This is a genomic window from Streptomyces sp. NPDC101166 (assembly GCF_044768125.1).
Taxonomy (GTDB): domain Bacteria; phylum Actinomycetota; class Actinomycetes; order Streptomycetales; family Streptomycetaceae; genus Streptomyces.
Genome location: NZ_JBIWPF010000005.1, coordinates 226317 through 282094, shown reverse-complemented (window position 1 = coordinate 282094; position 55778 = coordinate 226317). Strand labels below are relative to the sequence as shown.

Genomic DNA, 55778 nt, shown 5'->3' with positions numbered 1-55778 from the left:
CAGCTGAGCTGGGCGGCGACGCCGGCGACGGCGGCCGCCTTGAACAGGGACCTGCGGGGGATGGGAGACATGGGATGCGGCCTTTCCTTCTGCGTGCGGGGAACACGTCCGCGCAATTGGTCAGGGGCATGACAGAGAGAGGCGCGGCGCGCGTGCGCCGGCCTTGCTTCGAGGGCGCCGCCCGTCAGCGACGCCGGTACCGCTCCTCCACGGCGAGGGCGGCGGCCGCCACGGCCCCCAGGACGGGGACCGCGAGCGGTGCGACGAACCAGGCGGACAGTCCCACCACGGCCAGCCCGGCGATGATCAGGAAGGACCCGGCGGGGTCGAGGACGGTCCGGCGGCCGGCCCGCGCCAGCAGAGTCCGCCATCCGGCCCCCGGCGTCCACACCGCCGCGGCGCGCAGCACGGCCACCACGAACCCGATCAGCGCGAGCACCCCGGCGGCCCCGACGAGCGGACCGCCCGGAAGCCCCGCGCGCACGGCCTGGACGTCCACCCGGACCGCGACCGCCGCCGCCCATCCCGCGAGCCCGACGAGCCATCCGCCGCGCAGCGCGCCGCGGAAGTCGGCGGCGAACTCCCGCCAGCCGCCCCCCTCGTGCGCGGTGCGGCGGCGCAGGTGCCGCGCCCCGGCCGCGAACGCGGCCGGGAAGGTGACCACGCCCAGTGAGGCCACCGCGATCCACACCCCGGTGAGCAGGCACTCGGCGAACACGGCGAACCGTTCGGCGAGGACCGGCTCCTTGCGCGCCTTCACGGGTGCCTCGGCCATCGTGATCGTCTCAGCCCTTCAGCCCGGACGTCGCCATGCCGTCGATGAGGTAGCGCTGGAAGGCCAGGAAGAAGGCCAGCACCGGCAGCAGGGCGACCAGCGACATGGCGATCATGCCGCCGTAGTCGGCGACGCCCTCCTGGTCCACGAACATCTTCAGCCCCAGGGAGACGGTGTACTTGTCGGGCTCGTTGAGGTAGATCAGCGGGCCCATGAAGTCGTTCCAGGCGTTGATGAAGGTGAAGATCGCGCTGGTGATCAGGGCCGGCCGGCACAGCGGGAGCACGATCGACCAGTAGATGCGCAGGTGTCCGCAGCCGTCGAGACGGGCCGCCTCGTCGAGCTCCTTGGGCAGGTTGCGCATGAACTGCATCATCAGGAACACGAAGAACGCGTCCGTGGCCAGGTACTTCCCCAGCAGCAGCGGGGTGTACGAGTTGATCATCTCCATGTTGCGGAACAGCACGTACTGCGGGATCAGCAGGACGTGGTAGGGCAGCAGGAGGGTGCCGATCATCAGGGTGAACAGCACGTTGCGGCCGGCGAACCTGATCCGCGAGAAGGCGTACGCCGTCAGCGAGCACGACAGCAGGATCCCGGCCACCGAGCCGACGGCGAGGGTGAGCGAGTTGAGGAAGAACGTGGAGATCGAGATGTCCGCGATGCCCTCGGTGAGCCGCGTGTAGTTCGAGGTGATCGGTGAGCCCGGGAAGAGATCCAGGCTGCCGACGATGTCCTCGCTCTTCTTGAACGAGCCGCCGACGACCCAGAGCACGGGATAGAGGATCACCGCGAGGACGGCGAGGGCGCCCAGATGCCAGGCGAGCGAGCCGGGCAGCTTGCGGCGCACGGCGCCCGCGCCGCCGGACCGGGCCGGGGGGACCTCCTTGACCGGTGGGGGCGCCCCCGGGCCGAGCGAAGTCGAGAGATCGGGGGAGCTCATCGGGCGCCCTCCTCGTAGTGCACCCAGCGCTTCTGGGACCAGAACAGCACCGCCGTCACCAGGGCGACCGCGACGAGCAGCATCCAGGCCATGGCGGAGGCCAGGCCCATCCGGCTGTTCTCGAAGCCCTGGACGTACAGATAACAGGTGTAGACCATCGAACCGTCCGCGGGTCCGCAGGCGTTGCTTCCGGCGCCGCCGCCGACGATGTACGCCGAACTGAAGATCTGGAAGGAGTGGATCGTCTCCAGCAGGACGTTGAAGAAGAGGACCGGCGAGATCATCGGCAGGGTGATGTTCCAGAACCGCCGCCATGAGCCGGCCCCGTCCACCTCGGCCGCCTCGTACAGCTCGCGCGGGACCTGCTTGAGGCCGGCGAGGAAGATGACCATGGGGGCGCCGAACTGCCAGACGGTGAGCGCCACCAGGCTGTAGATGACCATGTCGGGATCGCCGGCCCAGCCGCCGACGTCCATCCCGAACAGCTTCTGCGTACGGTCGACGATCGCGTCGTCCGAGAAGATCGCCTTCCAGACGATCGCCACCGAGACGCTGGCCCCGATCAGCGAGGGCGCGTAGAAGGCGGCCCGGTAGAAGGCCTGCCCCCGCCGCTTCTGCGCCAGGAGCAGCGCCACGCCCAGCGCGGCGAGCAGCTTCAGCGGCGTGCCCACGACGACGTACCAGAGCGTCACCTGCACCGAGTGGCGCCAGCGCGGGTCCTCGAACATGGTGGTGAAGTTGTCGAGGCCGACCCACTCGGGCGCGTCGAACAGGTTGTAGTCGGTGAAGGCGAAGTAGAGCGAGGCGGCCATCGGCCCTGCCGTGAGCAGCAGGAACCCGGCGATCCAGGGGGACATGAAGAGATAGCCGGCCAGGTTCTCCCGGCGCCGCCGCCGCTTGAGGGCGGCGGGGCGCTCGGGGCTCACCGGACCGTGCCGCGGCTCGGAAGGCTTGTCCTCGGACACGCCTTCCATCGCAGGGGCGTGTGTCACGGTGGTTCCCATCAGCCGGCGAGAGCCGTCTTCGACTCGGTGAAGAACTGCTTGACGGCGTCGTCCACCGACCGCTTACCGAGGGCCATCTCCTCGGCGATGCGCAGGAAGGCGGACTCGCAGATGTCGGCGCCGTTCGGGTGCGGGGTGATGGGCTCCAGGACGCCCGTCTCGACGAGGGACGTCTCGTAGGCGGCGATCGTCTTGTTGACCTCGTCGGTCGGCTTGAACGCGTCGAACTGGGCCTGGGTCGCGGGCACACCGCGGTCGTAGCCCATGATCTTGGCGACCTCGGGGTCGTGCACCATGAAGGAGATGAACTGGGCCACCTCCTTGGGGTGCTTGGTGCGCTTGGAGGCGCTGAGCATGAGGGAGCCGAGGTACTGACCGGTCTTCTTGCCGTCGGTGGTGGGGATGGGCGCCAGTCCGTACTCGCTCTTGCCCTCGGAGGTGTAACGGACGGTGAAGTTGTCCCAGGTGAACTCACCGGCGGCGAGTTCTCCGGCGACCGCCGACTTGGGCTTGATCTGGGCGACCTTCTTGGGGTCGGCGTAGCTCCCGTCCTCGACGCTCTTCTCGGCCTTCGCCCACCAGGCCTTCAGATCCGCCTCGGTGAAGCCGAGTCCGCTCTCGGCGAAGAAGGCCTTGCCGTTCTGGCGGAGGTACAGGTCGTAGAGGTACATCACGCCGTACATGCCGCTGTCGCCGGCGCGGCCCGCCTTGTCGCGGATCTTCTTCATCGCCGCGTCGAAGTCGTTCCAGGTCCAGCCCTGCTCCGGCTTGACGCCCGCCTTGGTGTAGACGTGCTTGTCGATCACCAGGGCCATCGAGTTGGAGCCGACCGGGACGCCGAGGAGCTTGCCGTCGATCTCGCCGAACTTCTCCAGGCCGGCCCGGAAGCCGTCCATGGCGAGATTGCCGGCCTTGACCTGCTCGCTCAGATCGAGCAGCACGTTCTTGGCGTCGTATTTCCGCAGGAAACCAATGGCGTTCTGGAAAACGTCAGGCGGATTGCCGCCGGAGGCCTGGGTGTTGAACTTCTTCCAGAAGTCGGTGTACGGCTGGAAGTCCGTTTTCACCTTGATCTTCGGATACTTCTTCTCGAAGAGCGCGATGGTCTTGTTGATGCGCTGGGCCCGGTCCTCCGAACCCCACCACGCATAACGGATCGTCACCGTCCCGTCCGAGGAGGTCCCGCTGTCCCCGCCGCACCCCGTGGTCGCCGCCAGGCCCAGTGTGGCCGCCGTCGCCCCTGCGGCCTTGAGGATCGTTCGTCTGCCAACATCCGTGCTGGTTCCCACAGTCGGGCCCTCCCCGCGGCGTCGTCGCCATCCATGAATCGTTTCAAGAAAGCGCTTGCTGGCACAAGGTACGAGGGAGCTGAGAGAGCGTCAATGATTCGGACAGAATTTCCTCGCGGGCGGGGAGGCGGGATGCGGTGGTGACGCGCGGGGGTCGCACGTGTCAGCTGCGTGGTGAAGCGTGTGGTGGCCGCCGCGTGGCCGCTCCCGTCAGCCGGGCGGGCGGCCGGGAGCCGGGCGGCCGGGGCCGTCGACGCAGTGGAATGCGGCGGGGGCGGCTGGGAGCACGCGTGGACGACGGACGTCGGTGGCAGGTCGGGGCGCGTCCCGAGCACGTGACGGCGACTCGCGGCCAGGGTGCACCACTGGCACGCGGCGGCGACTCGTGACCAGCGCACATCCCAGGCACACGGCAGCCACTCGCGACGGACACGCGACGGCAACTCGCGACCAGGGCACACACCGGGCACACGACAGCGACTCGCGACCAGGGCACACACCGGACACGCGACAGCGACTCGCGACCAGGGCACACACCGGACACGCGACAGCGACTCGCGGTCAGGACGCGCCCCGAACGCACAACGGCAACTCGTGACCAGCGCACATCCCGGACGCACAACGGCGACTCGTGATCAGCGCACATCCCAGGCGCACGACGGCGACTCGCGACCAGGGTGCACCTCGGGCACCACGGCGGCCGCGGCCAGCGCACATCCCGGGCGCGCGACGGCGACTCGTGGTCACGCCGACTCCGGCGGGCCAGCGTCCGAGTGATCGCGGGTGGACGGCCGCTCGGGGCTCCGTGCAGGGCTACGGCGGTCGCGGCGCCCGAGGCGTCGAGGTCTTGGGCTCCCGGCAGTCGAGGCGGGGTCCGTCCGACGGGCCGGGGCCAGCTGCTTCGCCCTGCCCGGGGCCGCCCGGCGCGGGCGGGACACGCCTGGCGATCGGGCCCGGCGGTGCGGTCCTGCCGGGCCGGAGACCGCGTCGCCTCCGACATCGCCGCCCCGACGGGTCCGGAACCCTCGTCGCGCGGCAGCGGCCCCGTCACGCCGCTCACGGACACGACGACGGCCCGTCCGCGATGTGTCGTCGCAGACGGGCCGTCGTGCCGGGTGGGCGATACTGGGTTCGAACCAGTGACCTCTTCGGTGTGAACGAAGCGCTCTCCCACTGAGCTAATCGCCCGGGCGCATGGAGAACATTACCCCATGTCAAAGGGTGGCCGTGACCGTCCGCCGCGCGGGCGGAGCGGTCGGCCGGTCACTGGTCCTTGATCTTCCACGGCATCTCGAAACCGAACTTCCACACGTAGAAGCCCAGGATGGCGCCGATGACCGCGAGGCCGATCGAGGTCAGGATGATGTTGCGCTTGCGGACCTTGGGGTCCAGGGCACGCTGGGCCGCCTCGGTGACCTTGCGCTTGGTCCAGCGCAGGACCAACTGGGCCCAGACGAACTCGGTCGCCCAGATCGCCATGCCGCCGAAGATCACGACCCAGCCCGGTCCGGGCAGCGGGAGCATGATGATGCCGGCGATCACGACCGCCAGGCCGACGATGAAGATCCCGACCTGCCAGCTCAGGTGCAGCACACGGCGGGCCTTGACGAACTCGGGCGCCCGTGAGCCGAGGCCCTGCTCGGCCTCGGTCCGCGCCTCGCCCGACCTGGCGTCGTCCGCCGTCATGGCGACCTCACCCGGCCCGCCACTCCCCGTATTCATACGACCAAACCCTACCCGAGAGATTCCGGTCACCGTAATGGTGGTACTTCGCGAACGTTCCCTCGGCCGGAAGAGTTACGTAAACGCACGCAAAACACTCAGAGGGGTTTACAACGGCACCGTAGGTGGCATGTCGATTTCGCCGACGTGCGAATCCCCGAGCGCACACTGAGCGAAAGGCCCTGGCGCTTATGAACACCACGGTCAGCTGCGAGCTGCACCTGCGCCTCGTTGTGTCGAGCGAGTCCTCCCTGCCTGTCCCCGCAGGCCTGCGGTACGACACGGCCGACCCCTACGCCGTGCACGCCACCTTCCACACCGGAGCCGAGGAGACCGTCGAGTGGGTGTTCGCCCGCGACCTCCTCGCGGAGGGCCTGCACCGGCCCACGGGCACCGGCGACGTCCGCGTCTGGCCGTCGCGCAGTCACGGTCAGGGCGTCGTCTGCATCGCCCTGAGCTCCCCCGAGGGGGAGGCCCTGCTCGAGGCCCCGGCGCGGGCCCTGGAATCCTTCCTGAAGCGAACCGACGCGGCCGTGCCTCCCGGCACGGAGCACCGTCACTTCGACCTCGACCAGGAGCTCTCGCACATCCTGGCGGAAAGCTAGGACGGGGCTCCCGCAGAGCTGCCCGACGCCGTCCACTCGGGGAGACGGCTCGGGCCAGGACAACCGCATAGGGCAAGCGCCGACGCCGCGCCTCGGGTATCCCGTGGTGCGGCGCCGGCGTGCGCGGCAGGGCCACCCCGCCGGGCCGAGCGGCTACCATCGGCCAGCATCGGCGGGCGCCCGCCCGTCCCCCAGGCCAGGGAGCGAAACGTGCTGATCACCCACGACACCCGGTGCGCCCTCGACGCCGTGGTGGATCTGGTGAACACCGCGCCGGAGGACGACGTCGTCCCGGACGGGCTGCCGGACCTGGCCGCCCTCACGGATTTCGTGGACAAGCACGAGATCAGCGATGTGGGCGTGCTGTCCGAGTTCGACCTCTCAGCGGTGCGCAAGGTCCGGGGGCGGTTGGCGAAGGTGTTCGCGGCGCCGGACGCCCGCGCCGCCGCAGGACTCATCAACGAGCTCGTCGCCGCCGCGGGCACCACCCCGCACCTCACCGACCACGACGGCTACGACTGGCATGTGCACTACTTCGCGCCGGGCGCCTCGATCGCGGACCACCTGGCCGCCGACTGCGGAATGGCGCTCGCGTTCTTCGTGGTGGCCGGCGAGCGGGAACGCCTGCGCCGCTGCGAGGCCCCCGACTGCCGGCGTGCCTTCGTGGACCTCTCCCGCAACCGCTCCCGGCGGTACTGCGACAGCCGCACCTGCGGCAACCGCCTCCACGTCGCCGCCTACCGTGCGCGCCGCAAAGAAGCGGCCGGCTGACCCTCGGGGGGAAGCTTGCGGGCCGTCGATGCCGACGCGGCCCCGGCGGGTGACGCCGGGGACCGCGGGTACGGCTCACAGCAGCAGCAGGTCGTGCAGCGAAGCCATGAGCAGCAGACACCCGATCACCGCAAGGAAGATCATCAGCGGTGGCTGGGAAAGGGCGAAGAGGCATCCGCGCGGCTCGTCCTGCGGCGGCGCGGCGTCGCTCTGTGTCGTGTCCAGCATCTCGCGGGCGATGATGACGCAGGCCGCGCCGTGGATGCGATCAACACGCTCGAAGTGAGCGGGTGTTCGCCAATTCCGCGATCTCTGTTTCCGGGCGTGATCACTTACGCGCGGGTGCGGTCCGACTGTGTCGTTTCGGTCGCCGGCGCGTCGGTCCGCCGCTTCGGCGACCCGTGCGCCGGCGACCGCTTCATATGCCGTGCTTCTTGAGGATGGCCTCGATGTCGCTGAAGTCGTCCGTGGCGGTCGCGCGGGGTGCGGCGGCGGGCCGGGCGGCCGGGCGGGCCTGCCCAAGGGAGGGCGCCGAGACGGCCGGGGCCACGGCCTCGCCCCGCGCGGCACGCGCCGCCGCCTTGCGCTCCTTGCGGGTGCCTCCGCGGCGGCGCTCCACGGCGCGCGTCGTCATGAACAGGGCCCAGGCCACGCCGAGCAGACCGAAGCCCAGCCAGGCGGTCGGGCTGAAGGCGGTGCCGGCGACCCATTCGACGACTCCGGTCAGCACCAGGCCGAGCGGAACGAGGGCGTAGGCCGCCATACGGGCGGCCGTCAGGTATCGCCTGCGGTAGGCCGTGACCGCGGCGATGCCCAGGCCGGCCGCGGCGACGGCGGAACAGACGGTTTCGGCGATCATCCGGTCCTCCAGACGCGGCACAACAGGGCAGGGTCGAATCGGCTGGCGTCGCGGGCAGCGCGGCGCTTCGTCCTTCCATCCTGCACCTGCGCGAGGTCGCCGGGCCATGTCTCGGCCGGACATCAGGGACATCTCCGGGTCCCCTCCTCCACAGGTGCCGGTCCGGGGCGGGTGGCTCCCGGGTACTACGGGGTGTCTCCGGCCCGGGGACGGGGGCAGGTACGGGGTGGTCCGGATTGGGGTGGTGCGGGGCGGGCTGGGAGACTGGAGCCATGAGCGACTCCTCCCCCGCCGCGTCGGTGTCCGCCGACGCGTCGACGTCCCCCTCCGCCCGTCCCGCCGTCGTCCTAGACGTGTGGTGCGAGTTGCAGTGCCCGGACTGCCGCAGCGCCCTCGGCGACCTCCGCCTCCTGCGAGAGCGCTACGGCGACCGGCTGGAACTGCGGCTGCGGCACTTCCCGCTGGAGAAGCACAAGCACTCCTTCGCCGCCGCGCAGGCCGCCGAGGAGGCCGTGGAGCAGGGCAAGGCGTGGGAGTACGTCGAGGCGGTCCTCGGCCGGGTCGAGGAACTGGACCGTGAGGGTGAGCCCTTCCTGGTCGACACCGCCCGGGAACTGGGCCTGGACGCCGAGGAGTTCGACACCGCGCTCATCGACGGCCGGCACATCCTGATCGTCGACGCCGACCAGGCCGAGGGCAAGGCGATCGGCGTCACGGGCACCCCGACGTACGTCATCGGCGGGGAGCGCCTCGACGGCGGCAAGAGCCAGGAGGGGCTGCGCGAGCGCGTCGAGGAGATCGCGGACCGGCTGCTGGCCGAGCGGGAGTGAGGCTGCCGGAGCTCCCTGGGGCGCGGAGCTCCCTGGGGCGCGGCGTCCCAGGGCTTCTCAGAGCAGGCTCTTGTACATCGAGTAGCCGACCGGGAGGTATCCCAGCGACTCGTAGAGCCGTTCGGCGGGAGTGTTGTCCGCGAAGACGTTGAGGCCGATGACCCGCTTGCCGGCGGTGATCGCCTGCGCCTCGGCCAGCAGCATCAGCGAGCGGCCGTGGCCCCGGCCGCGGAAGGCCTCGTCGGTCTCGACGTCGTACACGTAGGCCCGGTCCTCGTGGATGCCGAGCCACAGGAAGCCGACGCGGACGCCGTCGTGTTCCAGGACGCTGATCCGCATGTCCTCGGTGTCCCGGCCGTCCGGCAGGAGACGCTCGGTGTCGCGCTCCGACCTGGCCCGGGCCTCGTCCGGCGGGACGCCGCGGCTGATCCAGTCCGAGGCGTACTCGGTGACGCCGCGCGCCCGCCACGGCCCGAACTCGGCCTCGGTCAGGGGCCTGGCCTCGCTGCCCGGGGGCAGTCGGGGGGCCACGGCGTCGAGTGGTTTCGCCAGGCCGCGGTTGCGGTGGACGTATCCGAGGGCGGTGGCCAGGCGCAGGGCGGCGTCGGCCCCGGCCGGCACCCGGATCTCGATCCCCCGGCAGCCCCAGCCGCGCGCGACCTCCTCGGCGGCGAGCGCGGCGACCGTGCCCCGGCCGCGCCCGCGATCGGGCTCGTCGACGCGCAGGTCGTCCACACGGGCGACGGCCGGCCCGAAGTCGGGGTGGGTGGACAGGTGGACCGCGCCGACCGGGCGGCCGTTCACGCACACCTGGTAGCGGCGGGACAACGCCCCGTCGGCGGCGCGCTGGAGCGGCTCGGTCGGCCGCAGAGTCGTGGTCATCAGGGGGTTTCTACCCGCCTCACGGGCCGAAGTCAGCCTGTTTTCCCCGGCTCTTACGGCTTTCCGGCCCTCAAGGGGAGCCCTGAAGGGGCGGGGCTCACGGGTCGAGGTCGTCGGCCGCCCGCTCGTCGAAGACACGCATGGCCTTGGCGGTCACCGGCCCTGGCGCGCCCGGCAGTTCACGGTCGTCGACGCGGTGCACGGCCTGGACGTCACGCAGAGTGGAGGTCAGGAAGACCTCGTCGGCGCGCTCCAGGACGTCCAGCGGCAGGTCGCTCTCCCGCGCTCCGGTCCACTCGACGGCCAGCGCGCGGGTGATGCCCGCGAGGCAGCCCGAGGCGAGCGGCGGGGTGTGGATCTCTCCGTCCAGGACGACGAACACGTTCGACCCGGTGCCCTCGCAGAGCCGGCCGACGGTGTTGCCGAACAGCGCCTCGGACGCGCCGTCGCGGTGCGCGTGGGCCAGGGCGACGACGTTCTCGGCGTACGAGGTGGTCTTCAGGCCGGTGAGGGCCCCGCGCTCGTTGCGGGTCCACGGGACGGTGATCACGGCCGTGGAGTCGGGGCGGCGGGTGGTCTCGCCGAGGGCGACGACGAGGGTCGGGCCGTGATCGCCGCGGTCGGAGCCGAGGGGCCCCTGGCCGCCGGTGTAGGTGATGCGCAGGCGGCCGAGCGGCATCGGGTTGGCTTCGAGGACGGCGGCGCAGGCGCGGCGGACCTCGTCGAGGTCGGGGTCGGGCAGGCCGAGGCCGCGCGCGGAGCGGGTCAGCCGGTCGAGGTGCCTGGTCAGCGCGAACGTGGCGCCGTTGCTCGCCTTCACCGTCTCGAAGACGCCGTCGCCCACGGTCAGTCCGTGGTCGAGGACGGAGACGCGGGCGGACTCGAACTCCTGCAGACCGCCGTCCAGCCAAAGCTTCACTGCTCTACCTCACCATGTTCGTCCCGGGGGCGTCGCACGACGGAACGCCTGCGTCCGTCGTGTACGTCCCCGACGCTATCGCGAGCAGCCGGGACGCCTTCAGTTCGGTCTCCGCCCACTCCGCCTCGGGGTCGGAGCCCCAGGTGATGCCGGCGCCGGTGCCGAAGCGGAGCGCTCCCTCGGCGCGGTCGATCCAGAAGGTGCGGATGCCGACGGCCAGTTCGCCCGTGCCCCGGTCGGCGTCGACCCACCCGATGCCGCCGCAGTAGGGGCCGCGGGGCGCGGTCTCCAGCGCCTCGATGATGCGCAGGGCGCTGGACTTGGGGGCGCCGGTCACCGAGCCGGGCGGGAAGGCCGCGTCGAGCAGTTCGGTCCAGCCGGCCCCTTCGCACAGCTCGCCGCGGACCGTCGAGACGAGGTGGACGAGGCCGGGGTGCTTCTCCACGGCGCACAGGTCGGGGACGGTGACGCTGCCGGTGGCGCAGACGCGGCCGATGTCGTTGCGGACGAGGTCCACGATCATCACGTTCTCGGCGTGGTCCTTCTCGAGGAGGTCGGCCTCGGTGCGTCCGGTGCCCTTGATGGGCCCGGACTCCACGGTCCGCCCCTGGCGGCGCAGGAAGAGTTCGGGTGAGGCGGTGGCGATCTCCACGCCGTGCCCGGGGAGGCGGACGGTCCCGGCGTACGGCGCGGGGTTGCCGCGGGCGAGCAGCGCGGTCAGCGCGTCCACGTCGGCGCCGGGCGGGACGGGGGCGGACAGGACGCGGCAGAGGTTCGCCTGGTATACGTCGCCGGCCGCGATGTGCTCGCGGATCCGGCGCACTCCGGCGGTGTACGCGGCGCGGTCGAGGGACGACGTCCAGTCACCGGCGGCGGGGCCGCGCCACTGCCCCGCTGTCGGCGTGGGCACCGGCGCCACCCGCACGTCCGCGAAGCGGGCGCAGGTCAGACGGCCTTCGAAGTCGGCGCAGACGGCCCAGAAACCGGTGGAGTCCAGGGCCGCCGGGTCGTCGGTGACGTCGAGGAGGCCGGTGGCGACGCGGTCGCCGAATCGGGCGAGGGGTGGCAGTTCGGGCACGGTGTCGAGTTTAGGGCGGGCATCCGGGGGACGGTCGGCGGCAGCGGGGGCGCGCACTCCGGTCGTCGTTGCGGGACGCGCCGTTGGGGCCTGAGCAGGTGTTCGGTCGGACTCAGCGCAGCACGCTGCACAAACGCGTTTTTGTGCTGGCCCAGGAATCCGCTAGAGTTCAACACGTCGCCGGGACGCGAGAGCGCACCGAAACGACAGGCGGACGTAGCTCAGTTGGTAGAGCGCAACCTTGCCAAGGTTGAGGTCGCGAGTTCGAACCTCGTCGTCCGCTCGAAGGACAGTAGGGATCTTCCCGGTCCCCTACACTCCTGGTGGAGTGGCCGAGAGGCGAGGCAACGGCCTGCAAAGCCGTCTACACGGGTTCAAATCCCGTCTCCACCTCCAAGGACGATTAGCTCAGCGGGAGAGCGCTTCCCTGACACGGAAGAGGTCACTGGTTCAATCCCAGTATCGTCCACTGGATCTTCGGATCCCCGCGCGATTAGCTCAGCGGGAGAGCGCTTCCCTGACACGGAAGAGGTCACTGGTTCAATCCCAGTATCGCGCACGCAGTGCCACGGCCCGTGGGTCGTGTTCCCGAGGACGATTAGCTCAGCGGGAGAGCGCTTCCCTGACACGGAAGAGGTCACTGGTTCAATCCCAGTATCGTCCACACCCCGGAAACCCCCGGCCGTCTCCACGGCCGGGGGTTTCCCCGTGTGCGGGCCGGTCAGCTGGAGAAGAGCATGTGACCGAAGCTCTTGTGGCGCTGGTGGCCGTAGTGACCGCCGTGACCCCCATGGCCACCGTGCGGGGCGCCCCAGGCGGGGGCGTGCGGGGCCTGCGCCGGGTAGGCCTGGGGGGCGGCCGGGGGCGGCGGCGCCGGCTGGGACCACTGGGACTCCAGCCGGGTGAGCGCCTCCAGCTCGCCGTAGTCCAGGAAGATCCCGCGGCAGTTCGCGCACTGCTCGATCTGGACGCCGTTGCGGTTGTACGTGTGCATCGGGGCGTGACACTTCGGACACTGCATGTCGGCTCAACTCCTCGCCGGTCGGTCCTGCTTCGCCTATCGCCAGGACAGACTCTGTCCGGCTGCGGTCGGTTGCACCCTACTTCGCCGAGCTTGACGGCAACTGGTCAGGTACGGAACCGGATCCGGCGGGCGCGTCGGCCGGCTGGGCCGGTACCGAGGCCATGCGGGCACAGGCGTCGACGAGGGACTCCTCGACCTCGTCGAGGGGGCGGTCGTGTGCGATCGCCTTGGTCAGTGCTCGGGCGGCGGTCTGGACGGTGAGGGCGCGGGCCGGGACGTCGAGCGCGGGCCAGGGGTCGCCGTCGGCGGGGACCGCGGGACCGCGCGCCGTGCGGTAGGCCGTGAGGAAGCGGGTCCATTCCTCCGGGGGGAGCAGGCCGCAGGCGTACCAGGCGGCGGGGCGGGCGAGGTCCCAGGCGGGGACGCCGGTGCCCAGGTCGTCGACGTCGATGAGATGCCAGGGGCCGTCGGGGGCGGGGTGGCGGACGAGCTGGCCCAGGTGGAGGTCGCCGTGGCAGAGGGTGGTGGTGTCGGGCATGGGGGTCGTCGCGCGGGCCCAGGCGGGCAGGGCGGTCCAGGCGCGGAGGACGGGGGCGGCGGCGGGGTGCGGGGCGGTGGCGGTCGCGTCGCGGAGGCGGATGACGGCCCGGGCGGCCTTGGCCGGGCCGCGCATCGGCGGGAGGGCGTGGGGGGCGGGGGTGCGGTGCAGGTGGGCGAGGAGGGTGGCGGCCTCCTCCCAGGGGGCGGCGTCCGGTGTGTCCGGGTCCACGGGGGCGCCGTAGGGCCAGAACGTGACGAGGCGGTCGTGCAGGGGCGCGGGGGCGGGGGTGAGTGGTGGGAGGAGGAGGTGCGGGAGGCGGGAGGCGGCGGCCAGGCGGGGGGTGAGGTCGGCGGCGGTGACGCCGGGAGCGTGGGCCTTGGCGACGGTGCCGGCGTGGCGCACCACGGTGGCGTCGGTTCGGTCCGCGAGGGTGGCTGCGCCGCAGGGGCAGCGACTCGAGGTGCGGGAGTGAGCTTCGACTGCGGCGAGTCGAGTGAGCGCACTGAGCAGCGGGGTGACGGCCACGGGGCTCCCTGAACGACGGACGTCTGCCACCCAAGTATCTGCCGGGTCCCGTCGTGGTCGACCGCGGGTCCGTCTCGGCTGATCGCGCAGTTCCCCGCGCCCCCAGGCAGGCCGGACGAACGCTCGCGCAGCCGGGCACGACCCGCGAGAGACGCCCCTGGGCCGGCCGGATGGACGCTCGTGCTGACGCGCGCGGCGGGGAGGGGGCGGGGTGGGGGTGTCCGCCCGCAGCGGCCGGCGTCAGTCACCGGGCGCCGATGAAGCAGAAGCCACCGCCGGACCGAGGACGGACACCCCCACCCCGCCCCCGACTCACCTACCGAACCGAACGCGCTAGACCCGCCCCCACCGCCGAAACGGGCCGCCGCAGGCACTCAGGGGCGCGGGGAACTGCGCAAAACCCCAGCCCCCACCGAAGCCGCACCCAACAACCGCACAACCGCACAACCGCACAACCGCCGGAGGCAAAAGCAATGCCGGCGCAGCTCCCCAGCTGCGCCGGCATTATTGCCGTCCGCCGTACCCCCGTCCCCACGGGGTTTCATGGGTGGATGTCCCCGCCCGGACCGCTCTTCCGGGCCTGGGGTCGCCGCTCAGCGCCCCAGCATCACGCCCACGGACGACGCTTGTGTGGCCACCGTCTCCCAGCCGTCGAAGACGACCAGGAGCAGTGCGGCCAGGGGGAGGGCCATGAGCGTCGCCACCAGGGGGTGGCGGCGGCCCGTGCGGCGGGGTCGGGTGCGCAGGTGCGTCCGCGGTGCCGTGTGGGCCATGGTCCCTCTCCTGAACCGTTCTCCGTTGTGGTTGGCAGCGGCGGGCGTCTGACCTCGGGGGACGAGTGCTGCACCCGCCGCTTGACCTCAAATCTAGGCGTGCGGCGACCGCCGCACGTCATGCCCTCGTACCGATTGACGGGCCTCCCGGAGGATGAGCCATGACCTGCGGCGTACTCCCCTGGGTGGAGACGCGGGCCTACGACTCGGGGTCTTCCCGGAGGGGCTGCCCACTACGCGCCGGTATTTCCGAGCTGTCCTCGCGCGGGACGGGCTGCTCGACCAGCGCGAGGACCCGGTTCGCCATGAAGCGGGCGGTACGGACGACGGCGCCGTTTCGGGTGACTTCGCTCACTTCCACCACCCCTCGGCGCACCGCCGTCTCCACCCGGCGGCCCGCTCTGCTCGCCACCACCTCGTACGTCCGCGTCGTGTCGCCGGCGTCGACGACTATCTCCACTCGATCACCCTTCACGGGTTCAATCCCCCTTCTGTGACAGGTGGTTGAGGCCACAGGGGCGACAACGCGCCCCTGTTCGCAGGCCCCCTGAGCACCTCTCAAGTGTCCCATCCGGCACTGACAATCGATCGGAGCGAGAGGGCGCGGCCTCTGCGCGCGGACGGCTGTGGAAACGTAAGCTGTGCCACGTCACACGGACCGGGCAGCGGGGATGAACATGGCGATGATGCGCCTGAGGCGCGAGGACCCGCGCGTCGTCGGCTCGTTCAAGCTTCACCGACGACTCGGCGCGGGCGGGATGGGCGTCGTCTACCTGGGCTCCGACAAGAAGGGGCAGCGGGTCGCGTTGAAGGTCATCCGGCCCGACCTCGCGGAGGACCAGGAGTTCCGGTCGCGGTTCGCGCGGGAGGTGTCGGCGGCGCGGCGGATCCGGGGCGGGTGCACGGCCCGGCTGGTCGCGGCGGATCTGGACGCCGACCGGCCGTGGTTCGCCACGCAGTACGTGCCCGGCCCCTCCCTCCATGACAAGGTCAACGACGAGGGGCCGCTCGGGGCCGCCGAACTCGCGGCGATCGGGGCCTCGCTGTCGGAGGGGCTCGTCGCGGTCCACGAGGCCGGGGTCGTGCACCGGGACCTGAAGCCCTCGAACATCCTGCTCTCCCCCAAGGGTCCGCGGATCATCGACTTCGGCATCGCCTGGGCGACGGGCGCCTCGACGCTGACGCACGTCGGCACCGCAGTCGGCTCCCCCGGCTTCCTCGCGCCCGAGCAGGTGCGGGGCGCGATGGTCACCCCGGCCACCGACGTGTTCTCGCTCGGGGCCACGCTCGCGTACGCCTCGACCGCCGACTCCCCTTTCGGGCACGGCAGTTCCGAGGTGATGCTGTACCGGGTGGTGCACGAGGAGCCCCATCTGCACGGCGTTCCCGACGCACTGGCGCCGCTGATCCGCGCCTGCCTCGCCAAGGACCCCGAGGAGCGGCCGAGCACGCTGGACCTCTCCCTGCGGCTGAAGGAGATCGCGGCGCGGGAGGCGCAGGGCATGGCCGACGCGCGGCCCCCGGCGCCCCGGGCCGCCGAGGCCGACCGGCCGACGGGACGGCTGACGGACAGCAGCTATCCGGACCGTGCGGGGCGGCAGCCGGGCACCCCCGCGCCCCGGGGCGGGGCCCCGGCCTCGCGCGGCCCGGCGCCCTCCCGCGGAGGGACGCCGTCGCGCGGGGGGGCGTCCTCGCGCGGCGGAAGCGCCCCGCGCGGCGGCGTCTCGCACTCGCGGCCGGGCGCCCGGCCCACCCCCGCTCCCCGGAACACCCCGGCGAAGCGCAACAGCAGGCCCGGCAGCGGCAGTCGGCCCGCGCCGCGCAACGGCCGGCCCGGGGCGAGACCCACGGGGACCGGGCGGCGACCGGCCAACCCCCGGTTGCTGCGACAGCGGTTGTTCGTGTTCGTCGTCGTGACCCTGCTCGTGGCCCTCGGCATCGCCCTCGTACAGGGCTGCCAGGGACCGGCCCGGGGACTCGGCGGCGACGGCGTCGTACGGCATCAGTCGCAGACGCAGCGGCCGCCGACGTGGGCCGAGGGCCCCGAGGTCGGCGGGCGCGTCGAGGACGGCTCCTACTAGGGCGTGTTTCGAAAGTCCCGTCTGGCTCGCGGGAGCGGGCGAGACCGGAGTTCTACACGAGCGGGCGGCCCGTGGCCACCGCGTAGAAGGCCACCGCTGCCGCCGCGCCCACGTTGAGGGAGTCGACTCCGTGGGACATGGGGATGCGGACCCATTCGTCGGCGGCTACCAGGGCCTGGGTGGACAGGCCGTCGCCCTCCGCGCCGAGCATGAGGGCGACGCGGTCCATGGTGTGCGGCGCCGCCTCGTCGAGGCTGCGGGCCTTCTCGTCCGGGGTGAGGGCGAGCAGGGTGAAGCCCGCCTCGCGGACCGAGTCCAGGCCCTTGGGCCAGGTGTCGAGACGGGCGTACGGCACGGAGAACACCGCGCCCATGGACACCTTCACGCTGCGGCGGTAGAGCGGGTCGGCGCAGTCCGGGGAGAGCAGCACCGCGTCCATGCCGAGGGCCGCCGCCGAGCGGAAGATGGCGCCGATGTTGGTGTGGTCGTTCACCGATTCCATGATCACGACCCGGCGGGCGGTCCGCAGCAGTTCGGCCGCCGTGGGCAGCGGCTTGCGCTGCATGGAGGCGAGCGCGCCGCGGTGGACGTGGTAGCCGGTGACGCGCTCGGCGAGTTCGGGGCTGACGGCGTAGACGGGGGCGGGGAGTTCGTCGATGACGTCGCGCATGACGTCGACCCACTTGGCGGAGAGCAGCATCGAGCGCATCTCGTAGCCGGCTTCCTTGGCCCGTCTGATGACCTTCTCGCCCTCGGCGATGAACAGGCCCTCGGCCGGCTCACGCCTGCGGCGCAGTTCGACGTCGGTCAGGCCGGTGTAGTCGCGCAGGCGCGGGTCGGCGGGGTCCTCGACGGTGATGAGATCGGCCACAGGGGTGATACTGCCTTGTCCTGGGTGTGGTGCCAACGGCTCGGTACAGGTTCTGTTACCCGGGGTTACGCCCGGGTGGGGTCCGGCTGCGGGCCGACGGCGACGACCGGGCCGATCACGATGACCGCCGGCGGCTTCACGTCCTCTGCGCGGACCCGCTCGGCGACCGTCGCGAGGGTCGCGTCGACGCGGCGCTGGGCCGCCGTGGTGCCCTCCTGGACCAGGGCGACCGGGGTGTCGGCCGACTTGCCGTGGGCGACGAGCGCCTCGGCGATCTTCCCGATCTTGTCGACGCCCATGAGGATCACGAGCGTGCCGGTCAGCTTGGCGAGGGAGGCCCAGTCGACGAGGGAGCGCTCGTCGTCGGGGGCGACATGGCCGCTGACGACGGTGAACTCGTGGGCGACACCGCGGTGGGTGACCGGGATGCCGGCCGCGCCCGGCACCGAGATGGAGCTGGAGATGCCGGGGACGACCGTGCAGGGGATGCCCGCCTCGGCGAGCGCCTGGAGCTCCTCCATGCCCCGGCCGAAGACGTAGGGGTCGCCGCCCTTGAGGCGCACGACCGCCTTGCCCTGCTTGGCGTGCTCGATCAGCGCGTTGTTGATCGCCTCCTGGGCCATGAAGCGGCCGTAGGGGATCTTCGCCGCGTCGATCACCTCGACGTGGGAGGGGAGCTCGGCGAGGAGGTCGCGCGGGCCCAGACGGTCGGCGATGACGACGTCCGCCTCGGCGAGGAGGCGACGGCCGCGGACGGTGATCAGGTCCGGGTCTCCGGGGCCGCCGCCGACGAGCCAGACGCCGGCGGTGCGGGTGCGGTGGTGGGGGGCGACCAGGGTGCCGTCGTGCAGGCCCTCGACGACCGCGTCGCGGATGGCCGCGGTGCGGCGCGGGTCGCGGTCGCGCGCGTCCGTGGTGAGGACGGCGACGGTGACGCCAGCGCTGTGGCCGGTGGCCGGGGTCCAGGCGGTCGCCGCGTCGGCGTCGTCGGAGCGCACGCACCACACGCGGTGCGCCTCCCCTTCGGCGGAGGCCTGGGCGTTGGCCTGCGGGTCGCTGGTGGCGATCAGGGCGTACCAGGCGTCGGTGAGGTCGCCCTCGGCGTAGCGGCGGCGGTGCCAGGTGAGCTCGCCCGCGTCCGCCATGGCTTCCACGGAGGGGGTGGCGGACGGCGAGACGAGGTGGATGTCCGCGCCGGCCGCGATGAGGGCGGGGAGGCGGCGCTGGGCCACCTGGCCGCCGCCGAGGACGACGACCCTGCGGCCGGCGAGGCGGAGGCCTACGGGGTAGGCGGGGTTTTGGGCCATGAGGTGCGGCTCCTCGAACAGGCGGTTGTTCAGTGGGCGCACTGCGGCTTCGGAGCGGCCCTGACGTGCGGATTTTAAGCGCACGTCCGGAGGGTGGGCGGGGCGGGTGGGGTGTTTCCTCCCCCGTCCCGCCCCTTTCCGAGGCCGGGGCTCTGCCCTCGGGCCCCCGGCGAGTGGACTACTTCTCGGTCACCCCTGCCGAATCGAACGTCGCCACCTCGTGCATCGCTCTGGCCGTGCTCTGGACCAGCGGGAGTGCGAGGAGGGCGCCGGTGCCCTCGCCGAGGCGGAGGTCGAGGTCGACCAGGGGGCGCAGGCCGAGCTTGTTGAGGGCGGCGACATGCCCCGGTTCGGCGCTGCGGTGGCCGGCGATGCAGGCCGCGAGGACCTCGGGGGCGATGGCCCGGGCGACCAGGGCGGCGGCGCCGGCGCTGACGCCGTCCAGGATCACCGGCGTGCGCAGGGAGGCGCCGCCCAGCAGGAGGCCGACCATCGCCGCGTGCTCGAAGCCGCCGATCGCCGCGAGGACGCCGACGGGGTCGGCGGGGTCCGGCTGGTGGAGTTCCAGGGCGCGGCGGACGACCTCGGTCTTGCGGGCGAGGGTCTCGTCGTTGATGCCGGTGCCGCGACCGGTGACCTCGGCCGGGTCGGCGCCGGTGAAGACCGAGATGAGCGCGGCGGACGCGGTGGTGTTGGCGATGCCCATCTCACCGGTGAGCAGCGCCTTGTTGCCGGCCGCGACCAGGTCGCGGGCCGTCTCGATGCCCACCTCGATGGCCTGCTTGGCCTCCTCGCGGGTCATCGCGGGGCCGGTGGTCATGTCGGAGGTGCCCGCGCGGATCTTGCGGGGCAGCAGACCGGGAGTGGCGGGCAGGTCGGTCGCCACGCCGACGTCCACGACGCACACCTCGGCGCCCACCTGGGTCGCGAAGGCGTTGCAGACCGCGCCGCCGCCGAGGAAGTTGGCGACCATCTGGGCCGTCACCTCCTGCGGCCAGGGGGTGACGCCCTGCGCGTGCACGCCGTGGTCGCCGGCGAAGATCGCGACGGCCGCGGGCTCGGGGATGGGCGGCGGGCACTGGCGTGACAGACCGGACAGCTGGGCGGAGATGATCTCCAGCATGCCGAGCGCGCCGGCCGGCTTGGTCATCCTCTTCTGCCGCTCCCACGCCTCGCCGAGCGCCTTGGCGTCCAGCGGGCGGACGCTGGCGACGGTCTCCGCGAGCAGGTCGTGCGGGTCCGCGCCGGGCAGCGCGCGACGGCCGTACGTCTCCTCGTGGACGACCCACGACAGCGGGCGGCGCTTGGCCCAGCCGGCCTGCATCAGCTCGGGCTCCTCCGGGAACTCGTCGACGTATCCCACGCACAGGTACGCGACGACTTCCAGGTGTTCGGGCAGGTCCAGCGCGCGGACCATCTCGCGCTCGTCGAAGAAGCTGACCCAGCCGACGCCGAGGCCTTCGGCGCGGGCGGCGAGCCAGAGGTTCTCCACCGCGAGCGCGGAGGAGTACGGGGCCATCTGCGGCTGGGTGTGGCGGCCCAGGGTGTGCCGGCCGCCGCGGGTCGGGTCGGCGGTGACGACGATGTTCACCGGGGTGTCGAGGATGGCCTCGATCTTCAGTTCCTTGAACTGCTTCGCCCGGCCCTTGGGCAGCGACTTCGCGTACGCCTCGCGCTGACGCTGGGCCAGTTCGTGCATGGCCCGGCGGGTGTCGGCGGAGCGGATGACGACGAAGTCCCAGGGCTGCGAGTGGCCGACGGACGGCGCCGTGTGCGCGGCCTCCAGGACGCGCAGCAGCACCTCGTGCGGGATGGGGTCGCTGCGGAAGCCGTTGCGGATGTCACGGCGTTCGCGGATGACCTTCAGCACGGCCTCGCGCTCGGCGTCCCCGTACGCGGGCGCGGGGGGGCCGGCGGGGCGACGGAGCTCTTCGACGGTCTGAGCGCCCGCGTGCTCCTGATCGTTCGGCTCGGCCGGCTCGTTGGGTGCGACCTGCTCGTTCGGTGCGACCTGCGCGTGCGGCTCGGTCAGCTCGTGCGGCTCGGTCAGCTCGTGCGGCTCGGTCAGCTCGTGCGGCTCGGTCAGCTCGTCCTGGTCGGCGGCCATGGTGTCCAGGTCGTCCGGGTTCTGTGCGACGTTCGGGTCGGGCTCTTGGTCCATCTGCGGCTCCGCTTCCGGAGTGGCCGGGGCGGGGTCGGCCTCGGCCGCGCGGGGTGCGGGGACCACCACTGCGGGGGGCTCGGCCACGGGGTGGGGCATCTGCTCCGCCACCGGCTCCGGTACGTGGGGGGTCTCGGTCTCCGCATCCGCCTCGGCGGACGGGAAGTCGCCCTGAGGCTGGGACGATCGGGGCTCCACAGCGTCCACGGCGTGAGACACCTGGTCCGCGATCTGGTCGGCGGGGGCAGGCGCCGACTCCGGGTGCTCCACGCCGTCCGGGCCCTGGGGGTGCGTCTGCTCCGCTGCCGCGGCGGGCTTCGGGTAGAGCGTGTCGAGCGCCGAGGGCGCTGCGACGGGGGCCTCGGGCTGCGCGTCGACGACCGCTTCGGATGCGGGAGGGACCGCTTCCGGGACGGGGGCGACCGCTTCCTGCTCAGGCTCGACCGGTTCAGGAGCGGGCTCGACCGCCTCGGGCTGCTCGGAAACGACGGCCGGCTCGGCTTCCCGGGCGGCAGCCTCGGGAGCCTGGTCCGGTTCGGGGGCGGCCTCGTCGGTCTGCGGCGCGGGCTCGACGGGAGCCGCCGAGACGTCGGACGCCTGGGGCACGTCGGATGCCTGGGGCACGTCGGATGCCTGGGGCACGTCGGACGCCTGGGGCACATCGGACGCCTGGGGCACATCGGTTGCCGGCACGTCAGGCGCTTGCAGGTCGGGCGTCTGTGCCGCCTCCGGTGCGGCGACGACGGGTTCGGGGGCGCTTTCGGGGGCGGGAGCCGGGGCCTCTTCGGCGGCCTCCGCCGCGGGCGGGTCGACGACCGCCTCGGGCTCTTCGGCGACCGGGACGGCGGGGGCCGCCGGAACTTCGACGCCTTCCGGAGCCTCCGGAGCGACCGCAGGCTCCGCCTCGGGAACCTCAGCGGCCTCCACGGGTGCGGCCGGGACCGGCTCGGCCTGCTGCGCGACCTGCGCGTCGGGGACGGGCTCCTCGGCGGGCGCGCTCCCGGGGGCCTCGACGGCCTCCGCGGCCGCCCTGTCGACCACGTCCACCGCCGGCGCCGCCGCGACCTCGGTCTCCGGCGCGGGCTGGGCAGCGGACACGGACTCCGGCTCGGCCACGGGCACGGGTTCGGACGCCGCCTCCGGAGCAGCCTCGGACGCCGGCATCTCGACGGGGGGCGACGCGGGAGCCGGAACCGAGACGGCCGAGGTGACCCCGGCGTCCTCGAACTGCTCCGCCTCGGCCGGGACCTGAGCGGCCTCGGTCACACCGGTCGCGGTGACACCGGCGTGCACCGGCTCCGCCTCCTGCGGAGCACCGGCGTGCACGGTCTGCGCAGCGGTCTGCCCAGCCTCCTGCGGAGCACCGGACGCCGCGACCGCCTCCGTGGCGATCCGGGCCACGACCGCCTGGGCCACACCCCCCGGTCCGGGCTGCGCGGGAGACGGGGCCGCCTCGGCGGGGGCCGGCACGGAAGCGACCGGCGCCTGGGCGACGGCCTGCGCCGCGACCTGCGCGCCCCACGGCGCCGCGCCCTGCGGGGGCGTCGCGTGCTGGGGGGCGGCGTCGAGGTACTCGGGGCCGGGCGCGGGCGCGGCCGGGTGGCGGGCGGGCGCGCCCGCGGGGCCGCGGTCGGCCAGGGAGCGGACCGGGCCCGCGAAGGCGTCGGGGATGGGCGGGCCGAGGTGCAGAGGGCGGCGCGGCGCGGCCGGGGCCGGCGTCGGGCCCGGGAGGCGGACCGCGCTGAGGTCGACCGAGCCGCTGTCACGGCCGGACATCTCGTGCGGGCCGGGCTCGTGCACGGTCTCGACCACCGGCTCGGGCGCGGGCGGCGCCACCTCGTTGCCCCATGCGCTCTGGGCGCCCGGCAGCAGCAACAGGTCTTCGTCCTCGGCGGTGGTCTCGGAGAGGTAGGCGTACGCGCCGGACGTGGAGACGCCCGGCTGCTCTGCCGTGTCTGCGCTCTCCGGCAGTCCCTCGCCCGGGACCTGGCCGGTGTCGGTCATGCGTACCCCTCGCCCATCGGTTAGTGCTCCTACGACCAGCTCACCCGGAACGGCGCACCGACCGCCCCGCAGTGAAGAACGAGCGTCCACGCCCAGCGGCACGAACGACCCGCCCGAAAAAGACGACAAAGCCATTCAGTGGCATTGTCGCGGTCGTCGTCGCCTCGCGACAGCTTGATCCGAGACGCTCCGCTGTGGACTGCGCCACGTTGCGCGCCCACGGGTTTCGACGTACCACACCCGCCCCAAAACGGATGGGTTTTCCGGACATTGACCGACGAAAGGCCGGGCGACCGGATGCGGTACGACGATCGGCCAGCCTACCGCGCGCGGTACGACAACCGGATCACCGGGAGGGCAAAACGGTCTACGCGGGACGCTCGGGCCATACCCCGCTGAGCAGGAACGCGACGCTCCGTTCCGTCTCCGTCCAGGCCCGGGTGTCGAGTTCGACGGACTGGAGGAGGGCGCACTCGACGCGGTAGCCGTGTTCGGTGAGGTCCCGGCCGATGAGTTCGGCGGCGTCGCGGGTCATGGCGTGGGTGACGATGCGTTGGGGGCGGCGGTCGGCGACCGCGGAGACGACGGCCGCTCCCCCGCCGCCGACGCGGACGACGTCCGGCTCGGGCAGGTTCTCCAGGATGTGCGGGGCGGCGCCGCGGACGATCTGTAGCTGAACGCCGAAGCGGCGGGCGGTGGCGTCGGTGCGGACGCACGCCTGAAGCGTCCGGTCCACGGCGATCACGGCCGCGCCGGCCCGCGCGGCCTCGGTGGCGAAGGCCCCGCTGCCGCAGCCGATGTCCCAGACGAGGTCGCCCACGCGCGGGCCGAGCCGGGACAGTTGGGCGGTGCGCAGGAGTTCCGTCTCCCCTTCGCCGAGTTCCCCGAGTTTCCCGGGTTCCCCGTGCCCGCCGTACGCCTCTGCGGGCAGCGCCCAGCCGCGCGGGCCCGCGTCGGGGGCGCGGCCGGTGATCCAGCCGCTGTCGGCCTGGGGCGCCGCGGTCCCCCCGATGACGATGACGACGTTGGGGTCACGCCAGGTGTGGTCGGCGGCCTTGTCGGAGGTGACGACGCTGATGTGCTCGCGGTCGGTGCCGAGTTCCTCGCAGACGACGAAGGTGCGGTGGACGCCCTCCATCAGCAGGCCCAGTTCGGCGGGGCCGGCGCCGGGTGAGGTGAGTACGGCGACTTTGGTGTGGGCGCGGCATACATTCACCGCGCGTCGCAGGGTGCGCCGGTGTGCGACGACCACTTGGGCGTCGTCCCAGGGCATGCCGGCGCGGGCGAAGGCGGCGGCGACGGAGGAGACGGCGGGGACGACCTCGACCTCCAGGCCGAACTCGGGTGCGCGCAGGGTGCGCACGACGCCGAAGAAGCCGGGGTCGCCGTCGGCGATGACGACCGCGGTGCCGCGGTGGCCGGCGATGCGGCGGGCGGCGAGGGCGACGCTGCCGAGGCGCAGACGCTCGGCGGCGGGAGGCACTTCCGGCAGCGCCAGATGGTGCGCGGCGCCCGCCACCAGTGTGGCGGCGCCCAGGGCGGAGCGGGCCGCGGCGGTCAGCGGCGAACCGTCCCAGCCGATCACCGTGACGCGGTCGGCCATCGTCCTCAGTCTCCCGGGGTTTGCGCAGGCGGCGGTCCCGTGAGGGTACCTGGTCGCGCGGGGCCGGGCGGGGCGGCGGCGGGCCCGTGATCAGGGTGGATCAGTTCCGGCCGAAGACGAGGACCGGTTCCGGCCGAGGCGGTGTGATCGGTCCCGTCGCAGCGGGACGCCGGCCCCGGTCGGGGGGGATCAGTTCCAGTCGGTGTACGAGGTGAAGCCGCCGCTCTCCGCGAACTGCTCCCCCGAGCCTTCGAGGTCCTCCGGGAGCAGGCTCCACACGATGAAGTCGGTGCGCACCTCGGTCCAGGAGCCCTCCTCGGTGCGGGCCCGGGCTATACAGGCGTTGCGCAGGACGCCTTCGCTGATACAGCCGATCTTCTGGGCGACCTGCTGGGAGGCCGTGTTGTCGGCGGCCGTGCGCAGCTCTATGCGCTCGAACCTCTGGTCGGTGAACAGCCATTGGGCGGTGGCCAGCGAGGCCTCGGAGGCGTAGCCCTCGCCGCGGGCCCACGGGGCGACGATGTACGACAGCTCGGTGGCCCGCACGTGCCAGTTGGTCTTGGTGAGCTGGATGACGCCGACGAGCCGCTGGGTGAGGAACTCGGTGACGGCGAGGTCGAGGCCGCGGCCGGCGGTGCGCTCGGCGGGGGCGTACCGGGTGATCCAGGTGCGGGCCGCGGTCTCGGTGAAGGGCTGGGGGACGTCGGTCCAGGCGACGATCTGCTCGTCGTTCATCATCGCGGCCATGGACGGCACGTCGTCCTCGTCGAGGGGGCGCAGCACCAACCGCTCCGTGCTGATGGAGATGGCGGGGAAGGTGCTCGTCATGGGTCGCTCCGTAACCTTCGAGACCGTAGGGGTCCGACCTGCCTGACCGTCAGACCCGCTGAACTGCCCAGCATGCAGCATGAAAGCACCCTGTCGCACCACGGGGTCCGCACCGGGCGAAGGGTGCGGACCCCGAAGGCGTGTGCGAGGCCGACGGCGGCCTTCCCGGGGTGTCGGCTGCCCTCCCCGGGGGGGCGTCGGCTCAGAAGGAGGCGACGACGGAGCCGGCGTACTTGTCCGCGATGAACTTCTTGACCTCGGGGGAGGTGAGGAGCTTCGCGAGCTTCTTCACGCGCGGGTCGTCCTCGTTGCCCTTCTTCACGGCGAGGAAGTTGCCGTACGGGTTGTTCTCGGCCTTCTCCAGGGCGAGGGCCTGCTCGGCGGGCTTGAGGCCGGCGGAGAGGGCGTAGTTGCCGTTGACTACGGCGGCGTCCACGTCGTTCAGGGAGCGCGGGGTCTGGGCCGCCTCCAGCTCCTTGAACTTGAGGTTCTTGGGGTTCTTGGCGATGTCGGCGGGGGTGGCCGAGTTGCCGGCGCCGTCCTTGAGGGTGATCAGGCCGTTCGCGGCGAGCAGCTTCAGCGCTCGGGCCTCGTTGACGGTGTCGTTGGGGACGGCGACGGTGGCCCCGCTCTTGAGGGCGCCGAGGCTCTTGGCCTTGTCGGAGTAGAGGCCGAGCGGCTCCAGGTGGACCGTGACGACGGGCACGATGTCGGTGCCGTTCTTCTCGTTGAAGTCGTCGAGGTACGGCTTGTTCTGGAAGTAGTTGGCGTCCACCGAACCGTCCGCGGTCGCGGGATTCTGCGTGGTGTAGTCGCTGAACTCCTTGACCTCCAGGTCGAGGCCCGCCTTCTTCGCGAGGTGGTCCTTGACGTAGGTGAGGATCTCGCCGTGCGGGACCGGGCTCGCGGCGACGATCAGCGGGCCGCTGGTGTCGTTGGCGGCGTTGCCGGAGCCACAGGCGGAAAGCCCGAGGGTGAGGGCTCCGGTGACGAGGGCGGCGGTGGTGAACTTGGCGGTGTTACGCACGAAAAGTGCCTTTCCTGATGGTGGTGCGACCCCGTGGTGGGTGGTACGGGGAAATCTGTGAGCGGTGAGGGGGTGGGGGATGCGGCGCTCAGGCGACCTTGCCGACGTCGGTCGGGGCGCTCAGGCGACCTTGCCGACGTCGGCCGTGGCCGGCTCCTCGGCCTTCAGCAGGCGGAGCTTCGGGGCGGGGCCTGAACGGCCGCCACGCCGGTGCAGTGAGCGGGCCGCGAAGTCGCCGGCGAACTGGATGAGCGAGATGACGACGGCGAGGATCGCGACGGTGATCCACATCAGGTCGGTCTCGAAGCGCTGGTAGCCGTAGCGGATGGCGATGTCGCCGAGGCCGCCGGCGCCGACGGTGCCGGCCATCGCGGAGTAGCCGATGAGGGCGACGATCGTGGTGGTGGTGCCGGCGATCAGCGAGGGCAGGGACTCGGGCACGAGCACCTTGCGCACGATGGTCCAGGTGTTGCCGCCCATGGACTGCACGGCCTCGACGAGTCCGCCGTCCACTTCGCGGACAGCCGTCTCGACGAGCCGGGCGAAGAACGGGATGGCGCCGACGGCGAGGGGCACGATGGCGGCCTCGCGGCCGATGGTCGTCCCGGTGACGGACCGGGTGAAGCCCATCAGCGCGACCATCAGGATGATGAACGGCATCGAGCGGGCGACGTTCACGACCTGCCCGATCACCTTGTTGGCGACGACGTTCTGGAGCAGGCCGCCCCGGTCGGTGAGGACCAGCAGGACGCCGAGCGGGAGGCCGCCGACGACCGCGATGAGGGTGGACCAGCCCACCATGTAGAGGGTGTCACCACACGCCTGCTCCAACAGGGGCCATCGCTCGGAGAGTTCCGCCCAGCTCACTTGGCACCGCCCTTCACCAGCAGGGACTCCTCCGCGGAAGCGCCCAGCACGTCTATCTGCAGGCCCTGTTCGCGCAGGAAGCCGATCGGCACGACGTTGTCCTCGTAGCGGCCGGGCAGTTCGATGCGCATCCGGCCGACCTGGAGACCGCCGACGGTGTCGACGGCCGCGCCGAGGATCGAGATGTCGATGTTGTAGGTGCGCGAGAGCTGGGAGATGACCGGCTGGGTGGCGGCCTCGCCGTGGAAGGTGACGTCGACGACGGTGCGGCCGTCGCCGTCGGACTCGCCGCTCACCGGGAAGAGCGCGGCGGCGAGTTCGGAGCCGGGGGTGGCGAGCAGTTCGCTGACCGTGCCGGACTCGACGACGCGGCCCTGTTCCATGAGGGCGGCGGAGTCGCAGATCGACTTGACGACGTCCATCTCGTGGGTGATGAGCAGGACGGTCAGGCCCAGCTGGCGGTTCAGGTCGCGCAGCAGCTGGAGGATGGAGCGGGTGGTCTCCGGGTCGAGGGCGCTGGTGGCCTCGTCGGAGAGCAGCACCTTGGGGTCGCCGGCGAGAGCGCGGGCGATGCCCACGCGCTGCTTCTGGCCGCCGGAGAGCTGGGCGGGGTAGGCCTTCGCCTTGTCGGCGAGACCGACGAGGTCGAGCAGCTCCAGCGCCTTGCGGGAACGTTCCTTCCCGGTGGTGCCGAGGATCTCCAGCGGCAGCTCGACGTTGTCCTGCACGGTCCGCGAGGACAGCAGGTTGAAGTGCTGGAAGACCATGCCGATACGGCTGCGGGCGCGGCGCAGCTCACGGCCCGCGCGCGGGCCGCGGCCGGCGAGGGCGGTGAGGTCCTGGCCGGCCACGGTGACCGTGCCGGAGGTGGGGCGTTCCAGGAGGTTGATGCAGCGGATCAGCGAGGACTTGCCGGCGCCGGACTGGCCGATGACGCCGTACACCTCGCCTTCGCGGACGTGCAGGTCGACGCCGTCGAGGGCGGTGACCTCACGGCCGCTCGCGCGGTAGACCTTGGTGAGGCCCGTGGTGGTGATCACGTGGGTTTCCGTCACTGTCGAGTGCGCGGGCGTGGGTGTGCCCGGGCACGGATGCGTTCGTTCAAGGACGCGACACGGTTCTCGCTGTGACGCTGGATCGGGGAGAACATGTGCGCGGGGCGGCTGTGCGTCACGTACGGCTCATCGGCTCACTGCGTACGCACGTGCCACCGCGTCTCGCTTCGGGGCGCGAGCTCAGGGTGGTGCGGGGGCCCTCTAGAAGGCGCACATTCGACACATACAACGAGCACCGGGCGTCATGGTCGCCTCGGTCGCAGGGGTGCGGTCGCTCGTCGTGGTCATGCGATCAGTAAACCAGACGTACGGTCCTGACAGGCCTCGAATGTCCGCATGCTGGACAGCCGTGGACACCCCTCCGGGGCGCCCGGGCATCCTCGCGCCCGGCCCGCTCCCCCATCGCCGACCAGCGCGGACGGTCCGGCCCGGCTCCACGCGCCACTTGTACGGCCGCAGTCCGCCGCAGGAACGGTGGTGACCAAGGCCACGGGGGCCGACGCGGCCCGCGGACCCTCACAGAATCTCCCGCCAGGCGTCACCGAAGGCCCTCGCGAGGCCTCGCGGGCCCGGGCGCGAGGGGCCCGTCAGGGGCGTAATAAGGTCGCTGCATGCTTGATGCCCTGACGCTGGCGACCGGTGTCGCCGCGCTGCTGCTCGCCGCGTGGTGCGGCTGGGCGGCCTACCGCGACCAGCCCACCAAGGACTGGCATTTCATCGGGATGGCCGTGGTCTCGGTGCTGGCACTGGCCCAGCTGGTGATCGGGATCGTGCAGCTGGCGCGGGGCGAGAAGCCGGCCCAGGGCACGACGATCTTCGTGGCGTATCTGCTGGGGGCGCTCGCGTGCCTGCCGGCGGCGGGGTTCATGTCGCTGGCCGAGCGGACACGGTGGGGATCGGTGACCGTCGCGGCGGCGGCGGTCGTCCTCGCCGTCCTCGAGGTGCGGCTCTACGACATCTGGGGAGGCTGAGATGACGGCCGCGCAGGAAAGGCCGCAACGCCTGATCGGCGGGCCGGGCCTGGTGCTGGTGTGGTTCTACGGCGTGATGGTGGTCGGTGCGGTGTCGCGCTCGGCGTACCAGATCGCCACGGAGTTCGACCGGGCGCCGCTCGCCTACTCGCTGTCGGCGGTGGCGGGCGTGGTCTACGGGTTCATCACGTACTCGCTGGTGCGGGGAGGCGAGACGGCGCGCAGGGCGGCACAGGTGTGCTGCGCCGCCGAACTCGCGGGCGTGCTGATCGTCGGCACCTGGACGCTGATCGAGCCGTCCGCCTTCCCGGACGCGACCGTGTGGTCGGACTACGGGATGGGCTATGTGTTCATTCCCGTGCTGCTGCCGCTGACGGCGCTGTACTGGCTGCGCCGGTCCCGCACGGTCACGCCGTAGCCGCGTAGGCTCCCGCCGCCTTCTCCAGGACGATCATCGGGACGCCGTCCGTGCCCTGGGAGGTGCCCACGGTCTCGTAGCCGACCCGGCGGTAGAGGCGGAGGTTGCCCTCGCTGCGGTGGCCGGTGTGGAGGCGGAACCTCTTGGCGCCGCGCTCCTCGGCGAGGGCGGCCTCGGCCGCGCGGAGCAGCCGCGCCCCGATGCCGTGGCCCTGGAGGCGGGGGTGCACGCAGAGCTTGCCGATGGCGGCGGCCCCGTCCTCCGTGATGGAGCCCTGGACCGAGCCGACGACCTCGTCGCCCAGCCGGGCCACGAAGACGCAGTCGGTGGCCAGCTCCTCGCGCACCGAGTCGAGGGACTGGACGAGAGGGGCGATGCGGTAGTTGCCGTACAGCGCCGCCTCTCTCTGGAAGCACAGGTACTGCAGCCTGAAGATCTGCTCGGCATCCTGCTCGGTCGCCACCGAGATGGTCACGCTCATGCCCATGTGCGCACGCCTCCCGCTCACCTGATCGCCTGTGGTCCTTCACTCCTATCCCCGCACTTCGCGAGCCGCAACCACCAGCGTCAGGAGACGTCGCAGACATCATGGACATCTGGAACGTTACGGTCCGAGACTTCCCTGTGAGATACCCAACTCCCCCGCGATCTTCCGGTATGCGGGTCCTCCGTGTCGGCCGGACGGCCGCTCAGCGATCGGCGTGATCCTCGCGGGCCAGCAGGCCGGTGTCGGGCTGGTCGGTGAACACGCCGTCGATGCCGGTCGCGAAGTAGGTCCGGTAGGCGCCGAAGACGTCTCCGTAGCCGTCCGGGGCGGCGCCCTTGCGGAAGTCCGCGGGCAGGAAGGGGTTCTCGTTGCGCATGGTGTACGGGTGCAGGATCAGGCCGACTGCGTGGGCGTCCCGCACCAGGGTGGTGGGGGTGGTCAGCTTGCCGGCCGCGTCCTTGGGGATGACGAGGTCGAGGGTGGGGCCGATGCCCTGGGCGTAGCCGGCGATCTCGCGGAGTCCCTTGCGGGTGACCAGGTCGGCGACGGTGCGCGGGTCGCCGGTCGCGACGAAGTCCCAGGGCCGGGTGGCGGCGCCGGAGAGCAGCACCACCAGGGGGTTGTCGACCAGCTTGTTCAGGCGCTGGACGCTGGTCGGCTCGAAGGACTGGATCACGACCGGGGCGTTCTTGCCGTCCTTCCCGTGCCGGCGCAGCAGCGCGGCGACCCGTTCCTCCAGGCCCAGACCGAGCGCCCGGAAGTAGGTGGGGTGTTTGATCTCGGGATAGATCCAGACCTGCTTGCCTCGCTCACGGGTCTGCCGGTCCTGCCACTTCAGGACTTCCTCGAAGGTGGGGATCTGCCAGCGCCCGTTGTACAGGGTGTTGTGCGGGCGGTTGGCCGGGACGCGCTCGACGGCCCGCAGGGTCTTCAGCTCGGCCAGGGTGAAGTCCTCGGTGAACCAGCCGGTGGTGGGGACGCCGTCGAGGGTCTTGGTCGTCTTGCGGACGGCGAACTCGGGATGGTCGGCGACGTCGGTCGTCCCGCCGATCTCCGGCTCGTGACGACAGACGAGGTGACCGTCCTTGGTGGGGACCAGGTCGCCGGCCTCGACGATGTCGGCGCCCAGGTCGAGGGCGAGTTCGTAGGAGCCGAAGGTGTGCTCGGGGCGGTAGCCGCTGGCGCCGCGGTGACCGATGATCGTGGGCACGGGGAGGCTCTTCAGGCCCTTGCCGCCGTCGCCCCGGCCGCCGCCGTGCCGGGCGTCGGCCGCTCTCGCCGTGCCGCCCAGGCCGAGGGTCGCCCCGCCGGCGCCCAAGGCGGCCGCCGCGCCGAGGAACACACGCCGCCCGGTGCCGCCCGGCCGCCGCTCCGGCTCACGTTCGTCCTGCGCCCGCTGCGACTCGTGCCCGCCCATGTGGGTCCTCCTGCCGTCGGATCGTCCGGTGCGCGCCGATCGTAGGGGCCCGGATGTGACCGGTGGGAGACCCTGGTGCGAACGGGTGGGTGAGCGCGGATGGCGTGTATTCGACGGAACATGACGCCGCATCGGATTCGGTGTCACGGGCCCGGGTAGCCGGGCGGTACCGTCCGTGTGACGGGTCGGTGACGGGCCGCGACTGTTGGGCCGCTGGAGGTAAACCTGCGTCAACAGTGCGTAAGGCGTCGGTGAACCCGGTGTGCAGACCCGGGGCAGCCGCGAGTATCGTCCTCACCTGCACATACACATACCGTTTCCCTTGACACCGGAGGGTTCGTTGTCCCGCTTCGCGCTCATCAAGGCAGTGCTCGGACCGATCATCCGCCTGATGTTCCGCCCCCGGGTGGAAGGCGTGGAGCACATCCCGGGGGAGGGACCGGTGATCCTGGCCGGGAATCACCTCACCTTCATCGACTCGATGATCCTCCCGCTGGTGTGCGACCGGCAGGTCTTCTTCATCGGCAAGGACGAGTACGTCACCGGCAAGGGCTTCAAGGGCCGGCTGATGGCCTGGTTCTTCACCGGCGTCGGCATGATCCCCGTCGACCGCGACGGCGGCAAGGGCGGGGTCGCCGCGCTGATGACCGGGCGGCGGATCCTGGAGGAGGGCCGGGTCTTCGGGATCTACCCCGAGGGGACGCGCTCGCCCGACGGCCGGCTGTACCGGGGGCGTACGGGCATCGCCCGGCTCACCCTGATGACCGGCGCGCCGGTGGTGCCGTTCGCGATGATCGGCACCGACAAGATCCAGCCGGGCGGCTCCGGGATGCCCCGGCCGAGCCGGGTCACCGTCCGCTTCGGCGAGGCGCTGGAGTTCTCCCGCTACGAGGGGATGGACCGCGACCGCTATGTGCTGCGGGCGGTGACGGACTCCGTGATGGCTGAGGTGATGCGGTTGTCGGGGCAGGAGTATGTGGACATGTACGCAACGAAGGCCAAAGCGGCGTAGGCCTCCGGCGGTTGGGCCGGGTGCGGTGCGGGTTCGGTGCGGGTGCGGGTCCTGGTGCGAGTCCGGGTGCGAGTTCGGGTGCGAGTCCGGGGTGGCTGGTCGCGCAGTTCCCCGCGCCCCTTGGTTGCGTCGCTTACCCGGCGTCAGCCAGGCACCGATCCCCCATGCGCTGGGCGCGCCCCCGCGGCGGAGCCGCACGTCGGTACAGCCCCGCGCCCCTTGGTTGCGTCGCTCACCCGGCGTCAGCCAGGCACCGATCCCCCATGCGCTGGGCGCGCCCCCGCGGCGGGGCCGTACGTCGGTACAGTCCCGCGCCCCTTGGTTGCGTAACTCTTCCGGCGGCAGCAGGCGCCGATGCCTCACACGCTGGGCACGCCCTCGCGGCGGAGCCGTACGTCGGTACAGTCCCGCGGCCGCTTGGTTGTGGCGCTCACCCGGTGGTTTCCAGGTGCTGTTCCCTCAGCAGGACCCATGCCGTCGCTGCTGTCGCCAGCAGTACCGCTGCGCCCACGCCGGAGGCGACGCTCAGGCCGTCGACGAACGCCTCCCTCGCTGAGTTCAGCATCGTTTCCGCCTGCGCCGTCGGCATTCGGCTTGCTGCTTGCACCGCGCCGCCCAGGGATTCGTGGGCGCCCTCGGGTGTGCCCGATGGGGCGGGGAAGTCTCGGTAGACGCCGGTCACGATCGAGCCGAGTGCCGCGATGCCCAGGGCCGCGCCCAGTTCGTACGCCGTCTCCGAGACGGCCGATGCCGCTCCCGCCTGTTCTCTGGGGACGGAGGAGAGGATCACGTCGGAGGTGACGGTGAAGGAGAGGCCGGCGCCGACGCCGACCACGAGGAGGGCCGCTCCCAGCAGGGGGTAGCCGGTGGACCGGTCGACGACGGTCAGGGCGGCCAGGGCGAGGCCGATCGCCGCGAGGCCGCCGGAGACCACCGTCCGGACGGAGAAGCGGCGGGCCGCGCGCCCCGCGAGCAGGCCGGCCGTCACCGCCCCGATGGCTGCAGGCAGTTCCGCCAGGCCAGCCTCCAACGGCCCCCTGCCCTGGACGAGTTGCAGATACTGGGAGAGAAAGAAGACCAGGCCGGACATCCCCAGGACGGTCAGCAGGTCGGCCAGGACCGCGCCGCTGAAGCCGCGGCTGCCGAACAGGCGCATGTCCAGCAACGGGGTCGGCAGGGTCAGCTGGCGGTGTACGAAGCCGTACAGCGCGGCGGCGCCCAGCAGGCCGACGGCCAGCGTGGGCCAGGCCGGGCCGTGGGAGGCGGCCTCCTTGACGGCGTAGACGATGCCGATCATGCCGACGAGGGACAGCGCCACACTGGGCAGGTCCCAGGGGCCCGGGTTCGGGTTGCGGGACTCCGGCAGGGTCCGGACGCCGACCACGACGAGGACCGTCATGACGGGCAGGTTGATCAGGAAGACCGAGCCCCACCAGAAGTGTTCGAGCAGGAAGCCGCCGGCGATCGGGCCGACCGCGGTGCCGGCGGAGGCCGTCGCACCCCAGATGCCGATGGCGAGGCTGCGCTCGCGGGGGTCGTGGAAGATGTTGCGGATCAGAGCGAGCGTGGCCGGCATCAGGGTCGCGCCGGCGACGCCGAGCAGGGCGCGGGCCGCGATCATCGTCTCGGGCGTCGTCGCGTAGGCGTTCAGGACGGATATCGCGCCGAAGGCGGTGGCCCCGCCGAGCAGGATGCGCTTGCGGCCGACGCGGTCGCCGAGGCTGCCCATGGAGACGAGCAGGCCGGCGATGACGAAGGAGTAGACGTCGCCGATCCACAGCAGCTGGGTGCCCGAGGGCGCGAGGTCCTCGCTGATGTAGGGGGTCGCGAGACCGAGGACGGTCGCGTCGACGGCCACCAGCAGCACGGCGAGCACGAGGACGGACAGCGCGAGCCAACGGCCCGGGCGCTTCACCGCCTCGGGCGTGGTCACCGGCTGCAGGGTGCTGGTCATGATTCCTCTCTCCGTAGCGCGCCGCCGAGCAGCAGCTCGACGATCATGTGGTGGAAGTCCTTGGGGGCGACCTTGCCGCAGAGCACGACCCAGGCGCCGGAGGCGAGCAGCCCGAACAGGGCCTCGGTGAGCCATGCCGGGGTGAGGTCGATGCGGAACTCGCCGTCGTGCTGTCCGCGCCGGAAGAGCGCCGAGATGCGGGCGTCGATTCTGGCCCACCCCTCGTTCTGCTCCTCGCCCTCGTAGAGCTGGTTCTCGGTGTAGAGGAAGGCGAGCAGTCCGGCGGCCGGTTCGAGTTCGCGCACGAGTCGCCGTACGGCGTCGCCCGCCGGCCCGTCGTCGAGGCGCGCCGCGTCGAGGGCGGCCTCGCATTCGGCGATGCCCAGCGCCTCCAGCGCCCGCACGAGAGCGTCCCGCCCGGCGAAGTGCCGGTGCAGGGTGGCCCGGCTGATCCCGGCGGCCTTGGCGACCTCGTCCATGGTCGCGGTGGACTTGCGGGTCAGCAGCGCGGCGGCGCTGCGCAGTACGTGGTCACGATCGACAGCCATGAGACGACTATAACCCAGATGAGACATCATTGTCTCATCTGGGGCTTGCAGGTATCAAGCGGGGGTCGATCAGAAGCTTCGGCGTGCCGCTGTCGATCAGTGCCAGGGCAGTCGGCCGCGTCGCTCCCAGTAGGCCTGCGGCTCCTCCGCGAGGGCGGCGAGGCGGGTCAGCTGGTCCTCGTCGAGGTCCACTGCGGCGGCGTGCAGGTTGGAGGCGAGCTGGGCGGTGGTCGCGGCGCCGGAGAGGACGACGCCGGCCCAGGGCTGCCGCAGCACCAGTGCGAGGGCGACCGCGTCGGAGCCGAGGGAGGTCTCCTTCGCCACCGCCTTGAGCGCGTCCGGCGCGTGCGGATCGGCGAGGCGGCCGTTCGCCATGCCCTCCTTGACGATCACCGTGAGCCCGGCGGCGTGCGCCTCGGCGAGCGCCGGGCCGGCCGAGGTCTCCAGGGCGTTGTACGTCGACTGCACGGTACGGAAGAGGGGCTCGCCGTCGACGGTCACGGCGAGGGCCGCGCGGATCGCGTCCGCCTGGGCGGGGCCGCTGGTGGAGAAGCCGATGGTCACGCCCTGGGCCGCGGCTTCGGCCAGCTCGGCGTGCAGGTCCTTGTCCGCGAGGGCGGGGCTGTCCGGGGTCACCGAGTGGATCTGGTAGAGGTCGAGGCGGTCGCCGAGCAGTTCGGCCGTCTCGGCGCGCTGACGTTCGTACGTCCTGACGCTGTGGTCCTTGACCTCGTGCTGCTCGGCGTCAGTGGTCCAGCCGGCGGTGTAGGTGTAGCCCCACTTGCTGCCGACGACCACATCGTCCAGCTCGGGGTTCCGCTTCAGCCAGTCCGCCAGGAACTCCTCGCTGCGGCCGTAGGAACGGGCCACGTCGAAGTAGCGGACGCCCTGGGCGTAGGCGGCGTCGAGGAGTTCGTGGGTGCGGGTGCGCAGGGCTTCCACACTGCGGTTCTCGCCGAGGGCCTGGGCGCGGTCGAGGGTGATGTAGCCGGGGCGGCCGACCGCGGCGAGGCCGAAGCCGATGTGGCAGGTGGGGGTCGTCGCTGTGGCCAGGCGGGCGAAGGGCATCGCGGGCTCCGTGGGTCGGCATTCGGCTCGTGACCAACGTAACCCGCGATGACCTTCGCTTCAGAGCTCGGTCGCCGCGCCGCTTCGAGCGCTACTTCTTCGCCGTCGCCCACTCGTGCTGGGCCGCCACGTCCGCCTTGACCTCGGCCAGCTGGATCGCCACCGCGCTCGGGGCCGTGCCTCCCCGGCCGTTGCGGGAGGCCAGGGCGCCGGGGACGTTGAGGACCGTGCGGACCTCCGGGGTGAGGTGGGCGGAGATCTCGGCGAACTGGGCGTCCGTGAGCTCGTCCAGTTCCTTGCCCTCGGCCTCGGCGACCTTCACACAACTGCCGGCGACCTCGTGCGCGACGCGGAACGGCACGCCCTGCTTGACCAGCCATTCGGCGATGTCGGTGGCCAGCGAGAAGCCCGCCGGGGCCAGCTCCTCCATGCGCTCGCGGTGCACGGTGAGGGTGGCGATCATGCCGGTGAAGGCGGGCAGCAGGATCTCCAGCTGGTCGCAGGAGTCGAAGACCGGCTCCTTGTCCTCCTGAAGGTCGCGGTTGTAGGCGAGGGGCAGCGCCTTCAGGGTGGCCAGCAGACCGGTGAGGTTGCCGATCAGACGGCCGCTCTTGCCGCGCGCCAGCTCCGCGATGTCCGGGTTCTTCTTCTGCGGCATGATCGACGAGCCCGTGGAGAACGCGTCGTGCAGCGTCACGAAGGAGAACTCCTTCGTGTTCCAGATGATGATCTCCTCGGCGATCCGGGAGAGGTTCACGCCGATCATCGCGGTGATGAAGGCGAACTCGGCGACGAAGTCACGGGACGCCGTGCCGTCGATGGAGTTGCCGGCGCTGCCGTGCTCGAAGCCGAGGTCCTGGGCGACCGCCTCCGGGTCGAGGCCCAGCGAGGAGCCGGCGAGCGCGCCGGAGCCGTACGGCGAGACGGCCGTGCGCGCGTCCCACTGGCGCAGCCGCTCGGCGTCCCGGGACAGGGACTGCACATGGGCGAGGACATGGTGGGCGAAGAGCACCGGCTGGGCGTGCTGGAGGTGGGTGCGGCCGGGCATCGCCACGTCCGGGTGGGCCTCCGCGAGGCCGATCAGCGCGTCCTGGAGCTCGGCGATCAGGCCGCCGACGATGCGGGCGTGGTCGCGCAGGTACATGCGGAAGAGGGTGGCGACCTGGTCGTTGCGGGAGCGGCCGGCACGCAGCTTGCCGCCGAGGTCGGGGCCGAGGCGCTCCAGGAGGCCGCGTTCGAGTGCGGTGTGGACGTCCTCGTCGGCGATGGTGCCCACGAAGTCGCCGGACGCCACGTCCGCCTCCAGCCGGTCCAGGCCCGCGAGCATGCCGGTCAGCTCGTCGTCGGTGAGCAGGCCCGCCTTGTGGAGCACGCGCGCGTGGGCGCGGGAGCCGGCGATGTCGTAGGGCGCGAGCCGCCAGTCGAAGTGGACGGACGCGGACAGCTTGGCCAGGGCCTCGGCGGGGCCGTCGGCGAAACGGCCGCCCCAGAGCCGTACGTCACCGCTGTTGCTGCTCACTTGCTGTGCTCCTTGGGAGGTTCCGGTTCCGGATGTGCCGCCGCCTCCCCACGACGTGAGTGAGGAGGCGGTCGTCAGGCTAGTGCGTGCGAGGCAAGCGGAGGGGTTACGCGAGGTCCCGCTTGGCGGCGATCTTCGAGGACAGGCTGTAGATGTCGATGAAGCCCTTGGCCGCGGCCTGGTCGAAGGTGTCGCCGGTGTCGTAGGTGGCGAGGTTGAAGTCGTACAGGGACGACTGGGAGCGCCGGCCGGTGACGACCGCGCGGCCGCCGTGCAAGGTCATCCGGATGTCGCCGGAGACGTGCTGGCTGGCCTCGTCGATGAAGCCCTCCAGGGCGCGCTTGAGCGGCGAGAACCACTGGCCGTCGTAGACCAGCTCGCCCCAGCGCTGCTCCACCTGCCGCTTGTAGCGGGCGAGTTCACGCTCGACGGTGACGTTCTCCAGCTCCTGGTGCGCGGTGATCAGGGCGATCGCGCCGGGGGCTTCGTACACCTCGCGGGACTTGATGCCGACGAGGCGGTCCTCGACCATGTCGATCCGGCCGATGCCCTGGGCGCCGGCGCGCTCGTTGAGCTGCTGGATGGCCTGAAGGACGGTGACGGGCTTGCCGTCGATGGCGACCGGGACGCCCTGCTTGAAGGAGATGACCACCTCGTCGGCCTCGCGCGGGGTGGCCGGGTTCTGCGTGTACTCGTAGATGTCCTCGATCGGGGCGTTCCAGATGTCCTCGAGGAAACCGGTTTCGACGGCGCGGCCGAAGACGTTCTGGTCGATGGAGTACGGGGACTTCTTGGTGGTCGCGATCGGAAGGTTCTTCGCCTCGCAGAAGGCGATGGCCTTGTCCCGGGTCATGGCGTAGTCGCGGACCGGGGCGATGCACTTGAGGTCGGGGGCGAGGGCGACGATGCCGGCCTCGAAGCGGACCTGGTCGTTGCCCTTGCCGGTGCAGCCGTGGGCGACGGTGGTGGCCCCGTGCTTGTGCGCGGCGGCGACGAGGTGCTTGACGATCGTCGGCCGGGAGAGCGCGGAGACCAGCGGGTAGCGGTCCATGTAGAGGGCGTTGGCCTTGATCGCCGGGAGGCAGTACTCGTCGGCGAACTCGTCGCGGGCGTCGGCGACTTCGGCCTCGACGGCGCCGCAGGCGAGGGCGCGCTTGCGGATGACGTCCAGGTCCTCGCCGCCCTGGCCGACGTCGACCGCAACGGCGATGACCTCGGCGCCCGTCTCCTCGGCGATCCAGCCGATGGCGACGGAGGTGTCCAGACCGCCTGAGTAGGCGAGTACGACGCGCTCGGTCACGGGTTTCTCCTCACACTGCATTCGCTGACATGCATGAGTATGCAGGAGCCTGCATGATTCGTCAATCCGATCCGGCACCGGACAGGAATCTGAGAATTTCTTGAAGCCGCTTTGAACATCGGCAACCGCTTACCCGTACTTCCGACCGAACGCCGGCGCCGCGTTGCACCACCACTCCTGACCCTCGTGAACCCAAGTGAGGCATCCGCATGTCCAGGGCACTTCCGAAGTACAACAAGCGTCGTGTGGCGGTCATCGGCGGCGCCGCCGCGCTGGCGCTGACCGGCGCCGTGGTCGTGAACTCCGCTCTCGCCGGGGAGTCGTCCAAGAACAGCACCGCGAACGCCAACACGCTCGCTTCCGTCGGCACGATCTCCTGCCCGGACGTGGCCTCGCAGCTGCCCGCGATCCCCGCCACCGCCAAGGCCGAGGTCGACCGCAACCTGGCGCTGCTCAACACCCAGATCGCCGAGGCCAACAAGCGCCTCGTCGACACCGTCGGCCAGGGCGGCCCCAACTTCGTCAACAACGCCATCCTCGGCCCGCTCAAGGACAAGCGCGTCTCGACGGTCAACCGCATCGCCACCGCGATCGGCCGCACCGCCGCCAAGCCCCAGGGCCTGGAAGCCCTCGCGCCCTGCGCCCTGAACGGGGGCGGCGTGAACGCCGGCGGCGCGGCGGGGAACCAGGGCAACGCGGGCAACAACGGCAACGGGATGGGCAACGCCGGCAACAACGGCAACGGCAACGCGGGCAACAACGGGAACGGGAACGGCAACGCCGGGAACAACGGGAACGGCAACGGCAACGGCAACGCCGGTGCCGCCGGCACCATCACCTGCCCGGACGTGGCCTCGCAGCTGCCCGCGATCCCCGCCACCGCCAAGGCCGAGGTCGACCGCAACCTGGCGCTGCTCAACACCCAGATCGCCGAGGCCAACAAGCGCCTCGTCGACACCGTCGGCCAGGGCGGCCCCAACTTCGTCAACAACGCCATCCTCGGCCCGCTCAAGGACAAGCGCGTCTCGACGGTCAACCGCATCGCCACCGCGATCGGCCGCACCGCCGCCAAGCCCCAGGGCCTGGAAGCCCTCGCGCCCTGCACGCTCAACAAGTGACATGACCTGACGGAAGCCGCCCCCCGCCGAGACGTCGGCCGGGGGGCGGCTTCCGTCGGCTTCCGTCATGTGAACTCCCGGCATCGAGAATGGTGCCGCCGGACAGCCATGGGTCATGGGGCGGAGACGCTCGCGCATCTGCGGGAGAACGGCCGGATCACCCTGATGTGGTGCGCATTCCAGGGCCGCCGAACATCGTGCGCGTGCACGGCCGCGGCGAGCCGGTCTCCCGCGACGACGCCCGCTTCGGCGAACTCCTCGCCCGCTTACCGGACATCGACCCCACCCGCACGGCCCGCGCGATCGTCGTGGTGCACGCCGAGGTCGTGCGCGGCAGCTGCGGGTACGCGATGCCGTACATGACGTACGAAGAGGACCGAGACCTGCACGGCAGACGGTTCGCCCGCGAGGACGACGCCTCGCTCAGCGCCTACATCGAGTAGAAGCCGCACACATCGCCACGAGCCTGGACGACCTCCCCGGCCTCCCCCTGCCGTCGCCTCCGTCACCCCCGTCGCCACCGTCGTGGACGAGTGGATGAACACTGCGTGCTCGCGGTCCGTATCTGAGGGCCAAGGGTCAGTACCCACGGAGGAACCGTGACCACGACGATCGCCGGCGGCCGTGCCGCCCGCCGCCAGACGATGCGCCGCATCCGTCCGCGCCGCTCCCCGGCCGTCCCGCTGTTGATCGCCGTATGGGCGGGCGCCGCGGGTGTGCTGTGGCTGTGGTGGAACAACACACCGTCCATCGCGGACACCAACGGAAAGATCCTCCAGGCGGGCCGGATCACCGGCCTGCTGGCGGGGTACCTCATGGCTCTCGTCGTGCTCCAGATGGCACGTGTGCCGGCTCTGGAGCGGCGGGTCGGCTCGGACCGGGTCGCCCGCTGGCACGCGATGAGCGGCCGCTACACGCTCTGCCTCACCTTCGCGCACGTCTTCCTCATCATGTGGGGGTACGCGCTCCAGGCCGGCAAGTCGCTCGGCGACATCGTGCAGCAGACGGTCGACTCGGTGAACCAGCTGCCCGACATGGGCAAGGCCGCCATCGGCACGGGTCTGCTGCTGGTGATCGGGCTCGTCTCGATCGGCCCCGTGCGCCGCATGATGCCGTACGACACCTGGTACCACGTCCATCTGCTGACGTACGCCGCCGTGTTCCTGACGTTCTGGCACCAGATCACCACCGGCAACGACTTCGCCGTCGAGCCGACCGCGAAGACCGTCTGGTACGCGCTGTACGGCTCGGTCACCGCGCTGGTCGTCTGGTACCGGATCCTCACCCCGCTCCGGCTGAACCTGCGCCACCGCATGTACGTCGAGGCGGTCATCGAGGAGACGCCCGGCATCGTGTCGGTGTTGATCGGGGGCAACAAGCTGCACCGGATGGGCGCGGAGGCCGGTCAGTTCTTCCGCTGGCGGTTCATGGCGCCGGGGATGCGCTTCAGCTCCCACCCGTACTCGCTGTCGGCCCCGCCCCGCCCCGACCTGCTGCGGATCACGGTCAAGGCGATCGGCGACCACAGCGAGGCCCTGCGCGAGCTCACGCCCGGTACCAAGGTGTGGGCCGAGGGCCCCTACGGCGCCATGACGGCGTCCCGCCGCAGCCGCGGCAAGGTGCTGCTGGTGGCCGGCGGCGTCGGCATCACGCCGATGCGTGCGCTGTTCGAGACGCTGCCCGGCGGCGCCGGTGACATCACGCTGCTCTACCGGGCCAACAGCACACAGGACCTGGCCCTGTGGGACGAGCTGTCGAAGATCGCCGACGAGCGCGGGGCCCGGCTGATGTACGCGGTGAACAGCCCCGACGGGGAGCGCCCCGACATCTCGGCCGAGTCCCTGCAGCGCAAGCTGCCGGACATCGAGGAGCACGACGTCTTCATGTGCGGACCGAACGGCTTCGCCCAGGGCGTGTACGAGGCACTGCGCGGCGCCGGGGTCCCCGCCCGCCGCATCCACCACGAGTCGTTCGAGATGTGAGCGACGCCAAAAATCCACGGATCCACGGGAAACTACGGGAATCGGGAATCGGGAACCAGGAGCGATGAAGAAAAGCCACCCCATGCGGCGCATTGTGCTCGCCAGCGCCGCCACCGTGTCCGGGATCGTTCTGCTGCTGTCGCTGAAGCCGGACTCCGACCCGGCGGGCGCCGCCGCGAGCGCGGTGCCCCCGCAGTCGTCGGTCCAGGGCGGCGCGCAGGCCGCCGGCGCCGGCTCGTTCACCGGTGACGTGCAGCAGACGCAGTACGGGCCGGTGCAGGTCCGGCTGACCGTCGCGGGCGGGAAGATCACCGTCGCGGAGGCCGTGCAGCATCCCAAGGGCGGTCAGAGCGACCAGATCAACGGCAACGCCGTGCCCAAGCTCAACCAGGCCGCGGTCGCCGCGCAGAGCGCGCAGATCGACGCGGTGTCAGGGGCGACCTTCACCAGCGCCGGCTACCAGAAGTCGCTGCAGTCCGCGATCGACAAGATGAAGGCGAGCGGGGGGTCCGCGCAGGCGTCGGGCGCCGGCGCGGCGCAGGTCTCGGGCACCTTCACCGGTGACGCGGAGGAGACGCAGTACGGGGTGGTGCAGGTCCGTATCACCGTCCAGAACAACAAGATCACCAAGTCGGAGGCGGTGCAGGCGCCCAAGGGCGGGCGGAGCGACCAGATCACCGCCGACGCGGTCCCGAAGCTGGGCCAGGCCGTCGTCGCCGCGCAGAGCCCGAACGTGGACATGGTGTCCGGCGCGACGTACACCAGCACCGGCTACAAGAAGTCCCTCCAGTCCGCGATCGACAAGGCGAACGCGAGCGCGAGCGCGCAAGGGTCGGGGTCGCAGGGCTCGGGGTCGCAGGGCTCCGGTTCACAGGGCTCCGGTTCACAGGGCTCGGGCTCGTCCCAGGGCTCGGGGTCGCAGGGGTCCGGCAGTGCCCAGGCGTCCGGCACCTTCACGGGCTCCGTGGTCCAGACGCAGTACGGTCCCGTGCAGGTCCGGGTCACCGTCGCGGGCGGCAAGATCACCAAGGCCGAAGCCGTCCAGCAGCCCAAGGGCGGGATGAGCGATCAGATCAACGGCGACGCGGTGCCCAAGCTCAACCAGGCGGCGGTCGCGTCCGGAGACGGCGACATCGACGCCGTCTCCGGCGCCACCTACACCAGCGGCGGCTACAAGAAGTCCCTGCAGTCCGCGCTCGACCAGGCCGGCGGCTGACCCGGTGACCGAGTCGGGGCAGGATCCCGCCGTGGTGCGGCACGCGGAGGAGGTCATGGGGACCGTCTTCTCCTTCGACGTCCGCGGCGGGGAACCCGCAGCGGTGCGGGCGGCGCTGGACGAGGCCGTCGCCGGGCTGCACCGGGTGAACGAGGTGTTCAGCACCTACCGCGAGGACAGCCAGGTCTCCCGGATGACGCGCGGGGAGCTGAGCGTCGAGGAGTGCGACGCCGAGGTCGCCGAGGTGCTGGAGCTGGGCGCCGAGGCGGAGCGGGTGAGCGACGGCTGGTTCAGCATGCGCTACGAGGGCCGGCTCGACCCGACGGGGATCGTGAAGGGGTGGGCCGCCGAGCGGGCGGCCCGGCTGATCGCCGAGGCCGGGGTCAGCGGGGTGAGCGTGAACGGCGGCGGGGACGTCCAGTTGCTGGGCGTGCCCGGGCCGGAGCGGCCGTGGCGGGTGGGCGTGTCCGATCCGCTGCGGCCCGGCGGACTGGCGGCGGTGGTCTCGGCGGCGGGAGCGGACGAACTGGCGGTGGCCACGTCCGGTACGGCGGAGCGGGGGGCGCACATCGTCGACCCGCGTACAGGACGGTCCGCGGTGACGGATCTGGTCGCGGTCACCGTGGTCGCGCCGCGGCTGACGTGGGCGGACTGCTGGGCGACGGCGGCGTTCGCGATGGGGTCGCGGGAGGGGCTGGCCTGGCTGGAGTCCCTGCCGGACGTGGAGGCGCTGCTGATCACCGCAGGTGACGAGGTCCGGTGCACCGGAGGCTTGGCCTCACGGCTGGGCTGAGGGTCCCCACCCGGACGGGGTCGCCCACCCGGACGGGGTCGCCCAGCCGGACGGGGTGTCCAGCCGGGCCGGGTGCCAACCGGGCCGGGTGCCAACCGGGCCGGGTGTCCAGCCAGGCAGGGTGTCCAGCCGGGCGGAGTTGTCGCTCAGGCCGGGGTGTTACTCCCCCGCGCTGCGGGGTGCCGCTGCGCCCCGTGCCGCCCCAGCGGCACAACCGCCCGCAGCTGGGGCGGACGGATTGTGCCAGCGCCGCCGGCCGGTCCCACCTCAGGGGCACGGGGAACTGCGCGCCCAGCCACCACGCACCCGCACCGCACAACCGCCCGCACCCGCACCCGCACCCGCAGTCGGCGAAGGGCAGCGCCCCTCACTGGCCGTTCTGGGCCAACCTCAGCAGGTGGTCGGCCAAGGCCTGACCTCCCGTCGGGTCGCGGCTGATCAGCAGCAGCGTGTCGTCGCCGGCGATCGTGCCGAGGATGTCGTGCAGTTCCGCCTGGTCGATCGCCGAGGCCAGGAACTGGGCCGCGCCGGGCGGGGTGCGCAGGACCACGAGGTTCGCGGACGCCTCCGCGGAGATCAGCAGCTCCTGGGAGAGCCGCCGCATCCGCTCCTCCTTCGCCGACCCCCCGAGCGGAGCCCGCGGCGTGCGGAAACCGCCCTCGCTCGGCACCGCGTAGATGAGGTCGCCGTCGGTGTTGCGGATCTTCACCGCATTCAGCTCGTCCAGGTCCCGGGAGAGCGTCGCCTGGGTGACGCTCAGTCCGTCGTCGGCGAGGAGCTTCGCCAACTGGCTCTGGGAGCGCACCGGTTGCCGGTTGAGGATGTCCACGATCCGGCGGTGACGGGCGGTGCGGGTCTGCGGTACGGCAGGCCCGTTCGCCCCCGGCTGCTCGTGATCCTGCGCCTGGCTCATCGTCGTCTCATTCCCCGGATCGTCCGTCCCCGCTCACTGCCTGGAGGATGCCGGGAAGGGCCCCGAGGAAGGCGTCCACCGCGTCGTCGCCGAGGTTCAGCGGCGGCATCAGCCGGACGACGTCGGGGGCGGGCGCGTTCACGAGGATTCCGGCCTCCTGAGCCGCCTGCTGCACCTGGGGCGCGAGTGGCTCGGTGAGCACGATACCCAGGAGCAGGCCCGCACCCCGGACATAATCGATCAGCGGGTGGCCGAGACCGTCGATTCCGTCCCGAAGCCGCTCGCCCTGCCGCTTGACGTTCTCCAGGAGCCCGTCGTTCTCGATGGTGTCGAGGACGGCGATCCCGGCGGCGCAGGCGACGGGGTTGCCGCCGAAGGTGGTGCCGTGCTGGCCGGGCTGGAGCAGTTCGGCGGCACGCCCGAAGGCGACCGTCGCGCCGAGCGGCAGCCCGCCGCCGAGCCCCTTGGCCAGCGTCACGACGTCCGGCAGAACGCCCTCGTGGGCCTGGTACTCGAACCAGTTCCCGGTGCGGCCGACGCCGGTCTGCACCTCGTCCAGCACGAGCAGGGAGCCGGTGGCGGCGGTGATCGCCCGGGCCGCCTTGAGATAGCCGGCGGGCGGGACGACGACCCCGTTCTCGCCCTGGACCGGCTCGATGATGACGAGGGCCGTCTCCTCGGTGACGGCCGCCGCCAGCGCCTGCGCGTCGCCGTACGGGACGTGGGTGACGTCTCCGGGCAGCGGAAGGAACGGCTCCTGCTTTCCGGGCTGGCCGGTGAGCGCGAGGGCGCCCATGGTACGGCCGTGGAAGCCGCCGTCGGTGGCGACCATGTGGGTGCGCCCGGTCAGCCGGCCGATCTTGAAGGCGCCCTCGTTGGCCTCGGCCCCGGAGTTGCAGAAGAAGACCTTGCCGTCGCGGCCGAAGTGCCTGAGGAGCCGCTCGGCGAGCGCGACGGGCGGCTCGGCGATGAAGAGGTTCGAGACGTGCCCGAGGGACGCGATCTGCGTGCTGACGGCCTCGACGACCGCCGGGTGGGCGTGGCCGAGCGCGTTGACCGCGATACCGCCGACGAAGTCGAGGTACTCCTTGCCGTCGGCGTCCCACAGCCGGGCGCCCTCGCCGCGGACGAGCGGGATCCGCGGTGCGCCGTAGTTGTTCATCAGCGCGCCCTGCCATCGCGCGGCCAGTTCCTGATTGCTCATGCCGGCTCCCCCTCTTGTCCGTCGGGCACGACCATCGTGCCGATGCCTTCGTCCGTGAAGATCTCCAGCAGGATCGAGTGCTGGACCCGCCCGTCGATGACCCGGGCGGTGGTGACGCCGCCGCGTACGGCGTGCAGACAGCCCTCCATCTTCGGGACCATGCCGGCGGACAGGTCCGGCAGCAGCTTCTCCAGCTGGGAGGCGGTGAGGCGGCTGATCACCTCGTCGGAGTTCGGCCAGTCCTCGTAGAGGCCCTCGACGTCCGTGAGGACCATGAGGGTCTCGGCCCCCAGTGCCGCAGCGAGTGCCGCAGCCGCCGTATCAGCATTGACGTTGTAGACATGCCCGTCGTCCTCGGAGCGGGCGATCGACGAGACGACCGGGATGCGGCCGTCGGCGAGCAGGGCCTCGATCGCGCCCGTGTCGATCGAGGTGATCTCGCCCACCCGCCCGATGTCGACCAACTCGCCGTCGATCTCGGGCCGGTGCTTGGTGGCGGTGATGGTGTGGGCGTCCTCGCCCGTGAGGCCGACGGCAAGCGGCCCGTGCTCGTTGAGCAGTCCGACCAGCTCGCGCTGCACCTGCCCGGCGAGCACCATCCGGACGACGTCCATGGCGTCCTCTGTGGTGACGCGCAGGCCGGCCTTGAACTCGCTGACGATGCCGTGCTGGTCGAGCGCGGCGCTGATCTGGGGGCCGCCGCCGTGCACGACGACGGGCTTGAGGCCGGCGTGGTGCAGGAAGACGACGTCCTGGGCGAAGGCGGCCTTCAGTTCCTCGTCGACCATGGCGTTGCCGCCGAACTTGATGACGACGGTCTTGCCGTTGTGGCGGACCAGCCACGGCAGCGCCTCGATGAGGATCTGGGCCTTGGGGAGGGCGGTGTGCTTCCGCGTCGGATGGCTCATGACGAGTACGCGCTGTTCTCGTGGACGTAGTCGGCGGTGAGATCGTTGGTCCAGATCGTGGCGGTCTCCGTGCCGGCGGCGAGGTCGGCGACGATGTGCACCTCGCGGTAGCGCATGTCGACGTTCTCGCGGTCCTCGCCGACGCCGCCGTTCCTGCACACCCAGACGCCGTTGATGGCGACGTTCAGCCGGTCCGGCTCGAAGGCGGCGGACGTCGTGCCGATCGCGGACAGGACGCGGCCCCAGTTGGGGTCCTCGCCGTGGATGGCGCACTTGAGGAGGTTGTTGCGGGCGATGGAGCGGCCCACCTCGACGGCGTCGTCCTCGGTCGCGGCGTTGACCACCTCGACCTTGATGTCCTTGGCGGCGCCCTCGGCGTCGCGGATGAGCTGCTGGCCGAGGTCGTCGCAGACGGCGCGGACGGCGTCGGCGAACTCCTCGTAGCCGGGGGTCACCTCGGCGGCGCCGGAGGCGAGCAGCAGCACGGTGTCGTTGGTGGACATGCAGCCGTCGGAGTCGACGCGGTCGAAGGTGACCTTCGTGGCCGCGCGGAGCGCCTTGTCCAGGGTCGCGCTGTCGATGTCGGCGTCGGTGGTGAGCACGACGAGCATGGTGGCGAGGCCGGGGGCGAGCATGCCCGCGCCCTTGGCCATGCCGCCGACGGTCCAGCCGTCGCGGCTGACGACGGACGTCTTGTGGACGGTGTCGGTGGTCTTGATGGCGATGGCGGCCTTCTCGCCGCCGTGCTCGCTCAGCGCGCGGGCCGCGGTCTCGACTCCCGGCAGCAGCTTGTCCATCGGGAGCAGGACGCCGATCAGGCCGGTGGAGCACACCGCCACCTCGCCGGCGCCGACGCCGAGCACGTCCGCGGCCTTCTCGGCGGTCGCGTGCGTGTCCTGGAAGCCCTTCGGTCCCGTACAGGCGTTGGCGCCGCCGGAGTTGAGGACGACGGCGGTCAACTCGCCGCTCTTGAGGACCTGCTCGGACCACAGCACCGGCGCGGCCTTGACGCGGTTGGAGGTGAAGACGCCCGCGGCGGCGCGGCGTGGCCCGGTGTTGACCACGAGGGCCAGGTCCGGGTTGCCGTTCTCCTTGATCCCGGCGGCGACGCCCGCCGCCGTGAATCCCTTGGCTGCCGTGACACTCACGGTGCGACTCCGATCGTGGAAAGTCCCGTGTCCTCGGGGAACCCGAGGGCGATGTTCATGCTCTGGACGGCACCGCCCGCGGTGCCCTTGGTGAGGTTGTCGATGGCGCTGACGACGATGATGCGCCCCGCGGCCTCGTCGTACGCGACCTGCACCTGAACGGCGTTGGAACCGTGGACGGACCCCGTCGCGGGCCACTGCCCCTCGGGCAGCAGGTGCACGAAGGGCTCGTCGGCGAAGGCCTTCTCGTAGGCGGCGCGCAGCGACTCGCCGGTGACGCCGGCGACGGCCTTCGCGCTGCACGTGGCGAGGATGCCGCGGGGCATCGGCGCGAGGGTCGGGGTGAAGGAGACGGAGATCCGCTCCCCCGCGGCCGCGCTGAGGTTCTGGATCATCTCGGGGGTGTGCCGGTGGCCGCCGCCGACGCCGTAGGGCGTCATGGAGCCCATGACCTCGCTGCCCAGCAGGTGCGGCTTGGGCGCCTTGCCCGCGCCGGAGGTGCCGGAGGCGGCGACGATCACGGCCTCGGTCTCGGCGAGTCCGGCGGCGTACGCCGGGAAGAGGGCGAGGGAGACGGCGGTGGGGTAGCAGCCGGGGACCGCGATGCGCTTGGACCCCTCCAGCGCGGCGCGGCCCCCCGGCAGTTCGGGGAGGCCGTAGGGCCAGGTCCCGGCGTGCGGGGAGCCGTAGAACCTCTCCCAGTCGGCCGGGTCCTCGAGCCGGAAGTCGGCGCCCATGTCGACGACGAGGACGTCCGGGCCGAGCTGTTCGGCGACGGCGGCGGACTGGCCGTGCGGAAGGGCGAGGAAGACGACGTCGTGACCGGCGAGGTTCTCGGCGGTGGTCTCCGCCAGGACCCGGTCGGCCAGCGGCAACAGGTGCGGCTGGAGCGTGCCCAGCTTCTGCCCCGCGTTGGAGTTGCCGGTCAGGGCGCCGATCTCGACCTCGGGGTGCGCGAGGAGCAGACGCAGGACCTCACCGCCCGCATATCCGCTCGCTCCGGCCACTGCCGCACGTACCGTCATGGAATCCTCCTCCAGCAATGGCATGACTATACGTTTCGCTGCACGTTTATGCAATCTTGTTCTCCCGCTCCGTCAGTCGACAGGAGCGTGTCCCTTGCCCTTCCCGCCCGGCGGCGTGGTCGCCGCCTTCGGCAAGCACCTGCACCTCAAGAGCCTGGAGCAGGTCCTGCTCGATGTCCCGGGCGAGGGGTCACCAGCCGGGGTAGCGACCCCCCCAGTGCGGGTCCCATCCCGGTACGTACTCGCCCCCGCTGGGCGAGTCCTCGAGTTCCATCACCAGGTCGCGGGCCAGGGTGTCCAGCACCCAGGCGAGTTCATGACGGCCGACCAGGTCGAGCGGGAGCGCCTCGATGCCGTGCACGGCGCCGAGCAACGCACCGGCCACGCAGGCGACGGACTCTCCGTCCGGGGCGCCCGCGGCGAACTCCAGGGCCGCGCGCAGGTCGGCGCGGGCCGGGAAGGACGCCGCCGCGTAGAGACCCCCGAGCAGCGCTGAGGGCGCCGTGGGATCGGGCGCGAGCCGTGCCAGTCGCACGGCGTCCGCCGGCTCGTCGGCGGCGTGACGGAAAGCCGCGACGATCCGCCCGTGCTCGTCGTCGCTGACGTCGCTGATGGGAGTACGGGCGGACGGCAGGGCGGTGACACCCGCGTGCAGCGCGTCTCGGGCGGACCGTTCGGGTTCTGAGGCGGAGTGGGTCAGGCAGTGGTGGGCCAGCACGGCCGCGTGCACGGCGGCGGCCTGCGCGGCCGGGTCGCCGTGCGTCAGGGCGGCGACCGCACCGGCCTGGGCGATCCCTCCGAGGCCGGTGACCGCGATGGGCAGGCCACGGGTCAGTGCGTGGTGGCCCCTGCTCGCGGTGGCCATCGCCTCGTCGCCCTCGCCGATCCGGGACAGCGCCGTCACCGTCGCCGGTGCGCTACCACGCCGTTCACCCAGAACCGGCACGCTCGCAAGCCAGCCGTCCGGCCATGCCCCGCCGCAGGGCCGCCACCGGCGCCGCATCCTCTCCACCTCGATGCCTTGGAGGAAGGCCCACCGGCAGTAGGCGTGCAGGACGACCCCGGGCGCGTAACAGATCCCCTTGTGGTTGCCGCGTACCTGCGCGCGGATGACGCCCTCGGCGGTGAAGCAGGCCAGTTGCGTACTGACACCGGCCCGCAGCGGACCACTGCCGGACACGCTGCCGCGTATCCCTCCCAAGGTCTCCCCGAGCGCCAGGCCGAGCATCATCCCGCGGACCCGGGACTGCCTCCTGACGACATCCCTCAGGTCGTGGTTCTTGTTCACAGTCCCTCGTCTCCGGGGTCGGGTTCGTCGTCCGGCACGAGTGTGACGACGGCTTGCTCCATGACGGCCGCCGCTCCCAAGAGGTCGCCGAGGCGCTGGCGCATGCGTGCCCGGCGTGCCTCGTAGAACTCCTGGAAGTGGGCGTTGTCGCGTTCGTGGTGGTCGCGCATGAAGTCGTAGAAGGCGAAACGGCCTGAATTGCCCTCGTGGACCTGCCACATGAGGAACGAGCCGATGAGATATCCGCGCATCAGGCTGTCGTACAACCGCGTGATCTTGTCGCGCGACCAGACGAACTCACGCTGATGGCGGGCAACACGTACTCGCGACGGTGGATCTCCTCCAACGCGCCGGCGATCGTGATGGACGTCTGGAATGACATGCGCCCCCCGCCGGACTCAGGTTCACGCACACCGTAGCGTCCCCGGTCAGGGCCTCGCCGATCCAGGCAAGGCCGAGCACTTCGGTCGACGCCTGCGCACTCCGTGAGCGGGCCGGTGGAAAAGCAGGTGCCGACTCACGGGGCGTGCGGGCAGCATGCTCTCCATGTCCACCGAAGTCAGCGGGATGATCGAGTGTCGGCCGGGTGCTCGCCTCTGGGGCGTCGACGACGAGGACTCCGTATGGCATGCCGCCATCGACCTCTTTCTGCTCAACAACGGCAACGCCTACGACGCACTCGCCTGCCTCTTCGGCGTCCGCAACCACTTCGGCTTCCGCCCTCTGGCCGAGAACCGCGGCTTTCCGAGCGACGCATCCGAGGAGCTCCAGACCGAGTACGCCGTGTACGACGGCTCTCCTGACACCCACGGCACGACATGGATCACGTGGGCCGAGCTCGCCTCGACCGACTGGCAGGAGACAGACAGCTCCGGCACGCGAAGCCGATCATCGGTCGCCGGAGACGAAACGCACTGGGGGCCGGTCTGGAGCGTGATGCGGACACTCAGCGAACTCCACGGAGCAGAGCATGTGCGACTCGTCACCTGGTTCGACTGACCCCGACGCCGCGGCTGAGCGCCGCTTTGCTGACGGGACAGAGGCGTGACCCGACGCGACGTCATGCTCAGGAAGATCGCCTTTCTCACTCGCTGACTGGTCCCTCCGTCGCTCGGCCAGTTCACGTGAGGGTCACCTGCATCCCGCCCTCGGTCAGCACTTCGATCACCAGGGCGACCAGGTCATAGTGGTCACCGTCCGGCGCCAGGACGCGGGACAGGTGATCGCGTGCAGTCGCAGCGTCCCGCCAGACCAAGGTTGCGGGGGCGGTGTAGCCGAAGTTGCCGCGCAGACAGTCCACGAGGGCGTCCAAGCAGCCGCCGAAGTAGCCGCCCGGCCCGTTGACGGCCTCACCGAGTGCCAGGTAGAGGCTCGGCTCATCCGTGATGTGCCGGCCGTCCAGCTCGTACGCGTGTCCGGCCTGCCGGTCCTGGTGCTTGAGCCGACAGCCCCGCTCCCGCACGAGATCGAGCCAGGCCCCACGCTGACGGGTATCGGCCGCGGCCCAGGCGCCAGACGCCTCCGGCGGACCGGCAAGCCAGCGCTCCCAGACGGGCCGGGCGTATCCCGGTACGGGTGCGAGGTATCCGTCGAGTTCCAGATCCATCAGGTCCGTCCCGCCGGAGGACGGCTGCCACGCACGGACTTCGGGTCGCAGCAGCCGGTCTGCGAGCGGTTCGCCCCGGTCGTCCCGTATCCCCAGCCAGACCTCCTCCAGGTTCAGCGTGCGCCGGGTACCCCTAGCCAGCGCCTGCCGTAGCCGTTCACTCGGGACGAGCCCTCGCAGGACGAGCGGAGGTTCCACTTGCTCGGGCGGCAGGACGCGGGCGAACTCCCGGCAGGAGCCGAGCCACCGGTACCCGTCGTGCAGTCGGACAGGTCCCCGGTACCCCTCGGGCGGGCCCTCGTAGTCGTCCATACCGGTGAGCACGAGACCGTCCGTCCCCCGGGGCTGTCCGAGGCACTCCACGTCCTCCAGCAGCCAAGCGTCTAGCGTCCCGTCCTCCGGCACCAGCCACACCCGGCTACCGACCCAGCCGCGCACCTCGGCTCCGTCCGGAACCCATCCGAGCAGTTCGTACGTCCCCCGCAAGGGTTCCCTGAACAACCCCTCCGCCTCGGCGCAGACGCCCCAGACGTGGCCGCTTTCCGTGTCCGTCAACGAGTACCGTCCCTGCCCGCGATGATCCCCGTCTTCACACATGGTGGGAATCATGCACAGACCAGGTGCCATGCGTGGCGCTCTTTTCGTTCACTCAGTCGCAGCCCGCCCCCGGCCGGGGCCGGGGGCGGGCTGGTGGGGGTGGGGAGCCAGAGGCGGGGGGCTTACTTCTGCCTGATCCGCAGGAAGGTGATCGAGTTCGCCGGGAAGGTGTACGTGAACCTGTCGGCGACTCCGGTGAAGGTGGAGGTCACCGGGGCGACCGGGGTCTGCGTCTCGCTGTTGACCGCGTCCGGCGCGGCGGTCAGCGTGGTCACCCGGGCCGAGGAGCGGACCCGGGCGCCGCCGAGGTCGACGGCCGTGCGGGCGTCGGTGGACTGGGCGTTGACGACCTTGACGATCAAGTCGCCGGTCTCCTCGTCCTCGGTGACGACCTGGCGGAACGGTTCGGCCGGGGAGTCGTCGGTGAAGCGGCCCCACTCCTGGCCGTCGAGGTAGAGGGTGACCTGGCGGCCGCGCACCTTGACGTCGATGTCGTAGGCGCGGCCCGTCTGGACGCTGCCGGCCTTGGAGACGAGGGTGGACTTTCCGCCGTCCACGGCCTGCTCGACGGCGCTCTGGGTGTTGTTCCAGCCGCCCAGGTTCCACCAGTAGTAGTTGCCGGTGTCCTTCACGCCGAAGGCGACGAGGAAGCCCTCCTTGCCGGACTTCTTGGTGGCCTTCACATGCAGGTCGTAGTCGTGCCAGTTCGCGTCGCCGGCCGAGACCATGGTGTTCTCCGCGGCCGCGTCGCTCTGCACGTACTGGCCGTCCTGCACCGACCAGCTGCCGCCGCCGGTGTGCTTCCAGCGGGAGGCGTCACCGGAGAAGTCGTCGGTGAGAAGGGTGGCGCCGTCGGCGCCCGTGACCTTCACGTCGTCGTACGCCGCCGAGGTCGCCCAGGTCGACAGGCCGACGGCGCCGCTGATCGGGCCCTGGACCGAGGGGGTGCCGGTGGCCGCAGAGGGGACGACGCGGTCGCCCACGTTGGTCATGAACAGTTTCTGGACCTCGTAGTTGGCCGAGTTCCAGGAGGCGTGGTTGTTGAACCACACCAGGTCCGGACGCCACTGCACATAGTCCTCGTTGGCGAACAGCGGTGCGTAGGAGGCGAGTTTGACGACGTCGGCGTTGCGTTCCAGGCCGGTCATGAAGGCGGCTTCGGCGAGGCCGTTCTTGAAGGCGTTGCCCTGGGAGGCGTATTCGCCGAGGAAGACCTTCGGACCCTTGCGGTCGTAGGAGTCGTAGCGGGCGTTGTTCTGCAGGAACCACCGGGGGCTGTTGTAGTAATGCTCGTCGACCATGCCGACCTGGGCTTCGCGGTTGAGCTGCCAGGCCTTGTCGAAGGTCGCGCCGGCGTCGTCCGGGCCGGAGTTGGAGACGACGGTGACGCCCGGGTACTTCGCCTCGATCGCGGCGCGGAAGCGCTGGAAGCGGGCGAAGAACTCGACCGGGAGGTTCTCCTCGTTGCCCACCTCGATGTGGGTGAGGTGGAAGGGCTCGGGGTGTCCCATCCGCGCGCGCTTCGCGCCCCAGGTCGAGGTCGCGGGGCCGTTGGCGAACTCGATGAGGTCCAGGGTGTCCTGGATGTGCCGCTTGAGCAGCGCCTCGTCGTCGACGGCCTTGTTCTGGCCGCAGCCGGTCACCAGGGCCGGCACGACGGGCAGCGGCATCGCGCCGACGTCCTCGGCGAAGCGGAAGTACTCGTAGTAGCCGAGGCCGTAACTCTGGTTGTAGCCCCAGAAGTTGGAGTTGACCGCGCGTTCCTCGACCGGGCCGATGGTGTCCTTCCACTGGTAGGAGCGGGCGCGCTGCCAGCCGGAGGCCTCGCTGTAGTCCTGCATGGAGCCGGTGTTGACCAGGCAGCCACCGGGGAAGCGCACGAAGCCGGGCTTCAAGGCGGCGATCTTCTCGGCGAGGTCCTTGCGCAGCCCGTTGGGCTGGTGCTTGTAGGTGTCGTGCGGGAACAGCGACACCATGTCGAGCGCGGCCGCGGCGGTGGAGGCGACGGTGAGGCGGCCGGTGCTGCTGGTGCGGGCGGCCTGGAACTTGGTCCTGTACTGCGCCCAGCCGCCGGGGCGCACGGTGACGCGGCGGGCGGTGGCGAGGGCGCCGTCGGCGTCCTGGAGCGACACCGTCAGGCTCGTGCCCTTCTCGGCGCGGACCCACACCGAGAAGTCGTACCTCTCACCCTTCTCGATGCGGACGCCGGTGTTGTAGCCCGCGTTGATGACGGACGAACCGGCGCTCAGGGAGAGGTAGTTGCGGTTGCGCTCGTTGAGGCGGCCGGCGTCGTTCACGATCTCGGCGGCGCCGGCGGCCGTCCAGGAGGTGAGCGGGGTGTAGGAGCGGTTGTCGACGGTGGAGTACTCGAAGGACCGGTTCTGCACCAGCTCGGCGTACAGACCGCCGTCGGCGGCGCGGTTGATGTCCTCGAAGAAGACGCCGTACATCGTGTCGTCGATCGTCGCGCCCCGGCGGGCCGGGTCGACGGTGATCGTGTAGTCGGCGACCGCCTCGGCGTGCGCCGGGGCGGGCAGGAGGGCGGTCGCCGTCAGCAGGGCTGTGGCGGTGAGACCGGTTCTCCAGCGGGCGGTCGTGGTGCTGCGTGGCATGGATACTCCGCGGCTCAAATCAGGCGTTCGAAATATCGGACTATGGTCAGCACTTCGAACGGCAAGATAGGGAGGTGATCTGAGCGCGTCAATGGGGCGTGCGACGGCGGACCGGAGGGAGGGCGACACGCGATGGGCGGGTTCTGGCCAGTGCCGGACGTCCTGGAGTACCTCGCAGGGAGCTGGCGGGTGGAGCGTTCGGTGCGGGATCCGGGGAGCGGCGACGAGGGCGGCTTCACCGGCACCACCGTGTTCCGGCCACTGGACGGCGGTGGACTGCTGCACGCGGAATCCGGCGTGTTCACCTGGCAGGGCGTGCCGCGCCCCGCC

The 55778-nt window shown here is 71.5% G+C and carries 52 protein-coding genes, 6 tRNA genes and 1 pseudogene (2 of these 59 cut by a window edge); 19 read left to right on the top strand and 40 right to left on the bottom strand.

What is annotated here, in order from left to right:
* From ACIRS4_RS12220 to ACIRS4_RS12190, 7 genes are all read right to left on the bottom strand, one after another.
* Positions 1 to 71: the 5' portion of a Tat pathway signal sequence domain protein gene (locus tag ACIRS4_RS12220; protein ID WP_404193722.1), read on the bottom strand. 2668 nt of this gene lie to the left of the window's left edge; the window shows 71 of its 2739 coding nt (coding positions 1-71); it begins with the start codon at positions 69 to 71; the stop codon falls past the left edge of the window.
* A 113-nt stretch (positions 72 to 184) separates the two neighbouring features.
* On the bottom strand, positions 185 to 775 hold the full coding sequence (locus ACIRS4_RS12215) for a hypothetical protein (protein ID WP_404193719.1): 591 nt from the start codon (positions 773 to 775) through the stop codon (positions 185 to 187).
* Positions 776 to 785: 10 nt separating this feature from the next.
* The gene (locus ACIRS4_RS12210) at positions 786 to 1718 is read right to left on the bottom strand and encodes a carbohydrate ABC transporter permease (protein WP_404193717.1); all 933 of its coding nucleotides are present in this window, start codon (positions 1716 to 1718) and stop codon (positions 786 to 788) included.
* Positions 1715 to 2722: a carbohydrate ABC transporter permease gene (locus ACIRS4_RS12205; RefSeq protein ID WP_404193714.1), complete on the bottom strand. Its 1008-nt coding sequence runs from the start codon at positions 2720 to 2722 to the stop codon at positions 1715 to 1717. The genes ACIRS4_RS12210 and ACIRS4_RS12205 overlap by 4 nt, the downstream gene beginning before the upstream one ends.
* Positions 2722 to 4011 (bottom strand): ABC transporter substrate-binding protein, encoded by a 1290-nt coding sequence (locus tag ACIRS4_RS12200; protein ID WP_404193711.1) that lies wholly within the window; start codon positions 4009 to 4011, stop codon positions 2722 to 2724. The genes ACIRS4_RS12205 and ACIRS4_RS12200 overlap by 1 nt, the downstream gene beginning before the upstream one ends.
* A 1116-nt stretch (positions 4012 to 5127) precedes the next feature.
* Positions 5128 to 5199 (bottom strand) — tRNA-Val (locus ACIRS4_RS12195).
* Positions 5200 to 5274: 75 nt separating this feature from the next.
* On the bottom strand, positions 5275 to 5733 hold the full coding sequence (locus ACIRS4_RS12190) for a TIGR02611 family protein (protein ID WP_404193708.1): 459 nt from the start codon (positions 5731 to 5733) through the stop codon (positions 5275 to 5277).
* 191 nt (positions 5734 to 5924) lie between these two features.
* Between ACIRS4_RS12190 and ACIRS4_RS12185 the strand changes: the two genes are divergently transcribed.
* A complete protein-coding gene (locus ACIRS4_RS12185) occupies positions 5925 to 6338 on the top strand; it encodes an SsgA family sporulation/cell division regulator (RefSeq protein WP_004002642.1) in 414 nt (137 codons plus the stop codon).
* A gap of 210 nt (positions 6339 to 6548) precedes the next feature.
* A complete protein-coding gene (locus ACIRS4_RS12180; protein WP_404193705.1) occupies positions 6549 to 7109 on the top strand; it encodes a CGNR zinc finger domain-containing protein in 561 nt (186 codons plus the stop codon).
* A gap of 75 nt (positions 7110 to 7184) precedes the next feature.
* Here the strand turns inward: ACIRS4_RS12180 and ACIRS4_RS12175 are convergent, their stop codons facing one another.
* Complete coding sequence (locus ACIRS4_RS12175; protein WP_020128804.1) at positions 7185 to 7337, bottom strand: hypothetical protein; 153 nt, start codon at positions 7335 to 7337, stop codon at positions 7185 to 7187.
* 190 nt (positions 7338 to 7527) lie between these two features.
* Positions 7528 to 7968, bottom strand: coding sequence for a hypothetical protein (locus ACIRS4_RS12170; protein ID WP_404193702.1), 441 nt, complete (start codon positions 7966 to 7968; stop codon positions 7528 to 7530).
* Positions 7969 to 8240: 272 nt separating this feature from the next.
* On the opposite strand from ACIRS4_RS12170, the gene ACIRS4_RS12165 reads away from it, so the two are divergent.
* Positions 8241 to 8798, top strand: coding sequence for a DsbA family protein (locus ACIRS4_RS12165; RefSeq protein ID WP_404193699.1), 558 nt, complete (start codon positions 8241 to 8243; stop codon positions 8796 to 8798).
* A gap of 57 nt (positions 8799 to 8855) precedes the next feature.
* Here ACIRS4_RS12165 and ACIRS4_RS12160 read toward each other — a convergent pair whose 3' ends face one another.
* The 3 genes from ACIRS4_RS12160 to ACIRS4_RS12150 all read right to left on the bottom strand — a co-directional run bounded on the left by ACIRS4_RS12160 (position 8856) and on the right by ACIRS4_RS12150 (position 11677).
* The gene (locus tag ACIRS4_RS12160; protein WP_404193696.1) at positions 8856 to 9680 is read right to left on the bottom strand and encodes a GNAT family N-acetyltransferase; all 825 of its coding nucleotides are present in this window, start codon (positions 9678 to 9680) and stop codon (positions 8856 to 8858) included.
* 97 nt (positions 9681 to 9777) lie between these two features.
* On the bottom strand, positions 9778 to 10599 hold the full coding sequence (locus ACIRS4_RS12155; RefSeq protein ID WP_404193693.1) for an aminotransferase class IV: 822 nt from the start codon (positions 10597 to 10599) through the stop codon (positions 9778 to 9780).
* Between the two features lie 4 nt (positions 10600 to 10603).
* Positions 10604 to 11677, bottom strand: a complete 1074-nt coding sequence (locus ACIRS4_RS12150) for a chorismate-binding protein (RefSeq protein ID WP_404193690.1) — start codon at positions 11675 to 11677, stop codon at positions 10604 to 10606.
* Between the two features lie 210 nt (positions 11678 to 11887).
* Here ACIRS4_RS12150 and ACIRS4_RS12145 point away from each other — a divergent pair.
* From ACIRS4_RS12145 to ACIRS4_RS12125, 5 genes are all read left to right on the top strand, one after another.
* Positions 11888 to 11960: transfer RNA gene (locus ACIRS4_RS12145), tRNA-Gly, on the top strand.
* Positions 11961 to 11999: 39 nt separating this feature from the next.
* Positions 12000 to 12073, top strand: a tRNA-Cys gene (locus ACIRS4_RS12140).
* A gap of 1 nt (position 12074) precedes the next feature.
* Positions 12075 to 12146: transfer RNA gene (locus ACIRS4_RS12135), tRNA-Val, on the top strand.
* Between the two features lie 18 nt (positions 12147 to 12164).
* A tRNA-Val gene (locus ACIRS4_RS12130) sits at positions 12165 to 12236 on the top strand.
* Between the two features lie 33 nt (positions 12237 to 12269).
* Positions 12270 to 12341: transfer RNA gene (locus ACIRS4_RS12125), tRNA-Val, on the top strand.
* Between the two features lie 57 nt (positions 12342 to 12398).
* On the opposite strand, the gene ACIRS4_RS12120 is transcribed toward ACIRS4_RS12125, so the two are convergent.
* The 4 genes from ACIRS4_RS12120 to ACIRS4_RS12105 form a co-directional block, all read right to left on the bottom strand.
* A complete protein-coding gene (locus ACIRS4_RS12120) occupies positions 12399 to 12698 on the bottom strand; it encodes a zf-TFIIB domain-containing protein (RefSeq protein ID WP_404193687.1) in 300 nt (99 codons plus the stop codon).
* Between the two features lie 79 nt (positions 12699 to 12777).
* Positions 12778 to 13767 carry a phosphotransferase family protein gene (locus ACIRS4_RS12115; RefSeq protein WP_404193684.1) on the bottom strand — a complete coding sequence of 330 codons (990 nt, stop codon included), beginning with the start codon at positions 13765 to 13767 and terminating at the stop codon, positions 12778 to 12780.
* 593 nt (positions 13768 to 14360) lie between these two features.
* Complete coding sequence (locus tag ACIRS4_RS12110) at positions 14361 to 14540, bottom strand: hypothetical protein (protein ID WP_358796835.1); 180 nt, start codon at positions 14538 to 14540, stop codon at positions 14361 to 14363.
* Positions 14541 to 14739: 199 nt separating this feature from the next.
* Positions 14740 to 15015, bottom strand: coding sequence for a hypothetical protein (locus ACIRS4_RS12105; RefSeq protein ID WP_404193681.1), 276 nt, complete (start codon positions 15013 to 15015; stop codon positions 14740 to 14742).
* Positions 15016 to 15211: 196 nt separating this feature from the next.
* On the opposite strand from ACIRS4_RS12105, the gene ACIRS4_RS12100 reads away from it, so the two are divergent.
* Entirely contained in the window at positions 15212 to 16621 is a 1410-nt protein-coding gene (locus ACIRS4_RS12100; protein ID WP_404194034.1) for a protein kinase, read from the top strand.
* 52 nt (positions 16622 to 16673) lie between these two features.
* Here the strand turns inward: ACIRS4_RS12100 and ACIRS4_RS12095 are convergent, their stop codons facing one another.
* The 8 genes from ACIRS4_RS12095 to ACIRS4_RS12060 form a co-directional block, all read right to left on the bottom strand.
* Entirely contained in the window at positions 16674 to 17492 is an 819-nt protein-coding gene (locus ACIRS4_RS12095) for a TrmH family RNA methyltransferase (protein WP_404193678.1), read from the bottom strand.
* Between the two features lie 65 nt (positions 17493 to 17557).
* Positions 17558 to 18799 carry a uroporphyrinogen-III C-methyltransferase gene (cobA, locus tag ACIRS4_RS12090; RefSeq protein ID WP_404193675.1) on the bottom strand — a complete coding sequence of 414 codons (1242 nt, stop codon included), beginning with the start codon at positions 18797 to 18799 and terminating at the stop codon, positions 17558 to 17560.
* Between the two features lie 178 nt (positions 18800 to 18977).
* Positions 18978 to 22964: a nicotinate-nucleotide--dimethylbenzimidazole phosphoribosyltransferase gene (gene cobT / locus ACIRS4_RS12085; RefSeq protein ID WP_404193672.1), complete on the bottom strand. Its 3987-nt coding sequence runs from the start codon at positions 22962 to 22964 to the stop codon at positions 18978 to 18980.
* A 367-nt stretch (positions 22965 to 23331) separates the two neighbouring features.
* Positions 23332 to 24567, bottom strand: a complete 1236-nt coding sequence (gene cbiE / locus ACIRS4_RS12080) for a precorrin-6y C5,15-methyltransferase (decarboxylating) subunit CbiE (protein ID WP_404193670.1) — start codon at positions 24565 to 24567, stop codon at positions 23332 to 23334.
* Positions 24568 to 24756: 189 nt separating this feature from the next.
* The gene (locus ACIRS4_RS12075) at positions 24757 to 25395 is read right to left on the bottom strand and encodes a GNAT family N-acetyltransferase (RefSeq protein ID WP_404193667.1); all 639 of its coding nucleotides are present in this window, start codon (positions 25393 to 25395) and stop codon (positions 24757 to 24759) included.
* A 202-nt stretch (positions 25396 to 25597) separates the two neighbouring features.
* Entirely contained in the window at positions 25598 to 26422 is an 825-nt protein-coding gene (locus ACIRS4_RS12070) for a MetQ/NlpA family ABC transporter substrate-binding protein (protein ID WP_404193665.1), read from the bottom strand.
* Between the two features lie 120 nt (positions 26423 to 26542).
* Positions 26543 to 27223, bottom strand: coding sequence for a methionine ABC transporter permease (locus ACIRS4_RS12065; protein WP_404194032.1), 681 nt, complete (start codon positions 27221 to 27223; stop codon positions 26543 to 26545).
* Between the two features lie 62 nt (positions 27224 to 27285).
* A complete protein-coding gene (locus ACIRS4_RS12060) occupies positions 27286 to 28329 on the bottom strand; it encodes a methionine ABC transporter ATP-binding protein (RefSeq protein WP_404193662.1) in 1044 nt (347 codons plus the stop codon).
* 626 nt (positions 28330 to 28955) lie between these two features.
* Here ACIRS4_RS12060 and ACIRS4_RS12055 point away from each other — a divergent pair.
* On the top strand, positions 28956 to 29315 hold the full coding sequence (locus ACIRS4_RS12055; RefSeq protein WP_352250717.1) for a hypothetical protein: 360 nt from the start codon (positions 28956 to 28958) through the stop codon (positions 29313 to 29315).
* Between the two features lies 1 nt (position 29316).
* Positions 29317 to 29733, top strand: a complete 417-nt coding sequence (locus tag ACIRS4_RS12050; RefSeq protein WP_404193659.1) for a hypothetical protein — start codon at positions 29317 to 29319, stop codon at positions 29731 to 29733.
* Here the strand turns inward: ACIRS4_RS12050 and ACIRS4_RS12045 are convergent.
* Both ACIRS4_RS12045 and ACIRS4_RS12040 read right to left on the bottom strand, forming a co-directional pair.
* Complete coding sequence (locus ACIRS4_RS12045) at positions 29723 to 30220, bottom strand: GNAT family N-acetyltransferase (protein WP_404193656.1); 498 nt, start codon at positions 30218 to 30220, stop codon at positions 29723 to 29725. The two genes, ACIRS4_RS12050 and ACIRS4_RS12045, sit on opposite strands and share 11 nt — an antisense overlap.
* A 202-nt stretch (positions 30221 to 30422) precedes the next feature.
* Complete coding sequence (locus ACIRS4_RS12040; RefSeq protein ID WP_404193653.1) at positions 30423 to 31637, bottom strand: glycerophosphodiester phosphodiesterase; 1215 nt, start codon at positions 31635 to 31637, stop codon at positions 30423 to 30425.
* 340 nt (positions 31638 to 31977) lie between these two features.
* Here ACIRS4_RS12040 and ACIRS4_RS12035 point away from each other — a divergent pair, with 340 nt between their 5' ends.
* Positions 31978 to 32649, top strand: coding sequence for a lysophospholipid acyltransferase family protein (locus tag ACIRS4_RS12035; RefSeq protein WP_404193650.1), 672 nt, complete (start codon positions 31978 to 31980; stop codon positions 32647 to 32649).
* Positions 32650 to 33079: 430 nt separating this feature from the next.
* On the opposite strand, the gene ACIRS4_RS12030 is transcribed toward ACIRS4_RS12035, so the two are convergent.
* The 5 genes from ACIRS4_RS12030 to ACIRS4_RS12010 all read right to left on the bottom strand — a co-directional run bounded on the left by ACIRS4_RS12030 (position 33080) and on the right by ACIRS4_RS12010 (position 39038).
* Positions 33080 to 34603, bottom strand: coding sequence for an MFS transporter (locus tag ACIRS4_RS12030; RefSeq protein WP_404193648.1), 1524 nt, complete (start codon positions 34601 to 34603; stop codon positions 33080 to 33082).
* Positions 34600 to 35151: a TetR/AcrR family transcriptional regulator gene (locus tag ACIRS4_RS12025; RefSeq protein ID WP_404193645.1), complete on the bottom strand. Its 552-nt coding sequence runs from the start codon at positions 35149 to 35151 to the stop codon at positions 34600 to 34602. The genes ACIRS4_RS12030 and ACIRS4_RS12025 overlap by 4 nt, the downstream gene beginning before the upstream one ends.
* Before the next feature lie 96 nt (positions 35152 to 35247).
* Positions 35248 to 36219 carry an aldo/keto reductase gene (locus ACIRS4_RS12020; RefSeq protein WP_404193643.1) on the bottom strand — a complete coding sequence of 324 codons (972 nt, stop codon included), beginning with the start codon at positions 36217 to 36219 and terminating at the stop codon, positions 35248 to 35250.
* Between the two features lie 91 nt (positions 36220 to 36310).
* Positions 36311 to 37738 carry an argininosuccinate lyase gene (argH, locus tag ACIRS4_RS12015; protein ID WP_404193640.1) on the bottom strand — a complete coding sequence of 476 codons (1428 nt, stop codon included), beginning with the start codon at positions 37736 to 37738 and terminating at the stop codon, positions 36311 to 36313.
* Between the two features lie 106 nt (positions 37739 to 37844).
* Positions 37845 to 39038 carry an argininosuccinate synthase gene (locus ACIRS4_RS12010; RefSeq protein ID WP_404193637.1) on the bottom strand — a complete coding sequence of 398 codons (1194 nt, stop codon included), beginning with the start codon at positions 39036 to 39038 and terminating at the stop codon, positions 37845 to 37847.
* A gap of 209 nt (positions 39039 to 39247) precedes the next feature.
* Between ACIRS4_RS12010 and ACIRS4_RS12005 the strand changes: the two genes are divergently transcribed.
* The 5 genes and pseudogenes from ACIRS4_RS12005 (at position 39248) to ACIRS4_RS11985 (ending at position 44147) form a co-directional block, all read left to right on the top strand.
* On the top strand, positions 39248 to 40156 hold the full coding sequence (locus ACIRS4_RS12005) for a hypothetical protein (RefSeq protein WP_404193635.1): 909 nt from the start codon (positions 39248 to 39250) through the stop codon (positions 40154 to 40156).
* A 111-nt stretch (positions 40157 to 40267) separates the two neighbouring features.
* A pseudogene (locus tag ACIRS4_RS12000) lies at positions 40268 to 40697 on the top strand (pyridoxamine 5'-phosphate oxidase family protein); the annotation flags it as partial.
* Positions 40698 to 40755: 58 nt separating this feature from the next.
* On the top strand, positions 40756 to 42138 hold the full coding sequence (locus ACIRS4_RS11995) for a ferric reductase-like transmembrane domain-containing protein (protein ID WP_404193632.1): 1383 nt from the start codon (positions 40756 to 40758) through the stop codon (positions 42136 to 42138).
* Positions 42139 to 42220: 82 nt separating this feature from the next.
* Positions 42221 to 43354 carry an FMN-binding protein gene (locus tag ACIRS4_RS11990; protein WP_404193630.1) on the top strand — a complete coding sequence of 378 codons (1134 nt, stop codon included), beginning with the start codon at positions 42221 to 42223 and terminating at the stop codon, positions 43352 to 43354.
* Between the two features lie 55 nt (positions 43355 to 43409).
* Positions 43410 to 44147 (top strand): FAD:protein FMN transferase, encoded by a 738-nt coding sequence (locus tag ACIRS4_RS11985; protein WP_404194030.1) that lies wholly within the window; start codon positions 43410 to 43412, stop codon positions 44145 to 44147.
* Positions 44148 to 44514: 367 nt separating this feature from the next.
* Here the strand turns inward: ACIRS4_RS11985 and ACIRS4_RS11980 are convergent, their stop codons facing one another.
* The 7 genes from ACIRS4_RS11980 to ACIRS4_RS11950 all read right to left on the bottom strand — a co-directional run bounded on the left by ACIRS4_RS11980 (position 44515) and on the right by ACIRS4_RS11950 (position 51010).
* Positions 44515 to 45060, bottom strand: a complete 546-nt coding sequence (locus ACIRS4_RS11980) for an arginine repressor (RefSeq protein ID WP_130444368.1) — start codon at positions 45058 to 45060, stop codon at positions 44515 to 44517.
* A gap of 7 nt (positions 45061 to 45067) precedes the next feature.
* Positions 45068 to 46264: an acetylornithine transaminase gene (locus tag ACIRS4_RS11975; RefSeq protein ID WP_404193627.1), complete on the bottom strand. Its 1197-nt coding sequence runs from the start codon at positions 46262 to 46264 to the stop codon at positions 45068 to 45070.
* Positions 46261 to 47172: an acetylglutamate kinase gene (argB, locus tag ACIRS4_RS11970; RefSeq protein ID WP_404193625.1), complete on the bottom strand. Its 912-nt coding sequence runs from the start codon at positions 47170 to 47172 to the stop codon at positions 46261 to 46263. Before argB ends, ACIRS4_RS11975 begins: the two co-directional genes overlap by 4 nt.
* Positions 47169 to 48320 carry a bifunctional glutamate N-acetyltransferase/amino-acid acetyltransferase ArgJ gene (gene argJ / locus ACIRS4_RS11965; RefSeq protein ID WP_404193622.1) on the bottom strand — a complete coding sequence of 384 codons (1152 nt, stop codon included), beginning with the start codon at positions 48318 to 48320 and terminating at the stop codon, positions 47169 to 47171. The genes argB and argJ overlap by 4 nt, the downstream gene beginning before the upstream one ends.
* Positions 48317 to 49345 carry an N-acetyl-gamma-glutamyl-phosphate reductase gene (argC, locus tag ACIRS4_RS11960; RefSeq protein ID WP_404193620.1) on the bottom strand — a complete coding sequence of 343 codons (1029 nt, stop codon included), beginning with the start codon at positions 49343 to 49345 and terminating at the stop codon, positions 48317 to 48319. Before argC ends, argJ begins: the two co-directional genes overlap by 4 nt.
* 190 nt (positions 49346 to 49535) lie before the next feature.
* Entirely contained in the window at positions 49536 to 50633 is a 1098-nt protein-coding gene (locus ACIRS4_RS11955; protein WP_404193617.1) for an ADP-ribosylglycohydrolase family protein, read from the bottom strand.
* Positions 50630 to 51010 carry a DUF262 domain-containing protein gene (locus ACIRS4_RS11950; RefSeq protein ID WP_404194027.1) on the bottom strand — a complete coding sequence of 127 codons (381 nt, stop codon included), beginning with the start codon at positions 51008 to 51010 and terminating at the stop codon, positions 50630 to 50632. The genes ACIRS4_RS11955 and ACIRS4_RS11950 overlap by 4 nt, the downstream gene beginning before the upstream one ends.
* Positions 51011 to 51179: 169 nt before the next feature.
* Between ACIRS4_RS11950 and ACIRS4_RS11945 the strand changes: the two genes are divergently transcribed.
* Positions 51180 to 51632: a hypothetical protein gene (locus ACIRS4_RS11945; protein WP_404193614.1), complete on the top strand. Its 453-nt coding sequence runs from the start codon at positions 51180 to 51182 to the stop codon at positions 51630 to 51632.
* A 121-nt stretch (positions 51633 to 51753) separates the two neighbouring features.
* Here the strand turns inward: ACIRS4_RS11945 and ACIRS4_RS11940 are convergent, their stop codons facing one another.
* Both ACIRS4_RS11940 and ACIRS4_RS11935 read right to left on the bottom strand, forming a co-directional pair.
* Entirely contained in the window at positions 51754 to 52848 is a 1095-nt protein-coding gene (locus tag ACIRS4_RS11940; RefSeq protein WP_404194025.1) for a barstar family protein, read from the bottom strand.
* Between the two features lie 110 nt (positions 52849 to 52958).
* Entirely contained in the window at positions 52959 to 55448 is a 2490-nt protein-coding gene (locus tag ACIRS4_RS11935; RefSeq protein WP_404193612.1) for an alpha-L-arabinofuranosidase C-terminal domain-containing protein, read from the bottom strand.
* A gap of 132 nt (positions 55449 to 55580) precedes the next feature.
* On the opposite strand from ACIRS4_RS11935, the gene ACIRS4_RS11930 reads away from it, so the two are divergent.
* A protein-coding gene (locus ACIRS4_RS11930; RefSeq protein WP_404193609.1) for a DUF6314 family protein crosses the window boundary here: on the top strand, positions 55581 to 55778 show its beginning. The gene runs 258 nt beyond the window's last position; only the first 198 of its 456 coding nucleotides appear in the window; it begins with the start codon at positions 55581 to 55583; the stop codon falls past the right edge of the window.

Coding starts and splice junctions, on each gene's coding strand:
- ACIRS4_RS12175 (WP_020128804.1), bottom strand. CDS start 7,337: ATGCTGGACACGACACAGAGCGACGCCGCGCCGCCGCAGGACGAGCCG.
- ACIRS4_RS12110 (WP_358796835.1), bottom strand. CDS start 14,540: ATGGCCCACACGGCACCGCGGACGCACCTGCGCACCCGACCCCGCCGC.
- ACIRS4_RS12065 (WP_404194032.1), bottom strand. CDS start 27,223: ATGGTGGGCTGGTCCACCCTCATCGCGGTCGTCGGCGGCCTCCCGCTC.
- ACIRS4_RS12170 (WP_404193702.1), bottom strand. CDS start 7,968: ATGATCGCCGAAACCGTCTGTTCCGCCGTCGCCGCGGCCGGCCTGGGC.
- ACIRS4_RS12205 (WP_404193714.1), bottom strand. CDS start 2,722: ATGGGAACCACCGTGACACACGCCCCTGCGATGGAAGGCGTGTCCGAG.
- ACIRS4_RS12055 (WP_352250717.1), top strand. CDS start 28,956: ATGCTTGATGCCCTGACGCTGGCGACCGGTGTCGCCGCGCTGCTGCTC.
- ACIRS4_RS12190 (WP_404193708.1), bottom strand. CDS start 5,733: ATGAATACGGGGAGTGGCGGGCCGGGTGAGGTCGCCATGACGGCGGAC.
- ACIRS4_RS12050 (WP_404193659.1), top strand. CDS start 29,317: ATGACGGCCGCGCAGGAAAGGCCGCAACGCCTGATCGGCGGGCCGGGC.
- ACIRS4_RS12185 (WP_004002642.1), top strand. CDS start 5,925: ATGAACACCACGGTCAGCTGCGAGCTGCACCTGCGCCTCGTTGTGTCG.
- ACIRS4_RS11990 (WP_404193630.1), top strand. CDS start 42,221: ATGCGGCGCATTGTGCTCGCCAGCGCCGCCACCGTGTCCGGGATCGTT.
- cobA (WP_404193675.1), bottom strand. CDS start 18,799: ATGGCCCAAAACCCCGCCTACCCCGTAGGCCTCCGCCTCGCCGGCCGC.
- cobT (WP_404193672.1), bottom strand. CDS start 22,964: ATGACCGACACCGGCCAGGTCCCGGGCGAGGGACTGCCGGAGAGCGCA.
- ACIRS4_RS11945 (WP_404193614.1), top strand. CDS start 51,180: ATGTCCACCGAAGTCAGCGGGATGATCGAGTGTCGGCCGGGTGCTCGC.
- ACIRS4_RS12120 (WP_404193687.1), bottom strand. CDS start 12,698: ATGCAGTGTCCGAAGTGTCACGCCCCGATGCACACGTACAACCGCAAC.
- ACIRS4_RS11985 (WP_404194030.1), top strand. CDS start 43,410: ATGGGGACCGTCTTCTCCTTCGACGTCCGCGGCGGGGAACCCGCAGCG.
- ACIRS4_RS12040 (WP_404193653.1), bottom strand. CDS start 31,637: ATGGGCGGGCACGAGTCGCAGCGGGCGCAGGACGAACGTGAGCCGGAG.
- ACIRS4_RS12100 (WP_404194034.1), top strand. CDS start 15,212: ATGAACATGGCGATGATGCGCCTGAGGCGCGAGGACCCGCGCGTCGTC.
- ACIRS4_RS12020 (WP_404193643.1), bottom strand. CDS start 36,219: ATGCCCTTCGCCCGCCTGGCCACAGCGACGACCCCCACCTGCCACATC.
- cbiE (WP_404193670.1), bottom strand. CDS start 24,567: ATGGCCGACCGCGTCACGGTGATCGGCTGGGACGGTTCGCCGCTGACC.
- ACIRS4_RS12075 (WP_404193667.1), bottom strand. CDS start 25,395: ATGACGAGCACCTTCCCCGCCATCTCCATCAGCACGGAGCGGTTGGTG.
- ACIRS4_RS11975 (WP_404193627.1), bottom strand. CDS start 46,264: ATGAGCAATCAGGAACTGGCCGCGCGATGGCAGGGCGCGCTGATGAAC.
- ACIRS4_RS12215 (WP_404193719.1), bottom strand. CDS start 775: ATGGCCGAGGCACCCGTGAAGGCGCGCAAGGAGCCGGTCCTCGCCGAA.
- argB (WP_404193625.1), bottom strand. CDS start 47,172: ATGAGCCATCCGACGCGGAAGCACACCGCCCTCCCCAAGGCCCAGATC.
- ACIRS4_RS12165 (WP_404193699.1), top strand. CDS start 8,241: ATGAGCGACTCCTCCCCCGCCGCGTCGGTGTCCGCCGACGCGTCGACG.
- ACIRS4_RS12025 (WP_404193645.1), bottom strand. CDS start 35,151: ATGGCTGTCGATCGTGACCACGTACTGCGCAGCGCCGCCGCGCTGCTG.
- ACIRS4_RS12045 (WP_404193656.1), bottom strand. CDS start 30,220: ATGGGCATGAGCGTGACCATCTCGGTGGCGACCGAGCAGGATGCCGAG.
- ACIRS4_RS12210 (WP_404193717.1), bottom strand. CDS start 1,718: ATGAGCTCCCCCGATCTCTCGACTTCGCTCGGCCCGGGGGCGCCCCCA.
- ACIRS4_RS11980 (WP_130444368.1), bottom strand. CDS start 45,060: ATGAGCCAGGCGCAGGATCACGAGCAGCCGGGGGCGAACGGGCCTGCC.
- ACIRS4_RS12160 (WP_404193696.1), bottom strand. CDS start 9,680: ATGACCACGACTCTGCGGCCGACCGAGCCGCTCCAGCGCGCCGCCGAC.
- ACIRS4_RS11935 (WP_404193612.1), bottom strand. CDS start 55,448: ATGCCACGCAGCACCACGACCGCCCGCTGGAGAACCGGTCTCACCGCC.
- argC (WP_404193620.1), bottom strand. CDS start 49,345: ATGACGGTACGTGCGGCAGTGGCCGGAGCGAGCGGATATGCGGGCGGT.
- ACIRS4_RS12005 (WP_404193635.1), top strand. CDS start 39,248: ATGTCCAGGGCACTTCCGAAGTACAACAAGCGTCGTGTGGCGGTCATC.
- ACIRS4_RS12030 (WP_404193648.1), bottom strand. CDS start 34,603: ATGACCAGCACCCTGCAGCCGGTGACCACGCCCGAGGCGGTGAAGCGC.
- ACIRS4_RS11940 (WP_404194025.1), bottom strand. CDS start 52,848: ATGATTCCCACCATGTGTGAAGACGGGGATCATCGCGGGCAGGGACGG.